The sequence below is a fragment of the Trichocoleus sp. FACHB-90 genome (assembly GCF_014695505.1).
Lineage (GTDB): Bacteria > Cyanobacteriota > Cyanobacteriia > Cyanobacteriales > FACHB-T130 > Funiculus > Funiculus sociatus.
The window spans coordinates 57,672-115,342 of record NZ_JACJOK010000013.1 but is presented as its reverse complement, the minus strand read 5'-3'; the positions used below and the strand labels follow the sequence as shown (position 1 = coordinate 115,342).

Annotated in this window: 52 protein-coding genes, 1 pseudogene and 1 riboswitch (2 of these 54 cut by a window edge); of the genes and pseudogenes, 30 read left to right on the top strand and 23 right to left on the bottom strand. The window is 45.2% G+C overall.

What is annotated here, in order from left to right; all coding sequences use genetic code 11:
• A protein-coding gene (locus tag H6F74_RS03530; RefSeq protein WP_190436346.1) for a phosphoribosyltransferase family protein crosses the window boundary here: on the bottom strand, positions 1–616 show its 5' portion. It extends 95 nt beyond the left edge of the window; the window shows 616 of its 711 coding nt (coding positions 1–616); the start codon lies at positions 614–616; its stop codon lies off the left edge, out of view.
• Between the two features lie 180 nt (positions 617–796).
• Between H6F74_RS03530 and H6F74_RS03525 the strand changes: the two genes are divergently transcribed.
• Positions 797–1,495, top strand: coding sequence for a uracil-DNA glycosylase (locus H6F74_RS03525; protein ID WP_190436442.1), 699 nt, complete (start codon positions 797–799; stop codon positions 1,493–1,495).
• Here H6F74_RS03525 and H6F74_RS03520 read toward each other — a convergent pair.
• From H6F74_RS03520 to tyrS, 3 genes are all read right to left on the bottom strand, one after another.
• The gene (locus tag H6F74_RS03520; RefSeq protein ID WP_199300793.1) at positions 1,492–2,079 is read right to left on the bottom strand and encodes a hypothetical protein; all 588 of its coding nucleotides are present in this window, start codon (positions 2,077–2,079) and stop codon (positions 1,492–1,494) included. The two genes, H6F74_RS03525 and H6F74_RS03520, sit on opposite strands and share 4 nt — an antisense overlap.
• A complete protein-coding gene (gene pyrF, locus H6F74_RS03515; RefSeq protein WP_190436343.1) occupies positions 2,069–2,776 on the bottom strand; it encodes an orotidine-5'-phosphate decarboxylase in 708 nt (235 codons plus the stop codon). The genes H6F74_RS03520 and pyrF overlap by 11 nt, the downstream gene beginning before the upstream one ends.
• A 200-nt stretch (positions 2,777–2,976) precedes the next feature.
• Entirely contained in the window at positions 2,977–4,209 is a 1,233-nt protein-coding gene (gene tyrS, locus H6F74_RS03510; RefSeq protein ID WP_190436340.1) for a tyrosine--tRNA ligase, read from the bottom strand.
• Between the two features lie 364 nt (positions 4,210–4,573).
• On the opposite strand from tyrS, the gene H6F74_RS03505 reads away from it, so the two are divergent.
• Positions 4,574–6,493 (top strand): PBP1A family penicillin-binding protein, encoded by a 1,920-nt coding sequence (locus tag H6F74_RS03505; protein ID WP_190436337.1) that lies wholly within the window; start codon positions 4,574–4,576, stop codon positions 6,491–6,493.
• A 211-nt stretch (positions 6,494–6,704) separates the two neighbouring features.
• Here H6F74_RS03505 and H6F74_RS03500 read toward each other — a convergent pair whose 3' ends face one another.
• Positions 6,705–7,028 (bottom strand): DUF1825 family protein, encoded by a 324-nt coding sequence (locus tag H6F74_RS03500; protein WP_190425108.1) that lies wholly within the window; start codon positions 7,026–7,028, stop codon positions 6,705–6,707.
• Between the two features lie 268 nt (positions 7,029–7,296).
• Between H6F74_RS03500 and H6F74_RS03495 the strand changes: the two genes are divergently transcribed.
• Positions 7,297–7,677: an NINE protein gene (locus H6F74_RS03495; protein ID WP_190436436.1), complete on the top strand. Its 381-nt coding sequence runs from the start codon at positions 7,297–7,299 to the stop codon at positions 7,675–7,677.
• A 63-nt stretch (positions 7,678–7,740) separates the two neighbouring features.
• Positions 7,741–8,298, top strand: a complete 558-nt coding sequence (locus H6F74_RS03490; RefSeq protein ID WP_190436335.1) for a ComEA family DNA-binding protein — start codon at positions 7,741–7,743, stop codon at positions 8,296–8,298.
• 136 nt (positions 8,299–8,434) lie between these two features.
• On the opposite strand, the gene lepB is transcribed toward H6F74_RS03490, so the two are convergent.
• Positions 8,435–9,001 carry a signal peptidase I gene (gene lepB, locus H6F74_RS03485; RefSeq protein WP_199300802.1) on the bottom strand — a complete coding sequence of 189 codons (567 nt, stop codon included), beginning with the start codon at positions 8,999–9,001 and terminating at the stop codon, positions 8,435–8,437.
• Positions 9,002–9,610: 609 nt separating this feature from the next.
• Here lepB and H6F74_RS03480 point away from each other — a divergent pair.
• Both H6F74_RS03480 and H6F74_RS03475 read left to right on the top strand, forming a co-directional pair.
• Positions 9,611–10,480, top strand: coding sequence for an XDD3 family exosortase-dependent surface protein (locus tag H6F74_RS03480; RefSeq protein WP_199300792.1), 870 nt, complete (start codon positions 9,611–9,613; stop codon positions 10,478–10,480).
• 151 nt (positions 10,481–10,631) lie between these two features.
• Entirely contained in the window at positions 10,632–11,999 is a 1,368-nt protein-coding gene (locus H6F74_RS03475) for an S-layer homology domain-containing protein (RefSeq protein ID WP_190436329.1), read from the top strand.
• Here the strand turns inward: H6F74_RS03475 and H6F74_RS03470 are convergent.
• The gene (locus H6F74_RS03470; protein WP_190436326.1) at positions 11,990–12,229 is read right to left on the bottom strand and encodes a hypothetical protein; all 240 of its coding nucleotides are present in this window, start codon (positions 12,227–12,229) and stop codon (positions 11,990–11,992) included. The genes H6F74_RS03475 and H6F74_RS03470 overlap by 10 nt on opposite strands.
• Before the next feature lie 101 nt (positions 12,230–12,330).
• A riboswitch (cobalamin riboswitch) is annotated at positions 12,331–12,479 on the top strand.
• A 129-nt stretch (positions 12,480–12,608) separates the two neighbouring features.
• On the opposite strand from H6F74_RS03470, the gene H6F74_RS03465 reads away from it, so the two are divergent.
• A complete protein-coding gene (locus H6F74_RS03465; RefSeq protein WP_190436323.1) occupies positions 12,609–13,268 on the top strand; it encodes a HupE/UreJ family protein in 660 nt (219 codons plus the stop codon).
• Positions 13,269–13,450: 182 nt separating this feature from the next.
• On the opposite strand, the gene H6F74_RS03460 is transcribed toward H6F74_RS03465, so the two are convergent.
• A complete protein-coding gene (locus tag H6F74_RS03460; RefSeq protein ID WP_190436320.1) occupies positions 13,451–14,293 on the bottom strand; it encodes a M56 family metallopeptidase in 843 nt (280 codons plus the stop codon).
• A gap of 5 nt (positions 14,294–14,298) precedes the next feature.
• Positions 14,299–14,715 (bottom strand): BlaI/MecI/CopY family transcriptional regulator, encoded by a 417-nt coding sequence (locus tag H6F74_RS03455; RefSeq protein WP_190425258.1) that lies wholly within the window; start codon positions 14,713–14,715, stop codon positions 14,299–14,301.
• A 542-nt stretch (positions 14,716–15,257) separates the two neighbouring features.
• On the opposite strand from H6F74_RS03455, the gene H6F74_RS03450 reads away from it, so the two are divergent.
• The 5 genes from H6F74_RS03450 (at position 15,258) to H6F74_RS03430 (ending at position 20,300) form a co-directional block, all read left to right on the top strand.
• Entirely contained in the window at positions 15,258–16,325 is a 1,068-nt protein-coding gene (locus H6F74_RS03450) for an SGNH/GDSL hydrolase family protein (RefSeq protein WP_199300791.1), read from the top strand.
• Positions 16,326–16,476: 151 nt separating this feature from the next.
• Positions 16,477–17,535, top strand: a complete 1,059-nt coding sequence (locus H6F74_RS03445; protein WP_190436318.1) for a M20/M25/M40 family metallo-hydrolase — start codon at positions 16,477–16,479, stop codon at positions 17,533–17,535.
• Positions 17,536–17,590: 55 nt separating this feature from the next.
• Positions 17,591–18,052, top strand: a complete 462-nt coding sequence (locus tag H6F74_RS03440; RefSeq protein WP_190436315.1) for a CBS domain-containing protein — start codon at positions 17,591–17,593, stop codon at positions 18,050–18,052.
• 98 nt (positions 18,053–18,150) lie between these two features.
• Positions 18,151–18,819: a phycobilisome degradation protein NblB gene (nblB, locus tag H6F74_RS03435; protein WP_190436310.1), complete on the top strand. Its 669-nt coding sequence runs from the start codon at positions 18,151–18,153 to the stop codon at positions 18,817–18,819.
• A 656-nt stretch (positions 18,820–19,475) separates the two neighbouring features.
• Positions 19,476–20,300: a PEP-CTERM sorting domain-containing protein gene (locus H6F74_RS03430; protein WP_190436307.1), complete on the top strand. Its 825-nt coding sequence runs from the start codon at positions 19,476–19,478 to the stop codon at positions 20,298–20,300.
• A gap of 286 nt (positions 20,301–20,586) precedes the next feature.
• On the opposite strand, the gene hpsE is transcribed toward H6F74_RS03430, so the two are convergent.
• A complete protein-coding gene (gene hpsE / locus H6F74_RS03425; protein ID WP_190436304.1) occupies positions 20,587–21,540 on the bottom strand; it encodes a hormogonium polysaccharide biosynthesis glycosyltransferase HpsE in 954 nt (317 codons plus the stop codon).
• 260 nt (positions 21,541–21,800) lie between these two features.
• On the opposite strand from hpsE, the gene H6F74_RS03420 reads away from it, so the two are divergent.
• Both H6F74_RS03420 and H6F74_RS03415 read left to right on the top strand, forming a co-directional pair.
• A complete protein-coding gene (locus H6F74_RS03420; protein ID WP_190436300.1) occupies positions 21,801–22,898 on the top strand; it encodes a polysaccharide pyruvyl transferase family protein in 1,098 nt (365 codons plus the stop codon).
• Between the two features lie 108 nt (positions 22,899–23,006).
• On the top strand, positions 23,007–24,122 hold the full coding sequence (locus tag H6F74_RS03415) for a glycosyltransferase (RefSeq protein ID WP_190436298.1): 1,116 nt from the start codon (positions 23,007–23,009) through the stop codon (positions 24,120–24,122).
• A 65-nt stretch (positions 24,123–24,187) separates the two neighbouring features.
• On the opposite strand, the gene H6F74_RS03410 is transcribed toward H6F74_RS03415, so the two are convergent.
• Positions 24,188–24,946, bottom strand: coding sequence for a HEAT repeat domain-containing protein (locus tag H6F74_RS03410; protein ID WP_190436282.1), 759 nt, complete (start codon positions 24,944–24,946; stop codon positions 24,188–24,190).
• 1,282 nt (positions 24,947–26,228) lie between these two features.
• Here H6F74_RS03410 and H6F74_RS29820 point away from each other — a divergent pair.
• A pseudogene (locus tag H6F74_RS29820) lies at positions 26,229–26,321 on the top strand (IS1 family transposase); the annotation flags it as partial.
• A gap of 220 nt (positions 26,322–26,541) precedes the next feature.
• Here H6F74_RS29820 and H6F74_RS03400 read toward each other — a convergent pair.
• The 5 genes from H6F74_RS03400 to argF all read right to left on the bottom strand — a co-directional run bounded on the left by H6F74_RS03400 (position 26,542) and on the right by argF (position 30,506).
• Entirely contained in the window at positions 26,542–27,000 is a 459-nt protein-coding gene (locus H6F74_RS03400; protein ID WP_190436278.1) for a GNAT family N-acetyltransferase, read from the bottom strand.
• A gap of 6 nt (positions 27,001–27,006) precedes the next feature.
• Positions 27,007–27,201: a hypothetical protein gene (locus H6F74_RS03395; protein ID WP_190436275.1), complete on the bottom strand. Its 195-nt coding sequence runs from the start codon at positions 27,199–27,201 to the stop codon at positions 27,007–27,009.
• A gap of 78 nt (positions 27,202–27,279) precedes the next feature.
• On the bottom strand, positions 27,280–28,584 hold the full coding sequence (locus tag H6F74_RS03390) for an MFS transporter (protein ID WP_190436272.1): 1,305 nt from the start codon (positions 28,582–28,584) through the stop codon (positions 27,280–27,282).
• Positions 28,585–28,818: 234 nt separating this feature from the next.
• Positions 28,819–29,460 carry a transcriptional repressor LexA gene (gene lexA / locus H6F74_RS03385; protein WP_190436268.1) on the bottom strand — a complete coding sequence of 214 codons (642 nt, stop codon included), beginning with the start codon at positions 29,458–29,460 and terminating at the stop codon, positions 28,819–28,821.
• A gap of 125 nt (positions 29,461–29,585) precedes the next feature.
• Complete coding sequence (gene argF / locus H6F74_RS03380) at positions 29,586–30,506, bottom strand: ornithine carbamoyltransferase (protein ID WP_190436266.1); 921 nt, start codon at positions 30,504–30,506, stop codon at positions 29,586–29,588.
• A gap of 780 nt (positions 30,507–31,286) precedes the next feature.
• Here argF and H6F74_RS29145 point away from each other — a divergent pair.
• The 12 genes from H6F74_RS29145 (at position 31,287) to H6F74_RS03320 (ending at position 44,497) form a co-directional block, all read left to right on the top strand.
• The gene (locus H6F74_RS29145; protein WP_199300790.1) at positions 31,287–34,577 is read left to right on the top strand and encodes a response regulator; all 3,291 of its coding nucleotides are present in this window, start codon (positions 31,287–31,289) and stop codon (positions 34,575–34,577) included.
• Positions 34,495–36,399 carry an alpha/beta hydrolase gene (locus H6F74_RS03370; protein WP_242021774.1) on the top strand — a complete coding sequence of 635 codons (1,905 nt, stop codon included), beginning with the start codon at positions 34,495–34,497 and terminating at the stop codon, positions 36,397–36,399. Before H6F74_RS29145 ends, H6F74_RS03370 begins: the two co-directional genes overlap by 83 nt.
• A 145-nt stretch (positions 36,400–36,544) precedes the next feature.
• Positions 36,545–37,441, top strand: a complete 897-nt coding sequence (gene truB / locus H6F74_RS03365; protein WP_190436263.1) for a tRNA pseudouridine(55) synthase TruB — start codon at positions 36,545–36,547, stop codon at positions 37,439–37,441.
• 347 nt (positions 37,442–37,788) lie between these two features.
• Positions 37,789–38,343 (top strand): hypothetical protein, encoded by a 555-nt coding sequence (locus tag H6F74_RS03360; RefSeq protein WP_190436260.1) that lies wholly within the window; start codon positions 37,789–37,791, stop codon positions 38,341–38,343.
• Between the two features lie 33 nt (positions 38,344–38,376).
• The gene (locus tag H6F74_RS03355) at positions 38,377–40,323 is read left to right on the top strand and encodes a S9 family peptidase (RefSeq protein WP_190436258.1); all 1,947 of its coding nucleotides are present in this window, start codon (positions 38,377–38,379) and stop codon (positions 40,321–40,323) included.
• A gap of 39 nt (positions 40,324–40,362) precedes the next feature.
• Entirely contained in the window at positions 40,363–40,524 is a 162-nt protein-coding gene (locus H6F74_RS03350; protein ID WP_190436255.1) for a hypothetical protein, read from the top strand.
• A gap of 125 nt (positions 40,525–40,649) precedes the next feature.
• Positions 40,650–41,006: a hypothetical protein gene (locus tag H6F74_RS03345; protein WP_190425186.1), complete on the top strand. Its 357-nt coding sequence runs from the start codon at positions 40,650–40,652 to the stop codon at positions 41,004–41,006.
• A 3-nt stretch (positions 41,007–41,009) separates the two neighbouring features.
• The gene (locus H6F74_RS03340) at positions 41,010–41,270 is read left to right on the top strand and encodes a TIGR02450 family Trp-rich protein (protein WP_190425189.1); all 261 of its coding nucleotides are present in this window, start codon (positions 41,010–41,012) and stop codon (positions 41,268–41,270) included.
• 124 nt (positions 41,271–41,394) lie between these two features.
• Positions 41,395–42,246, top strand: coding sequence for an ATP-binding cassette domain-containing protein (locus H6F74_RS03335; protein ID WP_190436424.1), 852 nt, complete (start codon positions 41,395–41,397; stop codon positions 42,244–42,246).
• A 38-nt stretch (positions 42,247–42,284) separates the two neighbouring features.
• Positions 42,285–42,800 carry an SMC-Scp complex subunit ScpB gene (gene scpB, locus H6F74_RS03330; RefSeq protein WP_190425267.1) on the top strand — a complete coding sequence of 172 codons (516 nt, stop codon included), beginning with the start codon at positions 42,285–42,287 and terminating at the stop codon, positions 42,798–42,800.
• 187 nt (positions 42,801–42,987) lie between these two features.
• Positions 42,988–43,347, top strand: coding sequence for a DUF760 domain-containing protein (locus H6F74_RS03325; protein WP_190425192.1), 360 nt, complete (start codon positions 42,988–42,990; stop codon positions 43,345–43,347).
• Between the two features lie 772 nt (positions 43,348–44,119).
• Positions 44,120–44,497, top strand: coding sequence for a rhodanese-like domain-containing protein (locus H6F74_RS03320; protein ID WP_190436253.1), 378 nt, complete (start codon positions 44,120–44,122; stop codon positions 44,495–44,497).
• A gap of 27 nt (positions 44,498–44,524) precedes the next feature.
• Here H6F74_RS03320 and H6F74_RS03315 read toward each other — a convergent pair whose 3' ends face one another.
• Genes H6F74_RS03315 through trpB form a run of 3 tightly spaced genes read right to left on the bottom strand, consistent with a single transcriptional unit; the run spans position 44,525 to position 46,980 of the window.
• Positions 44,525–45,148 (bottom strand): ribonuclease H-like domain-containing protein, encoded by a 624-nt coding sequence (locus H6F74_RS03315; RefSeq protein WP_190436250.1) that lies wholly within the window; start codon positions 45,146–45,148, stop codon positions 44,525–44,527.
• 45 nt (positions 45,149–45,193) lie between these two features.
• Positions 45,194–45,712 (bottom strand): CAP domain-containing protein, encoded by a 519-nt coding sequence (locus tag H6F74_RS03310; RefSeq protein ID WP_190436246.1) that lies wholly within the window; start codon positions 45,710–45,712, stop codon positions 45,194–45,196.
• Positions 45,712–46,980, bottom strand: coding sequence for a tryptophan synthase subunit beta (trpB, locus tag H6F74_RS03305; RefSeq protein ID WP_190436243.1), 1,269 nt, complete (start codon positions 46,978–46,980; stop codon positions 45,712–45,714). Before trpB ends, H6F74_RS03310 begins: the two co-directional genes overlap by 1 nt.
• A 165-nt stretch (positions 46,981–47,145) precedes the next feature.
• Here trpB and H6F74_RS03300 point away from each other — a divergent pair, with 165 nt between their 5' ends.
• Together H6F74_RS03300 and H6F74_RS03295 are read left to right on the top strand one after the other, a co-directional pair.
• Positions 47,146–47,514, top strand: a complete 369-nt coding sequence (locus H6F74_RS03300; RefSeq protein ID WP_190425209.1) for a translation initiation factor — start codon at positions 47,146–47,148, stop codon at positions 47,512–47,514.
• A gap of 278 nt (positions 47,515–47,792) precedes the next feature.
• Positions 47,793–51,158, top strand: coding sequence for a PAS domain S-box protein (locus H6F74_RS03295; RefSeq protein WP_190436240.1), 3,366 nt, complete (start codon positions 47,793–47,795; stop codon positions 51,156–51,158).
• Between the two features lie 185 nt (positions 51,159–51,343).
• On the opposite strand, the gene H6F74_RS03290 is transcribed toward H6F74_RS03295, so the two are convergent.
• Positions 51,344–53,434 carry an ATP-binding protein gene (locus H6F74_RS03290; RefSeq protein ID WP_190436238.1) on the bottom strand — a complete coding sequence of 697 codons (2,091 nt, stop codon included), beginning with the start codon at positions 53,432–53,434 and terminating at the stop codon, positions 51,344–51,346.
• Positions 53,435–53,840: 406 nt separating this feature from the next.
• Here H6F74_RS03290 and H6F74_RS03285 point away from each other — a divergent pair, with 406 nt between their 5' ends.
• Positions 53,841–53,999 carry a YqaE/Pmp3 family membrane protein gene (locus H6F74_RS03285; protein ID WP_190436235.1) on the top strand — a complete coding sequence of 53 codons (159 nt, stop codon included), beginning with the start codon at positions 53,841–53,843 and terminating at the stop codon, positions 53,997–53,999.
• A gap of 110 nt (positions 54,000–54,109) precedes the next feature.
• On the opposite strand, the gene H6F74_RS03280 is transcribed toward H6F74_RS03285, so the two are convergent.
• The 3 genes from H6F74_RS03280 to aroB form a co-directional block, all read right to left on the bottom strand.
• Complete coding sequence (locus H6F74_RS03280; protein ID WP_190436232.1) at positions 54,110–55,690, bottom strand: NAD(P)H-quinone oxidoreductase subunit 4; 1,581 nt, start codon at positions 55,688–55,690, stop codon at positions 54,110–54,112.
• Between the two features lie 419 nt (positions 55,691–56,109).
• Positions 56,110–57,393, bottom strand: a complete 1,284-nt coding sequence (locus H6F74_RS03275) for a glycosyltransferase (RefSeq protein WP_190436229.1) — start codon at positions 57,391–57,393, stop codon at positions 56,110–56,112.
• A 28-nt stretch (positions 57,394–57,421) separates the two neighbouring features.
• A protein-coding gene (gene aroB, locus H6F74_RS03270) for a 3-dehydroquinate synthase (protein ID WP_190436226.1) crosses the window boundary here: on the bottom strand, positions 57,422–57,671 show its 3' end. Its footprint extends 848 nt past the window's final position; 250 of the gene's 1,098 nt are visible here — the last part of the coding sequence; its start codon lies off the right edge, out of view — the gene reads right to left on this strand; it ends in the stop codon at positions 57,422–57,424.

Below are 57,671 nucleotides of genomic sequence, written 5' to 3'. Positions count from 1 at the left end.
GGGGAAACTCTTCATAGAAGCGACTGACACTGAGGAAAGGTTCAGGCGTTTCTAGGATAATAGCGCGATCGCACCATTGCAGCAGCCACTCGCTCAAACCCTGTGGTGCTACTGGCGAACAAACCCAAATTTCCGCAGGATTTTGGGCTTTCACGGCAGAGGCGGCAGCTGCTATTGTCATGCCAGTGGCAATACCATCATCAACCAAAATAGCGATCGCACCCTGAGCGCTAACAGGTAAGCGACTGGAAGAAAGCTTACTCTGTAGGGCAATAGCTTTATCTTGGGCTTGCCGCAACGCCTCTTCCAGCACAGTCTGCTGGTTTTTGCGACGCTTTGGCTGACACCATAGCACGTGTCCATCTGACGTGACAGCACCGATGGCAAGTTCCGGGTTTTCCGGAAAAGTAATTTTTTTGGCGACAAGAATATCCACAGGACAACCCAAACTGCGTGCCACTGGTACAGCCACAGGGATACCGCCGCGAGGCAGCGCGTAAATGATAGGTTGGCTATTAACTCCCCGCGTCTTGAACTGGGTAAACTCAGCCATAACGGACTGAGCTAGCTGCTCTCCGGCGTGGATGCGATCGCGAAACATGGGGGCAGATGACATGGCACCCTCCAGAATTCGGTACTGCGCTCGCCTCCTATGATGGCTGATTTTGGCTTTTGGCGCAGCTACTCCTAGTCCGTCAAAAGTAAGAACTATCAATTCTTAAGCGTGAAACAAGTTTCAGCCTTGAGCGAGTATTGCTACGATAATTTCGTGAAAGCACGATATAGCCACAGATTCATGTCCAGCGACGAGCAACTTAGCCTTTTTAACTCCTCTGACCTCGGTGCATCTGCCACACCGCAAAATCAAGCATTAATTCCCACAAGTGCCAAAATTCCCATTCCTCCCGGCACCTATCAAACAATGGCGCAAATGGCAGAGCATTGTAACCAATGCCACCGTTGCGTACTGGGAGAAAACCGCACTCACGCTGTGGTTGGACGCGGCAATCTTCAAGCACCAATCATGATTGTCGGCGAAGCACCAGGACAAAATGAAGATGAAACCGGGTTGCCATTTGTCGGGAAATCTGGGCAACTGCTGGAGAAAATTTTAGCCGCTGTCAACCTGAACATCGAACAGGATGTATACATCTGTAATGTGAACAAGTGCCGTCCACCAAACAATCGCCCGCCAACAACTGAAGAAATGGCAGCTTGTAGACCTTATTTGTTAGAACAAATTCGCATGGTAGACCCCAAAGTCATTCTTTTGACGGGTGCTACAGCTTTAAAAGGTTTAACTGGTGATAAACGAGGCATTACCAAAATTCGCGGCACTTGGATCGAGTGGGAGGGACGTTTATGTATGCCGATTTTCCACCCAGCATACTTACTTCGCAATGCTTCGCGGGAACAAGGCAGTCCTAAATGGTTAATGTGGCAGGATATTCAAGCTGTTCGTGCCAAATTAGATGAAATCCGCAACAACAATTAATTAATTTTCCCAACGCGGCAGTCTTGCAGCCAATTGCGAACAGCTTGGCCAATGATGCCATTACTGCTATCTCGCGGCGGCGAGGGCGGATCTCCTTCGGGGTAGGAGCCAATACGGGAAAACATCGTTGCCAATCTCCAGCCGTCCTCAGTTTGAGTGAGAAACAGCCAGTGATATTGCTGTAATTGAATTGGCTTTCGGGCTGTGTATCCTCGTTCTAAAGTGGTGATGAATACCTGTTTAGGAGCTGTTGTGGTGATATCTGCGCCAGGGTCTGAGGTATAAGGGCCAGGGCCTAGGGTAAGGGGCGCAAATTCTGGCCGTCCGGCGATGATTACGGAACTGGAGAGATTTGGTTTTCTGTTTAGTCGTCGAGAGCGCTGACTGACGCGATTGGCATAACTGGGTAAATCTCGAATTAGTAAACTTGTTAAGTTTTCTACATCGGTTGGACAACTCGATTTCTGTGGGGGCGGCGTTTGCGCGATCGCTTTTTCAAAGCAAAAGGCAATCATGCAAAGGCAAAATGTAGCGATGCGAAATTTCGCGTCTCTACATAAATTATTGTAAATTCTATAACTCATCGCAAATTCTCGCCCAAGCAGCAGCAGGATCGGCGGCGGCAGTAATCGGTCGCCCAATCACGAGATAATCAGCTCCAGAAGAGAAAGCTTGGGCTGGGGTGAGACTTCGCTTCTGATCTCCCGCTTCTGCCCAGCTAGGGCGCACTCCCGGACAAACAAACAGAAAATCATCGCCGCAAGTCTGTCGCAGTTGTTCCACCTCCTGCGGCGAACAAACTGCCCCATCCAGTCCCGCCTCTTTTGCTAACAAAGCCATATGTAAAGCATATTCTGGCAATTCCAGGGGAATTTTTAGCTCAAATGCCAATTGCCGCGATGTGATACTTGTCAGCAGCGTTATGGCAATTAACTTGGGTGGCGGACACCCTGCGGCTTCTGCGCCTTCCTGTAGGGCTGCTGCTGCTGCCTGTAGCGCACTTTTACCACACGTAGCATGGATTGTGAGCAAATCTACACCATAACTCGCAGCAGCACGACAAGCCCCGGCAACGGTGTTAGGGATATCGTGAAATTTCAGATCCAGAAAAATTCGCTTTTGTCTGTTTTTGAGCAGGGTGAGAATTTCAGCACCAGTGCTGACAAATAGTTCTAAACCAACTTTAAAGAAAGTTACTTCCGGCAACTTATCAATTAAAGCGATCGCTTCCGCTAGACTCGGAACATCCAAAGCAACAATAATTTTCTCGCTGTTTGACATTATTTTGTGGGGCTGGGGATTGGGGACTGGGGGCTAGGGACTAGGAACTGGGGACTGGGGGCTAGGAACTGGGGACAAAGGACTGCGGACAACAGACTAGGAACTGGGGACTAAAGAGTAGGTAGGGCTTTTTCCCAATCCCCAATCCCCAATCCCCAATCCCCAATCCCCAATCCCCAATCCCCAATCCCCAATCCCCATTACCCAATTAACCGCACAGACTTATTTTTCCCCACCTGCAAAACCCGTCCGTCCAACTCAAAGGGAGAATCAAAAGTGAGATTCACGTCAGACACGCGATCGCCATCTAACTTTACCCCTCCTCCCTGAATTTGTCGCCGCGCTTCCGTCCCACTGCTGCACAAACCGCTCTTTCCCAGAATAAAGAACAATTTAGCCGGAAAATTCACTTCTTTTAGGTAAAATTCTGGTACAGCTTTAGCGGAATTTGTGTTTCCTGCTGTAATTGCCTGTGCATCGCGCACAACAAGTTCTGCTGCATCTTTGCCGTAGTATTGAGAGACAATATCGAAAGCCAGAAGTTTTTGGCGATCGCGTGGTTGTTCCGGCAATTCATTCAGCGGTAAATTTGTCAACAACTCAAAATACTGCTCTAACAATTTATCCGGCGTTTTTTCCAACTTCTGATACATCCAGAGCGGATCTTCCGATAACCCCACATAATTGCCCAGCGACTTCGACATTTTCTTTTCACCATCCGTCCCGATTAAAATCGGCATCAGCAACCCAAACTGAGGCATCTGACCGAAATGGCGTTGTAAATCTCGCCCAACAGCAATATTAAACTTCTGATCCGTCCCACCCAACTCCACATCAGCTTGCACCGCCACAGAATCGTAGCCTTGCATCAACGGGTAAAGGAACTCGTGTAGAAAAATCGGATTTTCCTTCTCATAACGTTCGGCAAACCCCTCCTTCGCCAGCATTTGCCCTACCGTCATCGTCGAGAGCAACTCTGAAATTTTTGACAAATCAAGCTTTGAAAGCCATTCGGCGTTGTAGCGAACTTCCAACCGTCCCGGCGTGTCAAAATCCAGAATTGGACGCACCTGCTCCAGATAAGTTTGAGCATTTTGCGCCACTTCCTCAGATGTTAACTGACGGCGTACCTCAGATTTTCCGGTAGGGTCGCCAATCCGAGCCGTAAAATCCCCAATAATTAAAACAGCTGTATGTCCGGCATCCTGAAAAGCACGCAGCTTCCGTACTGGGATACTATGACCCAAATGGATATCCGATCCCGTCGGATCGATTCCCAACTTCACCCGCAAAGGTCGGTCAGTTTGCGCTAATCTTTGAGCCAAAGAAAGAGCAGCGTCATCAGAATCAGGCTGGTCGGGGAAAATTTCACTAACCCCACGATATAACCAAGTGAGGTTTTGGGGCGTTTTTGAGGATACACTAGCGGTCATGATGCGCCAAACTAAATCGGATGTGGAAATCGACCCCTATATTTGTATTTTATGCAAATCCAAGGGTAAACAAGTTTATTATAATTTGCAAAAATTGTATAAAGTCTCCATGCCAATTGGACAAAATTTAGTAATGGGCTGCACTTATGATGCTAAAACGTAAACGTAGGATTTTTTTGTCACACTTACAAAAGCGATGTTGTTTTGCGACCACCGCAAATGCTTACTTCCTTCCCAGTCACTGCTAAAATTGTCCCCACCATCCTGCCGCGAGTGGAAAGTTCTGTAATCTAGATAAGCAAAGCCATACCAGTCGCCCAATCATCCAAGTCCCACATTTTTTTAGTGAGGAAGTGAAATCACCGTGTCGTCTAGCACTATTCAAGATAAACAACCGAGAAGAGAGCCATCAGCCCCGATAGTTCAGTTCATGCAGGGAGTCGGTAAAGCAACAGGCGGAACCCTCCTGGGCATCACCATGCTGACCAGTTCGGTTGTCGCTGGGGGACTGGTTGGTTTAGCTATCAGCTTCCGTAACCTACCGGATGTGCGGGTTCTTCGCAGCTACATCCCCACAGAAACTTCTTACATTTACGACATTCAAGGCAAGCACCTAGCTTCGCTCCACGGAGAAGCCAATCGGGAAGTCGTACCCCTTGATAAAATTTCCCCTGAACTCAAGCGGGCTGTTCTAGCGATTGAAGATAGCCACTTCTATTTGCACCAAGGCATTAACCCCAACAGCGTTGGTCGCGCCTTAAAAGCTAACTGGGAAAAAGGCAACGTTGTCGAGGGTGGCTCGACAATCACCATGCAGTTGGTGAAAAACCTTTTCTTGTCTCGCAAGCGGACAATGAGCCGCAAAATTGCCGAAGCGGTGCTAGCAATTCGGTTAGAACAAATCTTTAAGAAAGACCAAATTTTAGAAATGTACCTCAATCAGGTGTATTGGGGTCACAACAACTATGGTGTTCAAACAGCATCTGAAAGCTACTTTAACAAGAAAGCCGCCGATCTAGACTTAGCTGAGGCGGCAATGTTGGCAGGAATGATTCAGGCTCCGGAAGACTACAGTATTTTCGGGAACTACAAGCAGGCAAAGCAGCGCCAAACACAGGTTTTGGGTCGGATGCGCGAGTTGGGATGGATTACTGAGCAAGAGAGAGCAGCCGCTGTTAAGCAAGAAATTAAACGGGGTCAGCTGACCTCGTGGCAAACCAGCGAACTGCCTTATATCACAGAAGCGGTTGTTGCGGAGTTAAATGAGCGCTTCGGTCGGGATGCGGTGCTAAAAGGCGGTATGCGAATCCAGACGACCATCGACTACAAGTTCCAACGTATGGCGGAACAAAAGGTGAGTCGTTGGCATAGAAGACTTCAGGGTTACGGGCTTTATAACAACCAAATTGCTCTGGTATCAGTCGATCCTCGGACGCACTTTGTAAAAGCGATGGTGGGCGGGGTTAGTTACGATAAAAGCCAGTTCAACCGTGCTATCCAATCCCGCCGACAGCCGGGATCTGCCTTTAAGCCATTTGTTTACTACGCGGCTTTTGCTACGGGTAAGTATTCGCCCTACTCCACCGTCTACGATACGCCAGTTAGTTATCGGGATGGTGGCGGCTACTACTCTCCCCGAAACTACGGTGGTGGTTACTCTGGGGCGATGAGCATTCGCCAAGCGCTCATGGTTTCCGCTAACGTTCCGGCTGTGAAGCTTGGGCGGACTGTGGGACTGGATAAGGTGATTGAAATTTGCCGGACTATTGGCTTTAAGAGTCCGATTGAACCTGTAATTTCTTTGCCTTTGGGAGCGATTGGTGTTACGCCTTTGGAAATGGCGGGCGGTTATGCCACTTTTGCTAGTAATGGTTGGTACTCTCCCCCAACCGTTATTGTCCGGGTCACGGATAGTAGTGGCAATGTGTTGCTGGATAATACTCCTAAACGCCGATTGGTTTTAGACCCGTGGGCTAGTGCTTCGCTGACAAGCGTGCTGCAAGGGGTAGTTACTGGCGGTACTGGGAAAAACGCACAGATAGGACGACCCGCAGCTGGTAAGACTGGTACAACTTCCTCTGAGAAAGATGTTTGGTTTGTGGGCTATGTCCCACAACTGTCTACGGCTGTCTGGATTGGGAAGGATAATAACCGGAGTTTAGGCGGTGGTATAACGGGTGGCGAATATGCGGCTCCCATCTGGCGCGATTTTATGTCAAGTGCTATGAGTGGTGTTCCTGTGAAGTACTTCCCCTCGCCTAACAAGTTTCCGCGCCCTAGATAAGAATTTTAGATTTTACGGGGGCGAAGGAGTTTCCCAGCCTCCGATAATTTTGGATTTAATCCAAAGTCTTAAAATTCTTGTATCGTTGCATCCAAAATTGTTAGCGTTGGGTTCCACTTTCTTACCGCTAGGCGGAAGCAAGCTAAAACCCAACCTACAAAATGAGAAATTTAGGAGGCAGAAAAAAGTAAAATTCTTGCATCCAAAATCGTTATGTTTGCTTTTCTAATTCGGATTTCATCCGCTCTAAGGTGAGGTTCATTTGGTCGAACATTTGAGTCGGGGTAATGCCAAATTGACCAAGCTGAGTGTTAAGCTGTTCGACTGTCATTTGAGCCATGAAGTCATCAGATAGCTCGAATCGCTTCATAAAGATGCGATAGCGATCCATCATGGCTTCCATTTTCTCAATAAAAATCTTTTTACCTTCGCGGTCAAATTTACCGTAGTGGCTTCCCAGTTGTATTAGGGATTGATAATCTTCAAACAGCTGCTTGGCTTCTTGTTGAACAATTTCGGAGTCAAAAAATCCCATAGCCTTTTTATCTTCCCGTCAATGGGCTTCCCCAGTCAGGGGAAGTTTTACTGCTTTGAGTATCATTTTAATGCAGTGCAAACTTTACGATATATTCGGTTTTCCGTATTATCGGCGGTTTTGTTCTCTGGTGGCATCGTGAAAGCGCGATCGCACTCACTCATGCTCCAAGTAAGAAAATCCCTATCATGGAATTGGATGGGAAACGTTGCGGTAGCGCTATAGGCGTATCGCTATGTCTTTTGAGGAAAGAGGAGTTAACCTCAAAATGTTGACACAAAAAAATCGAAAAGTTGCCGCACTTCTGGCATTTACCGGAGCGATAATCCCGTTTGCTGGCTTTCACAAGTTTTATCTGGGACAGCCGCTTTGGGGAGCAGTTTATTTACTGTTGTCGTGGGGAACACCTATCGCTCGAATTGCCAGCGCTATTGAAGGAATCTGGTATTTATTCCAAGATGGGGATGAATTTGACCGGAATTTTAATTTAGATGTAGAATCACTCCCTGAGTCAGTTGGAGTGGCGACTAACTCAGTGAGTGCGATCGCTGATGCTTTGCGTCAACTGGATAGTCTACGCCAAGAAGGGCTAATCTCAGAGTATGAATTTGAGCAAAAGCGCCGCCAATGTCTGGATCGAATGCGGTAAAAAGGAGTCAGTAGGCGAGAAAAATTTTAAAATATTGGGTGCGATCGCTAAATTTACCAAAAAATGGCACTTTTTGATTGGCTACCATTGGCGACTCGACTGCGCCCAGAGATAAACTCAAATCGACAGTCAATCCGGGCGCGGATTTTGGGAGATCCTTACTATCGGCTGCAATCCACCGAAGAAATGGCGATCGCAGTTAGTCTTGGTCTCAAAATTGATGTGAATCAGGCGAGTGTGGATGACTGGCTGAGACTACCTGGGCTATCAATTCATCAAGCGCGATCGCTCGTTTCCCTAGCCCAGTCTGGAGTACAATTTCTCTGTATAGAAGATATTGCTGCGGCACTAAGTATGCCGATATTGCGATTAAAACCTCTGGAGCCACTCTTGAGGTTTTGTTACTACGACGATTGTCCCTCCACAACGCAACTGGTGAACCCTAACACAGCATCTATCGAGCAGCTAATGCTTCTTCCAGGTGTTGACTTGATTCTTGCTAGAGCAATCTTTTCAAATCGTCGCGCCGCCGGAGCTTACCGCAACCTGGCTGATTTTCAAGCTAGGCTATCACTCCCTGGACAGATGACAGCGCAGCTAATGCACTATATGAGGTTTTAGTCAATAGCAAAAGTGCGCTTGGACTAAATGGCGCTACTCAAACAAAACCTGACGAGAGCAGGCTTCATTTGTATAGCCGCGACTAAGGACTAACGCGCAGGCTCCGCCAACAGTCGTTGGGTATTTTTGCTGACTACTAAGCACGACTAATGCGACTGGCAGGCCAAAAGCGAAAAAAGGCGCGACCAATGACATTTTTCTGAGGCAAAAATCCCCAAACATGGGAATCATTGCTGTTATTACGATTATCGCCCATGACAAGCAGGTGGTCTTCAGGCACCAGCGCTGGCCCCCAGTTATATTCTGGGGGTTCTGCGATGTAGTCTTCCTGTAGCGGAGAGTTATCCAGGTAGACCTTGCCATTTTTAACTTTAACAACGTGACCGGGCGTGCCAATCACTCGTTTAATGAAGGCTTGGTCTTTGGCGTAGCCTTGAATTTGTAATTTTTGGGGAGGGTCAAAGACGACAATATCACCTTGGTTAGGTGCGTGAAAACGGTAAGAGATTTTTTCTACCACCAAGCGATCGCCCACTTGCAACGTCGGCAGCATAGAATCAGAAGGAATATAGCGAGGTTCTGCCACAAACGTCCGAATAAACAGCGCCAGACAAAGGGCAATCAGCAAAATTTGCAGGTTTTCCGCCACTTGCTGCCATATCCGCAACTTTAGCGAAGTCTTACCCGTATTTTTACCGGGCATTACACCCTTGGAGTCCACTGCTTCAACGAGCTTCGATTCGCTTAGCTTCAGATTGACTCCATCCTCAGCAGCAGCATCCCCCTTAGCTACAGCCGGAAGCCCCACTTCCGCCGCACTTGATGTAGCAAAATCTTTTTCCTCAGATGTCATAGAAGTTTCAGCTAAAAATATTTGGCGTTAAGAGCCATAAAAACAGTCTGACCCATTTCGGTCAAAAGCCAACATACCACGCGACCTCTGGTTTAGATCCATTGGATTACAGTAGGCTGTAATATTTCTCAACCTTCAAATACTCTTTTTGTTTTACTCTTTACTCAAGCCAAATACGGGAGGGTTAGAAATTAATTGTAAGTGGGGTTGAGGTACCTCAACCTAGCCAAAATTTAATATTTTGAGCTTCTAACACTCCCCTATTGCCCAAGCATCAGTAAAAATCTCCAAATATATTGATATTCTTTTTTATTACTTACGTATAAATACAAATTATTTTTTAGTAATTACTTAGCCCAAAATTAGCCTATCTTCATTTAATATTTATGGCTTAATTAATAAATTAAAGCTATAAATTTAATTAGATAAATTTAACGCAAACAAAGGTTTGTCTATCCTATGCAACTGCGGAACATTGCTACTTTAATTGCTGGTATGGCTGCGAGTCTAGGACTGATTTCTATAACTGGACAACAAGCTAATGCGGGAACCTTATATCAAAATTGGAACTATAGTATTGATGCTTTCAATGATGGCTCTGGTGGCTCAGCCTATGACATCAAAGGCATGGCAGTTAAGGAAACCTCTGACAGCATTTTTGTAGCGCTGACTGGTGGTATGCCATTAACAGGCACTTACGCCAGTGCGGCTGCTGACAAAAACATCGGCTGGGGCGACTTGTTCTTCAACTTTACGGGTAATAATTTTAAAACTGCTAGTGACGCAAAAAGTTTGTTTGGGATTCGCTTTGCAGGGGCAAACGATTCTAATGCGTCCAGCACTGGCGTATACAAAAATGTCCAAGCAGCTAGCGTTACTGGAATCAATAATGGATACAGCAGTTTGCAGCAATACAATGATGCTGGATGGTATCAACCCAATACTCTAGGCACCGATTTGCCAACCAAAGCTGATGGCTATAGATATTTCGGTCAAGGCTCGGTTCTCAATGTAATTGGTTCAGGTACAAAAGTGGGCGATATTACTATGCTCACCGCCGGGGCTTTGACTACTGCTGGACTGGACTTTGCCCACTTCGCTGCTAGCGGTACTGAAACCATTGGTTTCCAGTTTAGTAAATCTCTCCTTGGTAGCGGTGACTACTTAGCTCATGTGTTTGTTGAGTGTGCTAATGATGGCGTTGCACTGGCGGGAGAACTTAAAGATGTGCCAGAACCAACTGGGCTTGGAGGTCTTGCTGTAGTAGGTTTAGTTGTGGGTGGCTCTCGACTAAGCAAGCGTCGCCGGGTGAGGGTGAGTGTAAATTAAGCTTCTTAAGAAACCCAAAACGTAGAAACCGGGTAAATTAAAAGTTACCCGGTTTTTGGCATTTGATTTATCTGCCCTTAAACACACACAGAGGAAACCAGCTTGACGATATGCGTTAGCGTAGGAAGAAAGAGTTGTTTTCCAGTGTGCTGTGTTGCTTCATAAACGTCCTGCTATACGTGTCGGGTTAATCGGTTGCTTGTTGATTTCGTTAAGTGCTTGCGCCAACAGTGCTAATCAGGAAGCGCTTGAGCGATCGCTCGCAGCAGACCCTAAACTTAAAGAAAACCCTATTACTCTGGGAACGCCTGCTCCCAACAATCCTCAGAACGATAAACTGGCAGGTTTTCCAGCAGAAATACCCCTTTATTCAGATGCTCAGGTGCAAGAAGTCACACCAGCGACACCTGACTCTGGTCAAGGTCAGACAGCCCGTTTTACAACCGATGCCCCCAGTAACTCAGTTCTAAGCTTTTACCAGCAACAGTTTCAATCTAATAACTGGGATTTGGTTAGCGAGTCCGAAACGGGTGGCACCGAAAACACATTGGTAGCTCGTCAGAATAACCTGCAAGTTACGGTGTCCGTCCAGTCAGTTTCTGGCACTAGCAACCCCACGCCTACGCCCACTCAATCCGCTGTTGGTAACAATTCAAACATAGCCACAGAATTTACTATCAGCTATAGCCGCGATGCCAGCGTTGCCACAACACCTCAAGGGAGTAATTTAAAAGATATTTTCACTCAGCCAGCTAGTGAAAATCCCGCTCCCTCAACTAGCTCATCAGTATTCACTGATATAAATAAAGCACCCCAAGAATTACGTCAGTACGTAGAAGACCTAGCAGCATTGGGGGTACTTAATCAACCAGTTGGCTCCAAAAATAACTCAACTGCCAGCGGACAGTTTGAACCGAATAAAACTATCACCCGCCGCCAATTTGCCCGGTGGCTGGTTGCAGTTAATAATCAAATTCATGCCAATAATCCAGGCAAACAAATCCGTTTGGCATCAAATAGCGCTCAACCAGCTTTTCAAGACATTCCCCGAAATAACCCAGATTTTTCAGCTATTCAAGGTTTAGCGGAGTCGGGGTTAATTCCCAGTCGATTGACAGGTGATGCTACCGCTGTTCTATTTCGCCCCGATGCACCTCTAACCCGCGAAAATCTGATTCTCTGGAAAGTGCCTCTAGATACGCGCTCCTCTTTACCCACAGCTTCAGTTGACGCGGTGAAGCAAACGTGGGGATTTCAGGATGCAGGCAAAACTGAACCAAAGGCTTTGCGGGCGGTGTTGGCGGATTTCCAGAATGGAGATTTAGCGAATATCCGGCGAGTTTTTGGGTATACGACGTTGTTCCAGCCGAAAAAACCTGTAACTCGTGCTGAGGCGGCGGCGGCTCTGTGGTACTTTGGCGCTGAAGGTGAAGGAATATCAGCTCAAGATACTTTGCAGAGTCAGCGTCAACAAAGCCAGCCATCACCTACACCTTCAAGTTCTCCAAATCAGCAGTAATTAATGATGTACGTTGGGGAGCCACCCTTTGATTGAGGTGCGCTCCCCCTTTCAGTTACTTTCTCACGCAACCAACCCCAATTCATGCCTTGAGATTTACGCATAGGTTGCAAATTTTTAGTTTTACTTGTAGGCAATTTCAAATTTTTAATAAGTTGCTGGTTGTCATCAATTATCAAAATTTCCTCCAGCGCCTCATTGATTTCCCCATTGGGATCACTTAGGCACATATTCGCTCACTCCTCAAATAAAGTTCGTTCACTCTGAGGGTTTCGTAGCCTTTGCAGTGAATTTTACAGACATTTTTTCAAATGCCAACCCTGAAGTGATATGATTGCTCTGCTCAATAGGTTCTGGTGAGGAGCAGCCACCAGAGTTAAGGGGAAAGTTCGGTGCAAGTCCGGCGCTGTCCCGCAGCTGTGATGAGGCATTAGTTACAGCCTCTAAGTCAGAATGCCCACCGATGCGAGATAAAGGGGCTGGGGACTAGGGACTAGGGACTAGGAACTGGGGACTTGGGACTGGGTAAGAATTTTTCCTCTTCCCCAATCCCCAATCCTAATTACCAATCCACAGTAAAGAATTTGATACATCTGCGAGGTACAGATTATGACTAAAATTAAACACTTTAATTTGTTCAAGCTACTGCCAAGATACACAAGCGTCGCTGCTTTAATTGGGGTTGGCTGTTTAATTGCCCAAAAGCCTGCTTACGCTCACCATCCTATGGGCGGTAACGTACCTTCTAATTTCTTTGAAGGGTTTCTCTCAGGGCTGGCGCACCCGCTGATTGGCTTGGATCATTTTGCTTTTGTGATTGCTATTGGCTTACTGGCGGTTGGCCAAGTGCAGGGCGCACTGATACCAGGGGGATTTGTCCTAGCAGCAATGGTAGGAACTGGGATTCATTTACTGAACGTTGATTTACCAGTAGTAGAGATAATTATTGCTGTAAGCGCGATCGCATTTGGGGCGATGCTGGTAAAACAAAATAAACCTAACTGGATTTTACAGATAATTTTGGGTGCGATCGCGGGTTTATTTCACGGTTACGCTTATGGTGAGGCGATTATCGGTGCTGGGATGACTCCGCTATTTGCCTACTTACTGGGTTTTACTTTAATTCAGTATGGCGTTGCTTTTGGTGCTTTCCGGTTTGGTAGTGCGGCGATTGGGAAATTTAACACTCAACGTTTATCCTTTCTGCAACTCGCAGGTTTGGCTATATCCTCAATTGGTGTTGTATTCCTCGCGTCGTCAATTAGTTAGTCATTATTTAATGACGTTTGAAGGTTTCAACTTGACAAATTGACAATTGATATCAAGCCTGGTTGATTACCCGTAATTTTCTGGAATCCGGAACCCCGCCCCCAACCCCTCCCCGCAAGCGGGGAGGGGAGCCGGAGCCGCAGGCGAGGGCGGGGAGAGGTTCTTTTATTTTGACTCACAAATTATGTGTGAAATGGCAAACTAACCAGAGGCAGAAACGCCAAAACTAACCACTTCCAAGACCACATATTATTAGGGCATCGTGGCAATGGTTCTTGTGAGAGAAGCGCTTCTATGCGCTCCGTCAAACGATTTGGGGGTGCAACAGAACTGAAAGCAGCACAGAAGTTCTCTGATTGAATCGGTGAACGACTCCCCACCCAAAGCAGAGATTCAGCTAACACTAAAGAATCTACCTTTTGTGCCGCCCATCTATCGGCTCGTAGTTCGCGCAAAAGCAAAAGTTCCTGCCATAAACTTTCTGTATTCGGTAGAAAAGAGGTAAGCGATCGCATCCATCCGAGCCAGAAAAACCAAAAGGTATCCCGATAATAATAATGTCCTTGCTCGTGGGCAATTACAGCATCGAGATGATCCGTATCCAACATTTCCAATAATCCCCGGCTAACGACTAATTCCGGTTCCCAGAAACCAACCTGGGCGCTAAATAGAACGTTTGCGTCGAGAAAACGAACTGTGCCATCAAGTTCGATTTGGGGATAAGTGCGTGTTTGTCGCACAGAACGCCATCCCTCAATGGCTAATTTGAGGCATAAAACGACAGCATACCCTAGAAAGCTTAGAGCCAGAGAATAGCTGAACCATCCGGTTTGCAACCCTCCCATTTGTCCGTTGGCACCCATGCACAGCAGCGCGATCGCTGTCATTATTAGTAACAGTGGCCCAAATAGAAATGACCAAAGCGCTGTTTGCCAACGTTCTTGCCAATTTCCTACAGGATAAGACCATCGCCATCTCAGAAACCAAATCAACAAGAGCGCAAAAAGAATCATCACTAAGTGCATTACTTTTACTCCTCTCTAGCTTGGCGTGCAGCTGCCAGACGAAGCGCGATCGCTTCTATTTGCTCTAAACTCGCAGAGTCGAGACTATCTGCGAAGGCGGCGACTACATCCGGGTTTCCCACTGCCAAAAATTTGTGTAACTGATCGTGAGCTTCTATTACCTGCGCCTGGGAGCGAGAAACTAAAGCTCGCCAAGAAAATGTACGTTCTTTTTTATCACACGCAAGCCAACCTTTCTCAGTCAAGCGACGCAGTACCGTTGTGACTGAAGTATAAGCTAACTCTCGCTCAGGATCTGCCAAAATGCGTTCGTGTACATCCTTTACGGTGGCAGAACCAAGTTCCCAAATGATACTCAATATCTCTCTTTCCAAAGGCCCCAAGGACATTTGTTTAGGGCGGTAGTTGGGCATCGAAGCCATATTATCAAATCCAATTAAATAGTTATCTTGTCGGTAAGGTTGCTAATCACAATTAGTTAATAATTGTACCATTCGTCTTAAATCTTAATACCCAAAAGCAACTTATTCCTAAATAAATTAGTCCCTGTATAATCAACCCTTCTTATGTAACCTGTAGGATAGGCTCTCATACCCTGTCGTTCTTGTGATGAGGGAGCGCTACAAAGGAAGATATATTTCACAACTTGTTTAGGCGTTATATAGCAATCCTCGGCAGAGTTTTGAGCCAGCCCTTCAGATACCCGACTTCGACTTCGTAAGAGTTATCGGCTATCTCGCCTTCACGAATCATTTAGGACTACTATAGCTTTACTAAATAAGTGGGCTGGGTTTCGTTTTCTAAGCTTAGGCGTGACCGATCTCCGTAATATTTTCGCTACCCCGGTTTTTTCTGAGTTTAGCAAAAGCTTCACATAAAATTCACACAACCTATGTATTTTCTGTGTGCAAATACACAGAAAAAGGTTTAGAGTTAAAAATCAGCAGAAAATAAAGGAAGGAAAATGACTATGCAAAAACAAATTCTCGCCACAGGATTTTTCCTCTTATCTTTTATGTTGCCGCTGAAGGCAACGGCAGCAACATTATTTAGCGGGCTTTACGTATTTGGTGACAGTATCTCGGACACAGGTAATGTTTTCAATGTGTCCACGGCTCTAAACGCAAGCAATCCCACTATCCCAATCATTCCTCCTAGCCCTTTCTACTCTAATGGACGTTTCTCCAATGGCCCGGTATGGGTAGATTATCTCGCCCAAGATTTAGGTTTAAGCCTGACTCCGTACACCGATCCCACTTTGGGTACTCAGCCAATTCAAGGCATAAACTTTGCTTTCGGCGGTGCTACAACAGGAACTGATAACACTATTTTTCCTCTTTTACCAGGATTGCAGCAACAGATTGGATTTTTTTCCAATCTGATACCAGCTTCTCAGACTGCTGACAAAAATGCTCTCTATATAGTCTTGGCTGGGGCTAATGATTACTTACCTACACAAAGCAGTTTTAAGCCTTATACAGAACCTGACAAAACCATCGAAAACATAACCTCTGCGGTTAGATCGCTGGCTGCACTTGAAGCTAAAAATATTATGGTAGTTAACTTGCCAGATTTGGGCAAACTGCCACTCACCTCCGGAACTCCGGATGCTGATAGGCTCAACGCTTTGACACAAAAGCATAACTCCAGTTTGTTCAAAACTCTGGATAATTTGAGTGACGATTTAGCGCCCGATGTTAACCTAATTTCCCTGGATTTTAATTCGGCATTTAATGACGCGATCGCTAATCCAGCAAAATATAATTTCACGAATGTAACCAAATCTTGTTTATTCAACCAATGTACGAATCCTAACGAGTATTTGTTTTGGGATCTGATCCATCCGTCAACTGCAACTCATAAGATACTGGGAGAATTAGCCTATTCAAGGCTGACAGCACCAACCGAACCTGGAAAGAGCGTTCCAGAACCGGCTTCGGGGCTGGGTATATTAGCTTTTGGTGCTTTAGGTGCGGGTTCCGTGTTGAAAGGCAAACAGAAAAAAGTCAGAGCAGGGGCGACTGAAGTATAAATGGTAAATGGGTAGAAGCATCCCATTTTTGGTAACGTGATGCTCCAAAAACAAAGCCTGTCAACGCAACGGCTAAAATAAAGCCCGCGCACTATCCAGGCTTTGTTGTTCGCCCTTGACTTTAGTCGTCAGGCGTTTTTACTTTGTAAGCATGACTTTGTTGGATTACGACAATCTTTTCCAAACGATTGAAGAATTAGTGCTGCACCATTCTCCCAGCGGCGCTGAAGGAGAAATTGACCAGCTGTTAATCAGGCGATTTCAGGCGGCTGGCGTGGAAGTTTGGCAGGATAGTGCAGGTAATGTAATTGCCAAGATTGCGGGACAAAATCCACAAAAAGCGATCGCTATCACCGCCCACAAAGACGAAATTGGTGGCATCGTCAAACAAGTTGGTAACGAGGGACGGGTAGAAGTTCGCCGTCTTGGAGGCTCCTTTCCTTGGGTTTATGGCGAAGGCGCTGTAGACTTACTGGGAGACGAGCAAACGATTACCGGAATTCTCTCTTTTGGATCGCGTCACATTTCCCACGAATCCCCCCAAAAGTCTCAGCAAGAAGATACTCCGGTGCGTTGGGAAGATGCCTGGGTGGAAACTAAATGCACCCTCCCAGAACTAGAAGCAGCAGGAATTCGACCGGGAACCCGAATGGTAGTCGGGAAGCATCGCAAGCGCCCGGTAAGAATGAAGGATTGGATTGCCAGTTATACGCTGGATAATAAGGCATCTGTGGCGATTTTGTTGGCGCTGGCGGAAACGGTAAAAAAGCCAGCAGTTGATGTTTATTTGGTGGCTTCTGCTAAAGAAGAAGTTGGCGCAATTGGCGCGATGTACTTTACCCAGAAGCAGCACGTAGATGCTTTGATTGCCTTGGAAATCTGCCCATTGTCGCCGGAATACCCAGTTGCAGACGGAGTAGCGCCAGTGCTGCTTTCTCAGGATGGCTATGGCATCTATGATGAAACGCTGAATTGGCAGATACGGCAAGTAGCGCAAAAGCTGTTTATTCCGGTGCAATTGGCGACGTTGAGTGGTTTTGGCAGCGATGCCTCAATTGCGATGAAGTTCGGTCATGTTGCTCGTGCAGCTTGTCTCTCCTTTGCCACACAAAACACGCACGGTTACGAGATTGCTCATTTGGGAGCGATCGCTAACTGCACCCATATCCTTTGCGCCTACTGCGAAACAGAATTTGCTAATAGCTATTGATCCCCGCAATTACCTACAATAAAGCTACCCATCCTGTGACAGATGTGAGCCACGTATGTCGAAAACTGTAGCCGACGTTATGAGCCGCGACCCTATTTTGGTGCGGACTGACACGCCTCTCAAAGAGGCTATCCAAATCCTGGCAGAACGACGCATCAGCGGTTTGCCAGTGGTGGATGAAAATGGAAAATTGGTGGGGGTAATCTCAGAAACCGACTTGATGTGGCAAGAAACCGGGGCGACTCCCCCCGCTTACATCATGTTTCTAGACAGTGTGATTTATCTGCAAAACCCAGGCACTTACGAACGAGAACTGCATAAGGCGCTGGGGCAAACAGTCGGGGAAGTAATGACCTCTGATGCAATTACAATTGCACCTGATAAATTCTTGCGGGAAGCCGCCGCGCTAATGCACGAGCGAAATGTGCGCCGTTTGCCAGTGATTGATCAATCAGAGCAAGTGATTGGCATCCTCACTCGTGGGGATATTGTGCGGGCAATGGCGGCAGAAATGTAGTACCTATCATTACTCACCCTAAGAGTAAGAAAGTAAAATCCCTACCCAACCTTTTAATCCAACCTTCAAACATCTACGACAACTAACAACAAATACTAATGAGCATTACCCCTGAGTCTGTTAAAGAATTGCTGGGTTCAGATAATTTTGGCGATCGCATCCGTGCGATTAACCAGTTGCGCCAGTTAGAAGTAGCGATCGCATTTGAACTAATTCAACCTGTTGTTACTGACAGCAATACCAGAGTTCGATATGCAGCTGTCAGCCAGATGGATACGCTGGGACACCAAGATTTAGAAAAAAGTTTAACAATATTACGCGATCGCCTCTTCAACGACCCTGAAGCCGACGTACAAGCTGCTGCTGCTGATGCGCTGGGAGCGCTGAAGCTAAAAGATGCCTTCTTAGACTTGCAGCAAGTTTACCAACAAAGCCCCGAATGGCTCGTCAAATTCAGTATTATTGCCGCCTTGGGGGAAATGGGCGACGAGCGAGCTTTTGACCTGTTACAAGAAGCCCTCACCTCCGATAACGACCTGGTACAAACAGCTGCTATTTCCTCACTAGGAGAACTAGGAGATCCGCGAGCAGTTTCCCTCATCGTTCCCTATGCTACCCATCCAGACTGGCAAATCCGCTACCGAGTAGTACACGCGCTCAACAGGTTAGGCGGCACAGAGGCACGCTCCACACTAGAAGCTTTGGCAAATGATCAAGTCGAGCAAGTAGCCGAAGAAGCCAAAACTTCTTTAAGATCCGTCTCCTAGCCTGTCTAATAGCGTTTGTAGTGTTGCCGATCAAGGAATCGATTTGAGCAAGCGTATACTAACCTAAAAAAGTTTATTTTCACACCTAGGGCGAAGCATTTACCAAGTTAACCAGCGCTTAATCTGCAAACTTGTGTACAAGTGCTTCGCCTGTTTTTGCGCCTATCCAATTAAGTATTTTCCCATAGAATTTTTTAATTACAGTTACTTGTCAAGCAAGTTTCTCAGTGTTTTCCGAAAAAATATGATTTGAGCATCAGTAATTTGACGGATATTTTTATTAGTTTTATTTATTCCTAAGCAAGGAAAATTGAAATAATTAAATATTGACTTATTTCATCCTCCTTTTACCCCAACTTTATAAAAATCTCCCGAAAGTACGAAACATCTTGAAGAGTAAGTGAAGTTACGTCCGCATTCTTGCCAACCTCTAGTAGTAACCCCTATAGTGAGAATAACAAAAGCAATCAAGCTTATTTACGCGACCTACTGAGTTGAGAATTCAAAGCTAGAGTGATCCCTTAGATAACTGAGTTTCGTCCATCAGGTGCTTAAGTAGTTTCCGACACAATCATCCTTAACACTCAAGCAACTTGCCCGGTTCTACTAAAAAATAGTCACTCAACTCAAACGCTAAATATGCGGAGATTGAAATCTTGAAAACCACCTCGATCCTCAAACAGAACCTCATGAAACTCAAACAAGCTTCAACTATCGTTGGTTTACTCGCTAGCAGCGCCCTCGCGCTCTCCGTAGCTCCCGCCCAAGCATTTAGCTTTAATTCCGGCACTGATTTGGGAGGCTGTGCGGCTGTTCCCCTGGAGAATCTCGGTAACAATACGGCTTCTGCTTCTGGTCTTTCTTCATGCACCACTGATGACGGCATTACACTTACAGCTGGTGCAACTAACCCGGTTTCCGGTGGTGCGAAACTGACCAAGAAAGAAGTTAATGGGGTCAAGGGTGTAGGTGTATACAACGATTCCAGCAAAGCAAATCTTGGAAGTCAGCAAGAAACTGACTTCGGCGAAACCCTCACCTTATCGGTTGAGAAACCTACAATATTTGAATCCCTCGATTTGTCTTTCCTGTACAAGAGAGGCGAGTTCGGCGACTTCCTCAACGAAGTTGCTCAAGTTACAGCAGGTGGGTTTACTGGAACCCTAAAGGTTCTTAGTGCTACTCAGGCTCAGTGGAACTGGAACGGTATAGAGCAGTTAGTCACCGCATTAAGCCCCTCTAATAAGTCTGGCGGCGGCTTGTACAGTATTCTGAATCCTTTCGGAACTACAGCAGTTTCCAGCATTGTATTGACATCTCCCCAGGAAGCTGGAACAAGTTACAGATACAGTGACTTTGCTCTAGCAGGAGCCAAAACAGCTTCAGCTTCCGTTCCTGAACCAACAACTCTTGCTGGTCTGGGACTTGTAGGTGGGTTGTTAGTTGCTTCTCGTCGTCGCAAACGTAGCCAAGCTAGCTAGTTTTTAATTCTCAAGCAAATTAAATATAATTGGGGTGAGAAGCAGAAGTATGTTTCTTGCCTTGATTTTTTGAGATTATTTCTCAAGCAAGCGAATCTAATGTAGGGTGATTGATTGACAAAACTCTATCGCCCTCACCCCCAATCCCTATCCCTCTGGGAGAGGGGAGCGAATCCGAATCTTGTTCCCTCTCCCTGTAAAAGAGGGCTAGGGTGAGGGCGGTTTGGGCAAGAGCTATCTTTGATTTATCAGTCAACCAGAGAAAGTAGGGTGGGAAGAAACCACCCTACTTTCTTGTCTTAAAAGATTGACTCCACAGGTAAAAAGGACTGATTAAACTACTCAGTGAAAACTCCATGTCACAAGCAGCAGCAATATCTGCTTTCTGAACTACTTGATACTTGACGAACAGGTAGATGAATTTCCGCAAATCGTTGATGATATAGATGGGAAAAGCAAAAGGTCTCTGCCAAACTTTTAGCCGAATCATGCGGATATGGTGTCGAGCTAAGCCAATCCCGCGTACAACAGAGATTAAGTAGTTTCGCTCCATTCGCCAATGGGGAATTTTATGAGCAATCTGCATCTGTGGGTTGTACCAAATCTCCCAACCACCATTCTGAATATATGAGAGCGCTTCTAGGTCTTCACTAGCTAACATGGATTCCCCCACTCTCCCCTTGAGAATAAGTTGGCTAGGTACATTTTCAAGCCATGCTTGCTGGCGGACGACTAATCCTGAACCAGGAGGCAAAATTTTGTTATAACGTTCATATATAAATGCTTTTGAGCCGCGATCTACAATTGCTAGAAAGCAGGCTACTTTCTCAAAATCTTCAGGAGGATTAACCTCAAAGTCACCCTTGATGCAACCGTTGTAGGCTCCAGCTTTTGGATGCTCCTGACCAAAACTATAAGCTACTGAAACCCATTCAGGGTTCGGTAAGTTATCGTCATCGAGAAACCCGATGAATCTGCCTTTAGCTTCGGTAACGGCTCGTTGTCTGGCAAATGCCAGTCCTTTTTGAGGTTCAAAACCGTAGGTTAATGGATACGCTGGACACCAGTTAGCTTGGTAGTCTTGAACAACTTTTGCTGTACGATCAGTACTATTGTTGTCGATTACAAGAATTTCCCAGGAAATCTGCTCTGTATGAATTTGCGATCGCAGTCTTTCCAAAACTTCTGGTAATCGGTTTTCTCCGTTGTGAGTACAGATTGCCACCGTAAAGTCAACCATTATGAAAAAATAACTGTTGTTTAACGGGAATTACACGATACAAAGCTTTCTGAACTCTACTATATTATAATCTGTTAACTATTAAGCCTGCCTACTTAGCTAAAAGTAATATTTTTTGAATTAAAATTAAATATATTTTTTACTTAAATTTTATTGGTTTATATTATTCGTTACGAATTAAACCAAAACCATCTACAATAAGTGCCAGCCAGCCTGACAGCGATATCAAAGCGTAGTGCCTCAACAAAAATCATACATATATGAATGTTTCCCCTCCTGAAAACCTTAAAGATATTCTGCATAAATCGTTGGCTAAACTAGAAAGATTTGAAGAGTGTGCCTTACTAGACTATCCTAACTACTTAAATCTAGGCGACCATCTCATATGGATGGGGACTATACTTTACTTAAATGATATTTTAAAGACAAAAATTAAATACGTCGCCAATCTTACAAATTTTTCTGGAGAAGCAATGGAAAAAGAGGCTGGAAATGCTCCTATTTTCCTCAGTGGGGGCGGTAATTTTGGCGATCTCTGGCCTAATATACAAAAGTTTCGAGAAAAAATAATTACTCAATACAAAGATAAACCAATTATAATTTTACCTCAAAGCATATACTTTGCTAATCCAGATAACTTAAAAAGGTCAGCAGAAGTCATTAACCAGCATCCAAATTTAATTTTATTTACTCGCGATAATTATAGTCATAAAATCGCTATTGAAAATTTATGTAACGCTCAGGTAATTAAAGCGCCTGACATGGCATTTGAAATGCTGGGAATGCCTGGGTTACAATTAAATTATAAACCTAAAGACTCAATATTATATCTCTACAGACAAGACAGAGAGCTGAATGAGAAATTTTCTCCAGATGCGATCGCTATACCAAATTTAGTTGTAGAAGACTGGGTTTCATTCAAGTGGGTGTATGGACATCCAGACTCTAAACTTAATCAAAGTATAGCTACACTTGTTCGAGAATTCTGGCAAAGAGGTTTAAAAACTCCTGACGACTGGATATCTCGGCAAAAATGGCAACAATCCCATCTATATATCTCGAAATTTAACGGGATGTATAATTCTGCTATTCATCGCAAATCGTGGAGTTTTATCCACAGTGGAATTTATCAATTTTATCAACATCGTCTAATTATTACCAATCGCTTGCACGGTCATATTCTTTGTATTATATTAGGCATTCCTCATATATTTTTGCCTAATTCTTATTACAAGAATGAAGGATTTTATGAGAGTTGGACTAAATTTATTCCTTTTTGCAGATTTGTTAAAGAACCAGGACAAATAAAATCTACTGCCAAAGAACTTATGGAACTATTTCCGAGAGGGATGTTATAGCTATTTTCAATTGGATGAGATACTAAGATTCGCTTGAGCCATAGGGAAACCCAACCTACAAGAGACTACAAAAGACTAGGGTTATACTAGATAGCTAATAATTAAATTATGAATGCTGTTATTTCTAAACCTGTACGCATAGCTATTCTGGCGAATCCGGCTGGCGGCGGGGGGATGACAAAGGTAGTAATAAATTTGTTAAAAGGGCTGGTTATACGAGGATATGTGCCAGATTTAGTATTAGATTTTGCCCTGGATAAACCATACATAAAAGATGTTCCAAAGCAGGTAAGAATAGTTGATTTAAAAACTAAAATTGCTTACAAAACGCAAAGTGCGATAAAACTTGTACCTCCTTTAGTACGTTATTTAAGGGAAGAAAAGCCGGATTTATTAATTTCTCACTTAGTGTTTACTAATGCAGTTGTTGCGATCGCGCGGAATTTAGCCTTCGTTCCGGTATGCTTAGCATTAGTCGAACACCTGCCCCTAGCCAATAGTAGCAGTTCGCTGCTAAGGATATTCAGGCGATCGCTTTACGCGCAAGCGGATGCAGTTATAGCTGTATCAAGAGGGATGGCGCAAGAGCTTGAAACATATTTAAGCATGAAACCGGGGACAGTGCAGGCGATTTACAACCCGGTTGTAGATCCCAATCTATTTCTAGATGCACAAGCACCTTTAGATCATCCTTGGTTTCAAGCAAATCAACCACCTGTGATATTAGCTGTTGGACGACTAACAACACAAAAAGATTTTCCAACTTTGCTTCATGCTTTTGCTCGTCTGCGGTTACAACAAAAGGTGCGGTTGTTAATTTTAGGAGAAGGCGAGTTGCGAAAAAATTTACAAGCTTTGGTTGTTCAGTTGGGTTTAGAAAACGATGTTTCTCTGCCGGGATTTGTGAAAAATCCTTATGCTTTTATGAGTCGGGCGGCTGCTTTTGTGCTGTCGTCTCGTTGGGAAGGTTTGCCAACAGTTTTGATTGAAGCGATCGCTTGTGGTTGTCAGGTGGTTTCCACAGACTGTCCGAATGGCCCTAGTGAGATTTTGGCACAGGGAAAATATGGTCGTTTGGTGCCAGTGGGAGATGTTACTGCATTAGCTCAAGCGATGCAACTTGCTCTAGAAAATCCAATTGATGCGCCCCAGTTGAGGAAGCGATCGCAAGACTTTAGCATAGAACGATCTGTGTCAGAGTATTTGCAGCTAATTGGTCAGTAATCATCAGTCCAATTCCCAATTCCCCATCTCCAATCCCCAATCCCCAGTCCCTAATCCCCAATCCCCTACAACAACCCTTCCAGTTCTATCGTTTCAATCAGCTGAAGACCTCGTGGATCTCCGACTCTCAAAAGTGCGGCTTTAGCATCTTCTCGGACACCCATTTCTTCATCTTCTGCGAATGCCTCAATCAAGGCATCAATGGTAGTACCGTAGACAGCATTAGAAGGCATTTCCCGGCACAGTTGTCCCAAAGACCAGGCACAGTTGCTGCGAACTGCGGCGATCGGGTCTTGCCTTAAGGCTTCAATTAGGCATGGAATTGATGCCACAATAGCCTCGTAGCCCAACCCAGCCATTTGAGCTAGTCCGCTAGCTGCCCACAAACGGACGGCAGAAATATCTGTTTTTAAGGCATCGGTGAGGGGTGCTAAGGAACGGCGATCGCGGCAATTTCCCAAAGCCCAGACTACGCCTTTGCGGACATAGCCGTTCCAATCAAGGGATAGCCGAGAAATCAATGGCTCTACGGCGGTGGGACTGGGATTGCGCCCCAAGCCATAAGCCGCACTCACCCGCACCAAGGGACAGGGGTCACTCAACAGGCGAATCAAATGGGGAATAGCTCGTTCATCCTGAAGTTCGCAAAAAGCTCGCGCCGCTAGCATCCGTTGCTGCGTTCCCGGTGCCTCCAGCAGCGCCAACATCGCCTCTGGATCTGGCTTAGCTTGTTCCAGGGCATCGAGCGGCTCTATTTTGTCCAGAGGGCTTTCTAGCTCGGTTTCTGGATCGAGTAAGCTTAGGTCATCATCGTCTTCATACATAACTCTATAAAGTATCACTACCGATCTAAATTCCTCTAGTGTCTATCAGCATTACCTGCTCTGGAGACGCACGAAAGTTAAGAAAACTAACATTATGAGTTTGTTACCCCGATCAAAAAGTTGAATTTGGTATAGTACACGACACCAAGAACCTTTAATTTTAATGCTAGATAACAGGGGGAGGAATGTGACAGAACACCTAGAGCCATATCGACGCATGGTTCGTTCCATGCGGTTTGTACCCGCACTTGGGCGACAATACGAATCGCACCAGTCACAGATGCCATCGCCGCCGCCGCTCAACTTTTCGTCGTCGGTGCCATCTACGGTGCCACCTGTACCGGAAGCAGCCCCCGATCCATCTGAACACGTTGCTGCCTTGGTGCGGGAGGCTGTCTCGAAACCAACAGTGCTTCCAGTCACCTATGTGATCGCAGAAAATATAGGCGATCGCATTAGCCGCATGACTACTCCTAAAAAGAAGCGATCGCCGGAAATTATAGCATTCAAAATTCCCCAACCTGACCCCAACTGGAAGCCTGCTACTACAGTGTCTGATTGGCAAAAGCCAGAAGACCTGAGCCATCAGGCTTCCTCGGCACCTGTCGGTGTTGAGGAAACACCAAAAGTTGAAGTTTCCCCGGTCGAAGCCGAAACACCAGATGCTGTCGGTGTTGAGGAAACAGCAAAAGTTGAAGTTTCCCCAGTCGAAGCCGAAACACCAGATGCTGTGGGTGTTGAGGAAACACCAAAAGTTGAAGTTTCCCCGGTCGAAGCCGAAACACCTGCGGCTGATCCAGTATCAGACCAATCAACAGAGGAAACTACGGCTGCGGATGCTGTTGTTGAAGAGATGCCTGAAACGCCCTCAGATGAACCCGGAGCAACCCAACAGCCTACTCTTTTAGACAAGGCGGCATCGGCAATTGAGGCAGTTTTATCTGTTTTCCAGAAGCCAGAAACCGACCAGAACGAGTCTGATGCTACTGTAGAATCCTCGCCGACCAAGGTGGAAGCCGAAACACCTGCCTCTGTATCTCCAGCATCAGAGGAACCGACTCAGGAGACTACTGCTGCGGATGCTGTTGTTCAGGAGGTGCCTGAAACGCCCTCAGATGAACCCGAAGCCACCCAACAGCCTACTCTTTTAGACCAAGCGGCATCGGCAATTGAGGCAGTTACGTCTGTTTTCCAGAACCCAGCCGCCGACCAGAACCAGTCTGCTGTCGCACCCTCACCCGCAGCCGACCAGAAAGCCGCAGAAAGTGAGATGCCTCAGATTACCTGTCCTAAATGCGGAGCCACTGAGGTCAGGAAAAATGGGCATTACAAGGAAAAGCAAAGGTACGTTTGCAAAGAGTGTGGTAAGCAGTTTATGCCTTCTGATTCTGTTGAGCCACAGCAGCCGCAGGCATCTTCTGTGAAATCTGATAAGCCATCTTCAGGAATTTCTCAGGCTAAAAAAGGGAAGAAACAGGCAAAAGGCTTCGGTCGCCCGAAAAGTTAATGCTAATTTGGTGTGAGTAGGCACCTCTATTTAAGGGTTCCCAGGCTGAGCCTGGGAACGAGGAATTTTTCTTTTTGGAGTATCTTCTTTAAAGTGGTTTGAGCATGCACAAAGACTGGGTTTGGTACCCAAGCTGGCGGTAAAGATTTAAAGCGGGTTGGTTGGTTTGAAAGACTTGTAGACCCATTTGGCGATCGCCTCTTGCTCTTGCCCAGTTTTCGGCACTATCTACCAAAGCTTTCCCTATACCACGACGACGGTGTTCTGGCAAGACGTAGAGCAAAAAAATGTGAGCATGGCGATCGCCTGTAACCTGATCTACGGCATTTCCCAGCCACAGACACGCTACAGGGGAAGGACGATCATCTTTAGGTTCAACCCACCACAGAGGCGTTTTGCTTGAAAAGTAACTTTCAACAGTCTCAGCTAGATGAGAAAAATCTTGCTGTTCCGGGAAAAGTTCCTGGTAAGTCAGCTGCATAAACTTCAGCAGCTTGGCTCGATCTAGCCCTGACCCTTCACGCAACCCGTAACCTGGAGGCAGCATTTAAGTTTAGGAGTCGCTTGGCAGCAAAAAGCTGACTGCTGCTGGCAACTGGGCTTTCTCCCGCTGGGGATTTACTTCCTCAATCGGTGCTGGTGCTGCCATATCTGATGGTAAAAATATCCTGGCGCTGACTGCTACCAGTGCAATCAAAAAGATAAATATTGCTAGGAATGGGGCAATGTATTCGCGAATGATAGCCATATTTGTAGCTGTAGGAGCGGGAGAATTTTCCGAAAACTAAATTGAAGAATTGTTAAGCTTTCTCATTCTATCCTACAACTAATAAGGTTCATCGTCTTGTTCGTCGAGTCCCAGTATTGACATATCTGGAATAGAACGAGGATTCCAGGGGGCAAACACTGGCAAAAGGACTAATCCAGGCAAGGCAGCGGCGATACTAATCAGGAAAAACAAAGGCCAACCAGTGACTTCTGCTAACCTACCTGCTGGAGCAACCAAAATATCACGGCTGACTGCCATCAAACTTGAGAGTAAAGCATACTGAGTTGCTGAGAAGCGCTGATTGCAAAGACTCATCAAAAATGCAACAAAAGCGGCATTTCCCAGTCCAGCACAAAAGTTTTCAATGTTGATGGTAAGTACCAATAACTGATAGTTTTTACCAACTTGTGCGAGTATCAAGTAAGCTAAATTGCTCACCGCTTGCAAACCGCCAAATACCCAAAGGGAGCGATTAACACCGATTTTGTTGAGAATGGCACCTCCGGCAAGAATGCCAACAATGCTCGCCAGTAGTCCCAAAGTGTTCTGAATCGTACCTACGTCTGTGGGACTGAAGTTTAACCCTGTCTTCTCTAACAAAAAGGGCGTAGACATATTATTAACTAGCGCGTCACCCAGCTTGTAGAGGACGATAAAAACTAGAATTAAAAGTCCTTGGAGTTGACCATTACGTTGAAAGAATTCGATAAATGGCAACCTCACGGCATCAGATAAAGAAGCGGGTGGGCGATCGCGTTCTATAGGTTCCGGTGCCAAAATCGCACTTACTAACCCAACTCCCATTAGCAGTGCCATCAACAAGTAAACCGTCCCCCAAGGCATTTTATATTTATCTGCCAAAACCAGCGCCAGACCACCAGTGATGAGCAAAGCAACGCGATATCCTAAAACAAAAATCGCTGCACCGGCTCCCATTTCCCGTTCTTCTAAAACATCAGTACGATAGGCATCGGCAGCGATGTCCTGAGTCGCACTGAAGAAGGCAATCAGCAAGGCATTAATGGCTAACAGTTGCAGGGCTTGCGATGGCTTTTGCAGAGCCATTGCTGCGATCGCTACCAACAACGCCCCTTGAGTCAGTACCAACCAGCCACGACGCCGCCCCAAAAACGGCGGTATAAAGCGGTCAAGTAAGGGCGACCAAATAAACTTGAGCGAGTAGGGCAAACCGACCAAGCTAAACAACCCAATCGCGCCCAAATTAACGTTTTCAACGGTCATCCAGGCTTGCAACGTCTTACTCGTTAAAAACAAAGGCAAACCTGATGAAAAGCCCAAAAACAACAGCGCTGCCATCTTGCGGCTTTGAAAAACTTTTAAAAAAGATTGGGTTTCTTTCACGACTGAAAAAGGCTCCTCACAATCTGATTAGTTATTAGTTAATAGTCTGTAGTCATTAGTCAGAAAAGAGTTATAAAGTTTAAAGCTTGAAACGTTGTCAGGTTATAACAACTTTCCAACTTTCCAACTCCAACGGACTAATGACTAAGAACTTAAAACTAATGGGTTATGACTCTTTTGTATTGTGTCATCATCCCATAGAGAGAAGCCTTTTCCGGAAAAGTAGCGCCTTGGTTAATGCGATCGCCTTCGAGAAGAGGATTTCGTAGTAGCTTCACAGCCGCGCCAGACACCTACTAACACACCCTGCACCTGAACCCTAGTTGCCTTCACCTTAATCGGGTCGTATTTGGGATTAGCTGGTTTAAGCGTAATCTGCTCTCCTTGACGGTGATAGCGTTTTAACGTTGTGCCAACTCCTTCCACTCGCGCCGCGACAATGGTGCCATTTTTTACCCGGTCTGGCTCTAGTACGGGTCGCATGATGACCATATCACCTTCGGCAATTTGGTCATCTATCATGCTGTCTCCCACCACGCGGAGAGCAAAATAATCTGGCTGACGGAATAAGTCAGATATATCCAGATGCTCTACAGTGTCGGTGAAGGGTTCTACAAGACCGCCAGCAGCGATCGCTCCCAAAACTGGCACTCCATTCCCACCAGAGCGGACAATCCTAATTGTGCGCGCTTTTCCCTCCGCCCAATCGATATAACCTTTCGCACGCAAATGTTCCAGGCGACTCTGAACTGGCGCTGGCGACTTTAGTTTCATTGCCAGCATCATCTGCCGAATTGAAGGCGCGTGTTGATGTTGACTAATGTAATCCACCAGCCAATCATAAAGTTGTTGCTGAGCATAAGTGAGAGATTCCATAAAACAAACTAACGGAATTAGTAATGTACGTCCTATAGAACATTCGTACTACTAAAACTTGCGTCTGTCTAGTAGTTAATCGCGTTTGCACAATTAGCAATTAGGAATGATTCCATTAGCTGCAATCAATCTGCGCCCAAGAGACTGACTAACAAAGCTTTTTGAGCGTGCATTCGATTTTCCGCCTGATCCCAAACCCGCGACTTTTCACCTTCCATCACCTTATCAGTAATTTCTTCTCCCCGATGAGCGGGTAAACAGTGCAGCACAATTGCACTAGAATCGGCAATACTCAACAGTTCATCGTTTACCTGGTAAGGTTGAAAAACTGGAATTCGAGCATTAGCTTCATCCTCTTGTCCCATACTTGCCCAGACATCGGTATAAAGCACGTGAGCGCCTTTAGCTGCTGCTTCAGGGTCGTTAGTAATTGTAACCTCAGCGCGATCGCCTGCAATTTTCTTTGCCTGCTCTACAATTGTCGCATCGGGTTGATACTCCTGTGGTGTCGCAATTCTTACATTCATCCCCACCAACGCGCCACCCAAAAGCAGCGAGTTAGCCATATTATTGCCATCTCCCAGATAAGTCAAAGTCAGCCCAGCCAGACTCCCAAAACACTCCTGAACTGTCAACAAATCAGCCAAAACCTGACAGGGATGCTCTAAATCCGACAAAGCATTAATAATCGGAATCTTGGCATAATTAGCAAAGGCTTGCAGATCCTCCTGCTTAAACGTCCGAATCGCCAGGATATCCAAATATCGATCCAACACCCGCGCCGTATCCGCCAACGGTTCCCCCCGGCTCACCTGAGTAACGTTAGGATTAAGGTCTATCACCTGACCGCCTAGTTGGTACATCGCCACCGAAAAGCTGACGCGAGTGCGTGTAGAAGCCTTGTAAAACAACAATCCCAGCACCTTATTGCATCGCAGATTCACTGTATGGGACTTCAGTCCAGCTGCCAGATGCAAAAGTTCTTTAATTTCCTCAGCACTGAGGTCTGCCAGGCTCAGTAAATCTCGTCCTTTCAATGCTTCCATGTTTATACCCGATGATTAAAGTGAAATACGTAGCAGGAGCGTCTGTCACAGAACCGGCTTCGGTGAGTACCAACGTATCGCGCCGTCTTGACTCAGCTTGGTGTTATTTATACCGTTTTAAAACCCTACCAGATTTTTATCGAATCAGTTCTGTGAGTCTCTGGTTAAGAGTCTCTGGCTGGGAATGCTGAGAATTGGTTAGTGTCAGCGGTGCTGTTTCTAGTTGTTGAGGGATCGCGTCCCTAAGGCGCATTCTCCGTCTCTTACTCATAACGAGAAAAACAATCCAAAATCCATAGCGAAGACGCATCTGCCCAAAAATTCTGACCTCCGCAAAATCCCAAATCGATTGACTGAGGAATATAAAATACAAGAAAGACAAAATCAACCACAATAAAGGCGTTGCTACAGTTCCGATTAGCTTGAGTTTCTACCATCAACAAAAAACCGCCCTAATCTTCAGCTTATTTACCTTGGTAAAAAAAATGGTTGCAATAATTAACAAACTATAATGTTGTCGATTAGGTCTGTTACGCATAAAATTTTTAATATATCAATTTAATAATTTCAGTTTATTTACTAAGCTGTTGTGCATTCAAGAGGACTAAATATAGGCTGGCAAAAGAGGTTTTTTTTTCGCAACAGCGGACAATAAAAACCGGACGCAGCAGAAAAAACCTTGGTGAATATGACAATTAAAATACGTGACAGCTTATACCAGGCTAGTTTTGAAACCTAATTATACTTTTCAAATAATTCTAAATTTTATGGGATAGCGTTATGAGATTTCCCTTTGCTTTGAAGATAGGAATGGCTATCTCGATTCTGTCGGTAGGACTTACTAGCACTAGCGTCTATTTTTATTATGCTAAAACCAAACAGATTGTTTTAAATCAAATGGCAGAACGGCTTAGAGATGTAGGCCGTTCTGCTGCCTTTTTAGTTGATGATGAAGACAAAAAAAAGATTCAACGGCTAAGTTTGGCTATCGAGCGAGATTCTCTTCCCATAGAAGAGATAATTACCCAGCTAAAACCAGGAGATACTGCCGAATCATTGCCACCGGAGATTGCCCAAAAATATATGCAGTCTCAGGACTTCCAAGACATTATGCAAGTCTTGAAAAACATTCAAAAAAGTAGCAGTGAAAAAGTATATCCTCTGACATTTTTTAAGGAATTAACAGAAGATACATCTGATATACCGTTAATAAAATCAACTTCTCTTATAGTTAAAGTAGGGAAATCACAAAATGGTAATGTAGTAAAGTTTATTGCCGATACCGATCGCGAAGAAAGCCAAGACAAAAAAGGAAAAATTATTGGTCAGTTATACGCAACTAAGCAAGAAGAACTGCAAAAAGCTTTTGATGGGAAACCACAAGCCGGAAAAAAGTTTTACACAGATAGATGGGGACAATTCCTGACAGCAGCTATTCCGATTAAAGATGAAGATGGGAAAGTCATCGCAGTTATGGGATTAGAGTACGACGGGAGAATCGAAGCAAATCAGGTACAAAGATTGCGCTATATCTATCTTAGTATTATTAGTAGTAGTTTTCTTCTTTCACTGTTAATAGCATTTTTACTGGCGCGTTGGCTGGGACACCCGATTGATAAATTACGCGAAGGCGCGGAAAAAGTACGCGATCGCAACTTTGACATATTTATTGATGTTCAAAGCAAAGACGAGTTGGGACTGCTAGCGGATGCCTTTAATTCGATGGTAGCTGAAATCCACGATTACGCCCAAAATCTAGAATTAAAAAATAAAACATTGTTACAAATAAATCAACTCAAAGATGAGTTTCTAATCAATACTTCCCACGAACTGGAAACACCTTTAGATGGAATAATCGGCATTGCCGAGTCTATGCTAGATGGAGCCGCTGGGCAGCTATCAGAAATCCAAAAGCAAAATTTATACATGATTGTACAAAGCAGTCAACGACTGGCAAACATGGTAAATGATATTGTTGATTTAGAAAAACTAAAGCACAAAACGCTGGAACTGAAAATCAAACCTGTGGGAATGCGAGAAGTCACCGATATTGTTTTAGCACTCTCCAAACCCCTCACAGCAAACAAATCTTTGCACTTAATTAATCAAATCGATCCAGCCGTCCCACTGGTAGAAGCTGACGAAAATCGAGTGCAGCAAATTTTGTATAATCTAGTCTGCAATGCGATTAAATTTACACAATCCGGTGTTATAGAAGTTTCAGCTTCATTACGGGCTGGGGATAGGGGATTGGTGATTGGTTCGATTCTTCCCCAGTCCCCAGTCCCCAGTCCCCAGTCCCTAATGCTAGCTATTACAGTTTCTGATACTGGTATCGGTATCCCAGAAAATAAACTGGAGAAAATTTTTGATGCTTTTGAATTTGCCGAAGAATCTACAAATAAACGTTATTTGGGAACGGGCATCCGCCTTGCCGTTACAAAACAACTGGTAGAGTTGCATAGTGGTACAATTCGCGTAGATTCCACTGTAGGGAAAGGTTCGCGGTTTACCTTTACTCTGCCACTGTCTCAAGTTGAGTCTACACGGAACCTAGACCCTAAGCCAACGGAACAGCTTAGCATAGGAAACAAGAATGAATCCCTAAACGGGGGCGAAACTCCATTCACAAATTACCAGCAAGAGGCAAACAGTGTTTACAAACTGCGTACCACCGCCAAGGGAATACCCATAGGGTTGCTGGCGTTGAGGCAAGTAGCTAATGAGTGGGAAAATTCTTCAAATTTGCCTTTTCCCTATTGCCCCTTGCCTGCCAAAAGTGAAACTTCTATTGCTTCTTCCCCTAAAAAGAAAGTCTCTTCCAGCAATTTTACCATCCTGATTGTGGAGGACGATCCGGTTAATCTTCTGATACTTACTAACTATTTATCTTTAGAAAATTATACTGTTTTTCAAGCTAGCGATGGTATAGAAGCACTAGAAGTAATTGAAAAGGGTTTGAAGCCTGACCTGATATTGCTAGATGTAGTGATGCCAAAAATGTCTGGTTTTGAAGTTTGCAAAACACTTCGCAAAACCTTTCCTGCTAATGAATTGCCAATTTTTATTGTCACAGCTGCTAATACGGTTTCAAATGTGATTGAAATATTTGAATCTGGCGCTAATGATTATTTAGTCAAACCTGTGGCAAAAAATGAGTTGTTAGCTAGAATTAAGACTCATATTGAACTTTCTAAAATTAATATTGCTTACAGGCGATTTGTCCCCCATGAATTTATCAGGTTATTGGGAGAAGAAAGTATTGTTAATGTTCAACTTGGCGACCAAGTACAGAAAGAAATGACAATTCTGTTTTCTGATATTCGCGCCTTTACCACTCTTTCTGAGGGAATGTCTCCCAAAGAAAATTTTAATTTTATTAATTCTTACTTGAGTCGAGTTAGCCCGGTTATTCGTCAGAATAACGGCTTTATTGATAAATATATTGGAGATGCAGTGATGGCGCTTTTTCCACAAAGCGCTGAAGACGCTTTGCAAGCAGCTATTGAAATGCAAAAACAGGTGAGTCTATATAATGTAGAACTCATAAAAAACGCTTCTCCGCCCATAGCCATCGGTATTGGCATCCATAGCGGTACTTTGATGCTGGGTACGATTGGAGATGAACAGCGTATGGAAGGAACGGTGATTTCCGATGCGGTGAATCTGGCTTCTCGCCTAGAAGATTTGACCAAAGTTTACGGAGCTTCTATTATTATTAGTGAAAAGACTTTGCTTGGTTTGGAAGATCCCACAAAATATAATTATAGGTTTTTAGACAGGGTTAATATTAAAGGGCGCAAAGATTTATCGCCAGTTTTTGAGGTTTTTGATAGTAATTCTGCGGAAATAAGAGAGTTGAAGAGCGGAACCAGAAGCCATTTTGAATTTGGCATTCATCTTTATTACAGTAAAAAGTTTGCTGAAGCAGAGCAAGTTTTTAGCAATGTTTTAGAGCAAAATAACCAAGATAAAGCGGCTAGATTATATGTTAAACGTTGTCAAAGATTGCAAAAGCGGGGAACAGATGAAGGATGGCACGGGGTTGAGCCTTTTGATGAGGAATTTTAGGGACGGCTATCCACTCAAGCCGGGACAGTCTTTGGTAGGACTCTCGCCTTGCAGGGGAGGGCAGTTTCAGCCTCGATTTGAGGCGAGGCGGAGTCCCCGGGTTGGCATTCCCAAGCAGAGCCTGGGAACGAGAAAGTTTATTTTATCTTTAGCGTTAGCAATACCTGCAATAATTGCGGCGATGCCTAGCCGCGTGTTGGGAGCTGAGCAAATATTTATTTCTTATGGCCCTTTGCAATTGACTCTGCCAGTTTCGGCTTTGGAAGTGTATGCCAGGGAAGGCAAAATTAATGATGATTTAGCTTTTTATGCTAGATATATAAAGCCGGAACAGCTGGCGCAGTTACGAAATATTTTGCTGACTCGCGCTGATGTGAGTCCTGTAGCTGTAGCACAATTTCTCTACACGCCGCAGGGAGAAGTGATACTGCGACGGGTGGGCGAGGTTATCCAAACGAAAGCTTTTCAACCGGGTTTTTATGCGATTCGAGCGGCTTTGATTCAAGCTGCGGCCGATCCGGAAGGCTTGACGCTGCTGAATGTGCTGCGGAATTTTCCGACTTACGCGGTTCGGATCAATTCAGAGCGTGGCTTTGAGATTCTTGGCGATTTGACAAATGCGATTCGGGAAACGCAGGTAGCGATCGCATCTGTGGAACAGCAAGCGATCGCTGAAGCAGCAACTACGCCATCAGATCAGAGCATATCTGCGCCGTTACCAATGGCGACATCGTTAAATTCCAGCCAAGGGCAGGATTTGCAACAACAAGGCCCTCTGAAATGGGAAAAGCAAACACTGCTTCTTAATGACTTTAGCCGCTCTCGCGCTTACGCGGTTGATGTTTACCTACCCCAACTCAGCGGACGTTCAGCACCCGTAATTGTGATTTCCCACGGATTGGGAAATGACCGCACTTCGTTTGCTTATTTAGCTGAACACTTGGCATCCTACGGCTTTGCGGTTGCTGTACCGGAGCATCCAGGTAGTAATGCTGAACGAGTGCGAGAGTTATTTAGCGGGCTTGCTAATGAGGCGGGCCCTCCTTCTGAGGCGGTTGACCGACCTCTGGATGTAAAGTATTTGCTGGATCAACTGGGAGCAACGTATCAAGGGCGAATCAATTTGCAACAGGTTGGTGTTATGGGCCAGTCTTTTGGAGGTTATACGGCTTTGGCACTGGCTGGGGCAGAAATTAATTTTGAGCAACTGCAAAAAGATTGTCCGGTGTTGAATGAGACTTTGAATCTGTCGCTGTTGCTTCAGTGTCGGGCAATCAAGCTGCCCCCAGTTGATTATAATTTGCAGGACGGGCGAGTGAAAGCTGCGATCGCTATTAACCCTGTTACTAGCACAATCTTTGGACAATCTGAGCTTGCTGATATCAAAGTTCCGGTGATGTTAGTTGCCAGCAGCAATGATACTGTCACTCCACCCTTAGCAGAACAGATTCTTCCCTTTACTTGGCTGACTACACCAGACAAGTATCTGGTTCTACTTAAACAGGGAACCCACTTTTCTACTATGGCAGAATCAGTTGCCAATGGTGGTGTGATCCCGATTCCGGTATCAGTTATTGGGCCAGATCCGAAAATAGCTTTTAACTATATGAAACTATTGAGCCTTGCCTTTTTTAAAACACACGTTGCTGGAGAGCAAGATTATCAGCGTTACCTGAATGCTCAATATGCTCAATCTATTAGTCAAGATGTGTTGCCTTTGAGTTTACTTCAATCGCTGACGGCAGAACAGTTGAATATGAGAATTAACAGGCAACAGAGAACAGAAAATAGGGTTTCTCCAACTCCACAGGCAACACCTTAGAATTTATAAATTGCCCAGCGAATGGAGTCACGCGGCTATACAGACAAAACCTGCTTGTGCGGGTTATAAAGTCCGCCTACGCAGACTTCGTTTGTGTAACCGCAATTTCTAATCGCCGCATACTTTACTTTTATAGGATTATTTTGTGCAAGGTTTTTTAAATTTAAACAAGCCAACTGAATTTACTTCTCACGATTGCGTTGCTAAAGTGCGAAAACTCTTGCGCCTCAAGCGGGTGGGACATGGGGGAACTTTAGATCCTGCTGCTACGGGGGTCTTACCAATTGCGCTGGGAAAAGCAACGCGACTGTTGCAATATTTGCGGTCAGATAAGGCTTATTGGGGAACGATTCGGCTGGGCGTGAGGACAACGACTGATGATTTGGAAGGGGAAATCATTAGCGCTGAACCTGTACGGGAATTAACTTTAGAACAGGTGAAAGCAGCCCTTGGGCAATTTGTGGGAAAGATTGAACAAATACCACCCAGGTATAGTGCGATTCAAATTGATGGAAAACGACTTTACGATTTGGCAAGAACGGGGGAAATAATAGATGTTCCAGCACGACAAGTTGAAGTTTACAAGATAGAAATTTTGGAATGGCGACTCGGCGATTTTCCAGAATTGGATGTAGCGATCGCGTGTGGTGCTGGAACTTATATTAGAGCGATCGCTCGCGATTTAGGAACATCTCTCAACATCGGCGGTACTCTTGCCGCTTTGACTCGCACTTCCAGTAGCGGCTTCCACCTAACAGATAGCCTAACTTTTGAGGAATTAGAAGCACAGCTAAAATTAGAAACCTTTAACCCGATTCCAGCAGTAGCAGCGCTGTCCCATCTTTCCACCCTCACCTTATCAGCAAAAGACGCTAAAGCATGGTGCCAAGGACAACGTGTTTTTCCTCCAGATGCGCCTATTAGTGATGGCGCACTGCGGGTTCATGATGAAGATGGGCGCTTTTTAGGCATTGGTTGTTTAGGGGCAACAGATGCTGGCTATCTGCTAATTTCCCAGATGGTTTTTGAGCCAATATCGTAGAGAATTGGTAGTAATAATATAGCAATTAAAATTCATTTATGAATCTCTTTCTTCTTTCTTCCTCTGCGTCTAGGCGGGTTGTCAAAAAAAGTATCTTTCCCAAATCAAATAGAATTGCCCTATCAATAAAAACATCATTAATTTCTTGCGCCATCGTTACCAGTGTTTTTTCCAGTATAAATAAAGCTTCTGCTCAAGATAATCAATCATTTGCGGAATTGAGTCAGCAAACCATTAGCAGATTAAACGGTAACTGTCAGGGTTCCACGCAGCTTAAGTATCAATCCCAAATTTTAACATCACCCGATAGCTTGAAATCCGTTTATATTAATATGATTTTGAGGAGGGTGGGTCAGTACAGAAGCCGCAATACCAATGAGTTTTTAATAAAATGTAATTCTAATATTGCAGAAAAGATTGCCGAAGAATTAGTAATTGAAAACGCCGATGGCTCAGTTCAAAGAAAGCTGACGGCGGCTTTGGGATTGTCAGAAAGATTGCAAAATTACTATGTTGTCGCCAATCCTGTTTCTTTTTCACCTGACAACAGATATTTGATTGTCCGGCTAGATGTTTTTGATGGTTTAAATAAATCGTGGGTTAATCATATAATATTGGATACGCTCAATAATTATAGTGTTTTAGCATTTTCTAATTGCAACGGATTTGAAAGTAATTCCTATTTAGGATTTATTTCTTCTTCAGAAGTAGTTTTTGCCTGCGAGAATACCAGCGAACCGGGGCCGATTGAGGTAGTTGATTTAACTAAGCGATCGCGTCAGAAAATTTCCACCAATAGCAATTCCAAAGAATTATTAAAAATCCTTGACCAAGTTCGCTCCTATGGTTTGGTTTCTGCTGAATTTGTCATTGTGAATGAGCAGCAATTTCCTCCAAGATAGTTATTAGCCTGACAATAAACAACTGACAAAAACATGACGCAGCAAGTAAAACCCTATGGTTCTTGGAAATCTCCCATCACCTCAGACTTGATGGTTTCGGAAACGATAGGATTGGGGCAAATTGCCATAGATGGCGAAGATGTGTACTGGATTGAGGGGCGACCTGCGGAAGCTGGACGGACTGTAATTGTGCGCCGTACCCCCGACGGACAAACCATTGATATTGCGCCACCTCCCTTTAATGTCCGCACCCGCGTCAACGAATACGGCGGCGGTGCTTACTGCGTCGCTGATGGTATCGTGTATTTTTCCAACTTCGCGGATCAGCGCCTTTATCGCCTGATTCCCGGTTCCCAACCGCAACCTCTGACACCGGAGGCTAAAATGAGCTATGCGGATGCAATAATTGACCGACAACGAAACCGTCTGTATGCTGTGCGAGAAGACCACACGGGCGAGGGTCAAGAAGCTGTCAACACCTTAGTTAGCATCAATTTGGAAAATGGGGAAGATGTGCGGGTGTTGGTTTCTGGCAATGATTTTTACTCGTCGCCGCGCCTGAAACCAGATGGTTCTCAACTTGCTTGGTTAACTTGGAACCACCCGAATATGCCTTGGGATGGTACTGAATTATGGGTAGCCCAAATTAACCTAGATGGTTCCTTGGGGGAATCTCAGTTGGTGGCTGGTGGTGCGGATGAATCGATTTTTCAGCCAGAGTGGTCGCCAGATGGCATTTTACACTTTGTTAGCGATCGCAGTGGCTGGTGGAATCTTTACAAAAAAGCCTCCGTTGAAGGCGAAGGGTTGGGGTTAACTGAACCTTTGTGCGAAATGGAGGCGGAATTTGGACTTCCTCAATGGATTTTTGGGATGTCCACTTATGCTTTTGAATCTGCTAATCGCATCATCTGTACTTACACGCAGCAGGGAATTTGGCATTTAGCGAGTCTCGACACGACGACCGGAAAACTACAGCAAATTGAAACGCCTTACACTGAGATTACTTCTTTAAAAGCTGTTGCTGGTCGTGTTGCGTTCATTGCTGGTTCGCCAACAGAATTTAGTTCTATTGTTCAGCTGGATTTGACTACTGGGCAGAGGTCGGTGTTGCGGCGTTCTAGTAAGCTGGAAATTGATACTGGGTATTTGTCCATTGCACAACCGATTGAATTTCCGACGGAAAATGGGTTAACAGCATACAGCTTCTACTATCCGCCCAAAAACCACGACTTTATGGCACCAGAAGGCGAATTACCGCCCTTAGTGGTGAAAAGTCACGGTGGCCCGACAGCAGCAACTTCTAGCCAGTTAAATTTACGGATTCAATACTGGACAAGTCGCGGCTTTGCGTACCTGGATGTAAATTATGGTGGTAGCACTGGCTATGGAAGGGCTTATCATCAGCGTTTAGATGGGCTGTGGGGTATTGTGGATGTGGATGATTGCGTCAATGGGGCGAAATATCTTTCCGAAAAAGGTTTGGTGGATGAAAATCGGATGGCGATCGCAGGCGGTAGCGCTGGGGGTTACACTACACTTTGCGCCTTAACTTTCCGCGATGTCTTCAAGGCGGGTGCGAGTTATTACGGTGTCAGCGACTTAGAAGCACTCTTAAGAGATACCCACAAATTTGAATCGCGCTACTTCGATCGCTTGATTGGGCCATACCCAGAACAGCAAGATATTTATCACGACCGATCGCCTATCCACTTCACAGATAAGTTATCATGTCCGATTATTTTCTTCCAAGGGCTTGAGGATAAAGTTGTCCCGCCCAACCAAGCAGAGATGATGGTTGATGTGTTGCGTTCCAAGGGTTTACCCGTTGCTTATGTCGCTTTCGAGGGCGAACAGCATGGTTTCCGCCGCGCCGAGAATATCAAACGTGTCATCGATGGAGAGTTTTACTTTTATTCCCGCGTCTTTGGGTTTGAGTTAGCCCATCCGGTAGAACCAATAGCGATCGCTAATTTGTAAAAATGAATAGTGAGTATATTGGCATCGAGAGGGGACACTATGACAGACGAACCAATTTTCAGAATTACCGAAGAGTTATTTCAGACACTTGTCGAATTCCAGCAGGAAATAGAAGAAAGTGGAGACGAGCCACCCAAAATTAGCATAGAATCTCTTGAGCGTGCTTACTTAGCTGAAAGTCCTAATAACACAGACGATTAAAAAGCAGTAGGGTGGGATGAAAACCCACCCTACTAAATTTGAATAAAAATGCGCCTCTAACTCACAATGTTATTAACATAATATGTAAGATAAAATCTTTTCTCCCCAACCAGCAAAGGAAGATTATGTCTCCTCTGTATCCCGACGAAGAAGATCAAGATGATTTCCGCCTCATACCCCCCCACCGTCGCGAGACAACATGGACTGGTAAGCTACGGAAATTTCACAGTCAATTCGACAGCAGCATCCGCGCTAAGTTTCGGGATTGTCTATTTCGAGAAATAGAAGAAGGCGGGGTAGTCACTTTCCAAATCCTTTGCCCTAATGAAGCGGTACAAAAACGCCTTATCCAGAAAAAACAGAAAATTGGCAACACGGTTAGATGGATCTGGCTGCAAAAAATTGACCGTTTGGCAATATGTGTAGATAATGGAGGATTGCAATGCCAAGTATTTTCCCTCCAGAAATATCTGATTGAATAGTAAATGCAGAAAAAGCTGAAATATCCTCACCTTGTCGGTTCCAAATGGACAGCCCAACAAAAAACGTGGGGTTGGAGACACTTCCAAGTAGTTAATCGGAAAAACCAAGGCAAGTTTGTGTTTGCCGAAATGGTGGCTTCCTGCGACCCCAATGTGCGTTTCTGGACTAACGCCAAAATTTTGAAAAATCCTTCTGAGTGGCAAGCAGGTTGGCAAACCTTACACGAAATGAGGGAAACTGAAGAAATAATGGGAGAGTATTGAGGAGTTAGTTTTTATTTTTGAGTTATAAATTAGAGAATTGGAAGTTAAGAATTTTAAATTCTTAGTTGTTACTCCTAAGTTCTAATTTTTAGCTCAAAACTCAGACTTTTAAAAAAAAATAGTAATTATGACTGCCGTTTCTCTCCAAAACGTCCACAAATTTTACAACAAAGTTCCCGTCGTCAACGACCTCTCCTTTACCATTGAATCTGGAGAAATGTTTGGCTTACTCGGCCCTAATGGTGCGGGTAAATCTACTACAATTCGGATGCTAACAACGCTCACAAAACCCAGCGATGGACGAGTTGAGGTAGCAGGTTATGATGTGGTGCGCCAACCGTTGCAGGTAAAGCAAAATATCGGCGTAGTGTTGCAACAAACCAGCGTGGATATGGATTTAACCGTGTGGGAAAATATGGAACTGCACGGAAGAATGCACCACATTCCCACGAAGAAGCGTCAGCAGGACATTGACCGATGGCTGGAGTATGTGGAGTTGAACCAGAGGCGAGATAGTTTGGTGAAAACCCTCTCCGGCGGGATGAAGCGACGGTTGCAAATTGCGAGGTCGCTGTTACATGAACCGAAGATTTTGTTTTTGGATGAACCAACGGTAGGACTAGATCCGCAAACCCGCCGCCGCCTCTGGGAAATTATTCTGGATTTGAATAAGCAGGGGATGACGATGCTTTTGACGACGCATTATATGGATGAGGTGGAATATTTATGCGATCGCATCGGGATTATGGATGCTGGTAAACTGATAGAACTTGGCACCCTGGAGGAGCTACGCTCTAAACATGGTGAAGGGTTGGTGATGAAACAAGTAGGCGATCGCTTAGAATATCAGTTCTTCCCCAACTTAGAACAAGCTAACGCCTACCTTGACACCGCACCCAACAAAACTGGTATGATGGTTCGCCCCTCCAACTTAGAAGATATTTTTGTCGAACTCACCGGACGCCAACTAGACTGATTTTTTGTCAGTTGGCAACGGACAATTGACTAATGATGATGCCTAGCCTCGCTACGAAAATTGAAGCTATTCTCTACCTCAAAGGTAAACCCGTCTCTATTGCCGAAATTGCCGAGTATGCAGGATGCGATCGCGATGATGCTGAAGATTCGATTATTCAGCTTATGACCGATTACGCCCACCGTGACAGCGCCCTGGAAGTAGTTGAAACACCTGAAGGCTACACCTTGCAATTGCGATCGCCTTTTCAATCCTTAGTCGAGACTTTAGTGCCGCTAGACTTAGGAATAGGCGCATTGAGGACATTAGCAGCGATCGCCCTAAAAGGTTCCATCACCCAATCTGAGTTAGTAGACTTGCGCGGATCGGGAGCATATCAGCACGTTCAGGAACTCGTTGAGTTCGGTTTTGTCACCAAACGCCGACAAGATGATGGGCGTTCCTACTGGCTACAGGTGACAGAAAAATTTCATCAGTATTTTGAAGTGGAACAACTTCCCCAACTCAGTCAGCTGGATGTCCCTACAGCCGTAAAGAATGACGAATTTAGGTAGTAATGCGCCGCTGAATACTTTGGCGCGCTACCAGAACACTGTGCACCCTACGCCTGAGAGTTGCTACGTCTTTTTTGAGCCAAAAATCTCTCCATCGACTTAGACAATCCGCGCTAAAGTACGACGTTGCAAAACAACACAATCGTATAAAGTAGATAAAAGCCAATGAAATCCTTAGAAAATTCCAATGGTATTCAACCCCGATTTGCTCAATGGCGAACCTGAAGATACACAAGTCAATCAGTTGCTGAAATATATTCAGCACCAACCTCCTGAAGTTTTAGCGCGGGTTGCTAAATCCGTCACTCCTGAAATTAAGCAAATTATCTCCCAGAACGTTCAAGGGCTGGTGGGAATGCTACCTTCAGAAAATTTTCAGGTACAAATTACCACCGACAGAGAAAATTTAGCAGGTTTATTGGCATCAGCGATGATGACTGGCTATTTCTTGCGCCAGATAGAACAACGCATGGAGTTAGAGGAAACGTTGACTGGATCTTCTACTTTGCCTAAGAAATCTTCCGGCGGCGAAAAATCCGCTGATTAAACCCAATCAATTAGCGATAGTAAGCGAATAGCTGCTTTTAGCAGCATCTAGCAGCGATCGCGCTTCTATCTAAATTAAGGGTGCTATTTTTTTTTGAGGTGCTAACAAACAGCTAGCGCCAAGGGTTTTTTCTAGGCTAAAGCCATCGCCCTATTGTGGACGTAGGCCGCTTACTATTTCAATTCAGCCCCCAGCAGCAAAGGCACTCAAAATCAACACAGAGAGTAAAATCCCAGGAGTGAGCATCAACACTAACGTTAACAGTTCATTCGGGGTCATCTTCTAACACACTACCAACGCTAATTTATCTGATTGCTATCCTAGCACGGCAGAAATTTTAGGGAGAGTAAACCCGATAAAGAATGATGTCAAATATTAAGGATAAAGCTGGCTTGCTGATGGAAAGCCTTGTCCAATTTTGCAGGTAAATAGAAATTATATACATTTAATATTCAATAATTTAAAAATTTTTTATTTTATTTTAATTTTGGTATTTCTAATAGTTAATACCGGAGAATCCCAATACTTGTAAAAACGGCGAATAAAATTCGTCTCCTAGATTTGCACGCATTGAGATGCTCCCATCGGGATTTTGTGCTATACGCGATCGCTTACTGGATATCCCTACCCGATGTCTATGCTTGTTAAGTAATTGCACCTATACCAGTAGGCATAACTTGGACTGGATGTAAATATTTTATCTATAAGAATTTGCAATTCTTAAAACTTATTGTTAAATTGCAGAGAATATTATAAAAAGTCGCAGCCAGCCATGACTAACTTTTTCGGAATTATTCCCTCGCCGCCACCAATCGCCGCCCAGTCTCGCGTGTTTGATCTCAAAGCGCGACTGGACTGGGGCGAACCAGCGCTAACGATTATTGATGTAAGCGATCGCAGCTTTTTCAACATCTGCCATATCATGGGAGCTATCCCCATACCGATGAACGAATTGGTAAACCGCGCCCTATCTAGTTTAGAACTAGGTCGCGATATCTACGTATACGGCGAAACCGACGACGAAACAGCAGCAGCAGCTACAAAACTGCGTGCGGCTGGGTTTGAAAATGTGTCTGAACTTAGAGGCGGTGTAGCGGCGTGGAAGGCGGTTGGCTATCCAGTAGAAAGAAATCTATCTATAGATGTTTAAGCCTGACTAGAAAAGAACACTGCTATATCAGTGTTCAAAAATATCTTTATATTGCAGTAAATCTAGAGCTACTATAGTGGGCAAACACTTAAAGCACTCTTGGGCAATTTCCCAACGTTCTTCTCGTCGCAGCATAGCAATAAGTTTCTGCCGCACGCTCACTAGGTAACGCACATCATTCGCAGCATAGCGCAGTTGAGCCTCAGAAAGATTCTCTGCATTACCCCAGTCGGAACTTTGAGAACTTTTATCAAGTTCCACCTTTTCTAATTCTTGCACCAATTCCTTAAGACCGTGGCGGGGGGAATAGGTTCTAGCAAGTTTGCTGGCGATTTTTGTGCAGAAGATCGGCTGAACGTGGATGCCGAGATGATAACGCAGCTGGGCGACATCAAAACGAGCAAAGTGGAAGATTTTCAGGACGCTTTGGGCTTCCATTAGCTTTTTTAAATTGGGTGCGTCTGTTTGTCCTTTGGCAATTTGCACCACTGTTACTCTATCTTTAGAGTCGCACAGCTGCACCAGACACAAGCGATCGCGCTGCGGTAACAATCCCATTGTTTCCGTATCCACAGCGATCGCTTCCTCTTGCAGATACTCAGAAAGTATATTGTCGGGAAGGTCGCGATCGCAAACCTGAAAATCTTCCAATTTCCTCTCCTTACACCATTACTGAATTAAACCCAGCCAATTCCATTACCCGCGTTTGATAAAAATCTGCGTCAAGTAATACTCGCCCTTAGCATTCTGGACAACACCAATCCCAGTTAAATTAAAATCACCTTTAATATTTTTCAGATGACCGGGACTTTTTATCCAACCCTGAACCGCTTGGGTAGCCGGATCGCTGTAGCCTTGATTGTACGCCACATTCTCCGCCGCACTGCGATAGTTTATCGACGTGCCAATTTCCTTTACTCGCCCTTCAAAACCATCGTGACTAAAGGCAACTGTACCATTTGCCATTGCTTGACTGTGCGCCTTCGCCTCTTTGCTGATTTCAGCATTCAGAGTTAAGGGGGGCAAATTCTGGGACTTGCGATACTGATTTATCTGTTCGTGAACAGACTGTTCCAAGGTTGTGTAGGAACCAGAATTTGAGGTTGGTTGAGTCGCAGGCGTACTGGGTGGCGGCTGATTATTGAAGATATCGCAGCCACTCAGCCCAGCAGCCAGAAAAAGCATTCCCAAGGCTATCCGTGCGGATAATGGCATTACTTTTCTAGCGATTCCGTGTCTTTGAGCAACTTCGCGACTGTTTGCACATCCTTGTCACCGCGCCCAGAACAGTTGATGATAATGCGGGGATTGCCACTTAGTTGAGAGCAAAGAGTATCGAGGTATGCGATCGCGTGCGACGTTTCCAGCGCCGGAATAATCCCCTCCAACTGAGACATTCGCTTAAACGCTTCCAGCGCCTCAGCATCAGTCACACTATAATATTCTGCCCGACCTGCATCCTTGAGATAACTATGCTCCGGGCCAACACCAGGATAATCTAGCCCAGCGCTAATCGAATGCGCCTCCACAACCTGACCATCCTCATCTTGCAGCAAATAGCTCATCGCGCCGTGCAATACACCAACCCGCCCTTTTGTCAAGGTCGCCGCGTGTTTTTCTGTATTCACACCCTCACCAGCAGCCTCCACACCAATCAGCCGCACGCTAGGCTCATTCACAAACTCGTGAAATAGTCCCATTGCATTCGAGCCGCCGCCGACACAAGCTAGGAGAATATCCGGCAACCCGCCCCATTTTTCCATCGCTTGAGCGCGAGTTTCCTGACCAATTACCCTATGGAAATCTCGCACCATCATCGGGTAAGGATGCGGCCCCGCCACCGAACCCAAGATGTAATGAGTAGTTTCTACATTCGTCACCCAGTCCCGAATTGCTTCCGACGTGGCATCTTTGAGCGTTCCCGTCCCCGCTGCCACCGGGCGAACTTCCGCCCCCATCAGCCGCATCCGAAACACGTTCAGGGCTTGCCGTTCCATATCGTGAACGCCCATGTAGATGATGCAATCTAGTCCAAACCGGGCGCAAACCGTAGCTGTAGCGACGCCGTGCTGACCAGCACCCGTTTCGGCAATAATGCGTTGCTTGCCCATCCGCTTTGCCAACAATGCCTGAGCCAAAGCATTGTTAATTTTATGAGCGCCCGTGTGGTTCAAATCTTCTCGCTTCAGATAGATTTGCGGCCCCGTACCGTCTGGCTTAGCATAATGAGAAGTCAGGCGCTCGGCAAAGTAAAGCGGGCTTGGTCGTCCCACATAATCCCGCAACAGTTCTGTGAGTTCTTGTTGGAAAGCTGGATCTTTGCGATATTCCTCAAAAGCAGCTTCTAGCTCTAAGAGCGCAGGCATCAGTGTTTCCGGCACGTACTTGCCGCCAAAACGTCCAAATCTTCCTAGCGCATCGGGTTGTTGTGCAGAGGCGTTGGCACTTTCTTGAGGATTAGGAGAAATGGGAGTACGTGTCACAGTTATTAAAGGGAATCACAGCATAAACTTCATTATAGTTGTAGGGTGGGCAAAAAAAGGCTCTGATGCAAAAGGTAAAAGGTAAAAAATAATTCTCGATTTTTCCCTTTTTCCTTCTCAACCCCCACTGTACTTAATGGTTAAAGAACCTCATTCCTAACTGCGATGTCCTCTTCTAACCGCAAATCCTCCGATTCCCAAACATCTGCTCAAAAGCGCGTTGTCTACTCGGAATTTGGCAACGGCGATAATTCTGCTGCTTTTGAAAGGCCAATTGCCGAATTACCCTCAAATCAGCAAAATCTGAAAGTTCAGGCTTCTCGTAAAGGGCGCAAGGGAAAAACTGTGACGGTGATTAGTGGCTTTCAGGTGAAACCTGAAACTCTAGAAGCTCTCCTGAAGCAGCTAAAAACTCAGTGTGGCACTGGTGGCACTGTTAAAGATAATACTCTGGAAATTCAGGGCGATCATACGCAGAAACTCGTTGAAATTCTGACTAAATTAGGCTATAAAGCCAAAATTAGTGGCGGCTGATTTACTTAATTATATAAATTCAGGTGGTGGATAGAAGTTAGTAGCGATCGCTACTAACTTCTACCTGCATACCAATTTTTTTGCGTTTATTAAAAAATATTAAAATAATTCTAATTATTTAGGTATTTCATGGTAACTTTGCGAGTAAAACAGCTTGGGAGCTGCTTAAAATCGGTATTTTCTCTGTTTCATTTTCCATCGCATCAGTATAAATATCTAATTAGGGAATTTACCTGTTCCTGCTAATTAAAAAAGGTATTTTTTGTATTTTAATAACCATGAATGTTCCAGACAATGCGGAACTGCTACAATTGCTGGCGGAACACACCCCAGCAGCGATCGCGATATTCGACCGCGATATGCGTTACCTGATAACCAGTCGTCGCTGGCTAACAGATTATGGCTTAACTAACCAAGATATCATCGGTCGCTCTCATTACGAAGTCTTTCCCGAAATTCCCGATCGTTGGAAGCAGATCCACCAGCGCAGTTTGGCAGGAGAAGTCCAAAAGTGCGAAGCAGATCCCTTTCCCCGTGCTGATGGAACAATTGACTGGGTGAATTGGGAACTGCATCCTTGGCGGCAATCTTCGGGTGAAATCGGTGGCATTTTGATGATGACACAGGTAATTACTGAAAGTCCTGCTGTTAAAACGGTTAATAATAGCACAGAAGCAGCGCTAAAACAGGCAAAGGAAGCGTTAGAAATTATTGTTAAGGAGCGTAGTGCTGAACTCAACAATGCTATTGATCAATTGCAAGTTGAAATTGCCCAACGGGCGCGGGTAGAGGAAGCACTAAAAGAGAGCGAACAGCGACTACAGGCAATTTTGGATAACTCCCCAGCCTTAATCTATCTGAAAGATACGCAAGGACGATACCTTTTGGTCAACCGCCAATGCGAAGCTGTGTTCCACATCAACAAAGAAGAGTTAAAAGGTAAAACTGATTACGATATTTTCCCCAAGGAAACAGCAGACACATTTCGATATAACGACCAAAACGTGCTAGCAGCCAAAACTCCAATGGAGTTGGAGGAAGTTGTGCAAGATGACATTCACACTTACCTGACGCTGAATCCCCTCTGCGACGAGAACGGTGTTCCCTACGCTCTGTGCGGCATTTCCACCGATATAACAGAACGCAAAGCTGTTGAGGAAGAATTAATCAAAGAAAGGAACTTCAGCCGCACCCTGATGGAAGCGTGTCCGGCTTTTTTTGTCACACTAAGCGCAGATGGAAAGGTTCAGATGATGAACCCAGCGATGCTAAACGCATTGGGCTACACCTTAGAGGAGGTAGTGGGTAAAGATTACTTGTCGATGTTCGTCCCCGAAGCTGAGCAGGCGGGAGTTTTAGAGACTTTAGAGTGTCTCCTAAACTTTCGTGGATCAAACGTACATACCAACGAGGTACTAACCAAGACGGGTGAAAAGCGGTTGGTAGAGTGGCATGGTACGTTGGTGTTTAAAGAGACAGGCGAGGATGGCTGTCCCACAGTTGACTTTTTTATGGCGGTAGGGATTGACATTAGCGATCGCCAACAAGCTCTTGATGCACTTCGAGAAAGCGAGGAGCAATTTCGATTCACCTTTGAGCAAGCAGCTGTTGGCATCTGCCATATTTCTTTAGATGGACATTGGCTGTTTGTCAATCAAAAAGTTTGCCATCTGCTGGGTTACACCCAAGAAGAACTAAAGGCGCTTACCTTTGGGGATGTCACCCACCCGGATGACCTCAATAGCGATTTGGAATACATTCGCCAGCTGCTGGCTGGGGAGATTCAAAGTTATTCGATCCAGAAGCGTTACATCCGCAAAGATGGTTCCCTCGCCTGGGCGCAGCTAACTCCGATGCTGGTGCGCGAGGAGTCTGGCAAACCCAAATATTTTATTACCGTTATTCAAGACATTAGCTCGCGCATTGCCTTAGAAAAAGAATTAGCCTTACGCCAAGCTCGCTTTGATGCCTTTTTCTGTAGTGCAACGGCTGGATTAGCTATAGTAGATGACCAGCTGCGGTTTGTGCAGATCAACGAAATGCTGGCAGAAATCAATGGAATACCAGCAACAGACCATATCGGGAAGACTTTCTCAGACATCCTCCCCGAACTGGCACCAATTTTAGAAGCTACCTATAGGCAGGTTTTGACCACTGGCAAACCAATTCTTAACCTGGAAATCAGCGGTGAAACCCCACAACAACCAGGCGTAGAGCGATATTGCATGTGTTCTTATTTCCCCTTACCTGGGCAAGATGGCACGCTTATAGGTGTTGGTGCAGTGATCTTAGAAATTAGCGATCGCAAACGCGCAGAGGAAGCATTGCAAAAGAGCGAATCTAGAAATCGTGCCTTGATCCAAGCGCTTCCAGATTTGTTATTTCGCATGAGCTTTGATGGTACTTATCTCGACTTCCACGCGCCGACAGAAGATTCGCTCTTAATGCCTCCCAGCTTATTTATGGGCAAAAAGATATATGAGGTGATGCCCCCAGAGGTAGCTGAGTTTACGATGCAAAATCTTTTAAAAGCGATCGCTACTGGCGAAGCTCAAGTTTATGAGTATCAGATGCAGACGATGGACGGCAAAATGCGCGATTACGAAGCTCGGTATGCCGTCAGTGGGGAAACTGAAGTCCTGGTAATTGTGCGCGACATTACCGACAAAAAAGCCGTCGAACAAGCCTTAAAAACATCGGAAGCTCAATTGCGAGAACAGGCGCAACAGTTAGAAAAAACTTTGCGAGAATTGCAGAAAACCCAATTCCAGCTGATTCAATCAGAAAAAATGTCTTCTCTCGGTCAGCTAGTAGCAGGTGTAGCTCACGAAATTAACAACCCGGTAAGCTTCATCTATGGCAACATCACCCCCGCCACTGAATACGCGGAAGATTTGCTGCGTCTGCTGCAACTTTATCAAGAACAATATCCCAATCCCACCCCAGAAATCACAGAAGAAATACAAGCTATCGACTTGGATTTTCTCAAAGGAGACTTTCCCAAAGTTCTCTCTTCAATGAAAATGGGAGCTACGCGCATCTGCGACATCGTTCTGTCATTACGAACTTTCTCCCGCCTCGACGAAGCCGAAATGAAAGAGGTAGATATCCACGAAGGTATCGAAAGTACGCTGATGATTCTGGAAAATCGCCTGCGAGTTCAACCAAATCGTCCCGAAATCCAAGTAATCAAAACTTATGGTAATCTGCCGAAAGTTGACTGCTACGCCGGACAACTCAATCAGGTATTTATGAATATTATTAGTAATGCTATTGATGCCTTGGAAATCGGGACTAGGGACTGGGGACTAGGGACTGGGGAAAGAAGAATAGACCAGGAAGAAGAAGCCTTCTCCTCCTTATCCTCAGTTCCTACGATTCGGATTTGTACTGAAGTGCGAGGTAGCAATCATGTATCGATTCGGATTGCAGACAATGGTTCGGGGATAAACGAAGAAGTACGACGACGAATTTTTGATCCCTTCTATACCACAAAACCTATCGGCAAAGGCACTGGTTTAGGATTGTCGATTAGTTACCAAATAGTAGTCGAGAAACATTCTGGATCTTTGCGCTGTTTTTCTCAGATGGGGAAAGGTACGGAATTTGTTATTAAAATTCCCTTCCATCAGCTTGAGTGTTAGTTATAAGGCAATATAGTTCACTTAGAAGCTCAAAATCTCAAATCTGCGATTTGTTGGGTGAGGTGACTCAAACGCCACACACCAAGGCACCTCACCCAACAAATGCTTCTGATTGTTAGGTTTAAAGTCTGAAATCTAATGTTTTATGGGAATATCTTTAGGGACTCTACAACCCATATATCTCTTCAAAGTTCTGAAGGTTTTAGCGGCAAAGACACTGTAAAACAAGTTTGATTTGCACTACTTTCCAGCTGAATCGTACCTCCTAAAAGCGCCACTCGCTTTTGCACCAGCGCCAGTCCTAATCCAGTTCCACCCTGCTTCCAAGGATCGGTGCTGGGGATGCGGTAGAATTTCTCAAAAATCCGCTCCCTCTCGCTTGCTGGAATTTCCACCCCAGTATTATTCACGCTCACTTCTATTCTTGCTTGTGCGGCACGAGCTGTGACGATAATCTTTTCTTGAGTTGGCGTGTACTTGCAGGCATTGGTCAGCAACTCGCTTAAAATTCGCCCTAAACTGGCGTGGTCGCAAACTAAGGGAGGCAGTTCCGGCTCGATGTTAATTTCTAAGTTTAGCTGGCGTTCTTGAGTTTGCTGAACAAAAGGCTCGATAACTTTGGGAAGCCATTCGAGCATTTCAATTGTTGTCAGCACTAGGGGTTGAACTTCAGTATCAAGTTTTTGCCATTCCAAGAGGTCATTAACTAGGTTAATTTCTCGTTCGCATTCGTTATGTAAAATATGGAAGTAGCGAGCTACTTTGTTTCTTTTTGCCGGTGGCTTGGATAGCTCTGCGAATAATCCGTGGTCTTTATTCAAGGCAATGCCTAACATCTGAATTGCCATTTTCATGTTAGCGACAGGCGATCGCAATTCATGAGGAACGGTACTTAAGAAGTCATCTTTGAGGCGAGTGAGTTTTTCCAGTTCTACTACTTGGCTTCGGGTTGCTTGGTAAAGTCGAGCTTGGCGAATTGCGATCGCGCACCCAGAAGCGACTTGCTGCGCTAATCTGATTTCCAACTCGTTGAAACCATCCTCGTGCCGCTTGTATAACCACAGATCCCCCAACACCCCTTGGTTATCAAAAATCGGACAAGCTAAGATAGCCACTTGTCCGCGAATCCCTGGCACTAAGTAACAAAACTGGAAATACTGACCTTGCAACAATTGAGTATCTTCGGCAAACAAGTGGGCAATTGATACGACTTCCCCTAGAGCGGACGGCAATCCTATTGTGTACTCATGGGTAATAGTCGCCGTGTGATCAGCATTGTATAAAGCTGTATCGCAGCCTTCAACACCCAGCACCAGAGTTAATTCCTGTACGGCGGTTTGCAAAATCTGGTTTTCATCGAGAGTATCTCGCAATTTGTCGGTAATAAGTTTAAGCATTGCTTCAAACTTGAGCGCCTGTTGTAGCGCCCAAGTGCGACGCAAGAGCGTTTGGCGAAGTAACATATTGTGGGGCGCTTGGCACTCTGTTACATCCGCTAGTTCGCCTTCCGGTTCTAGGGATTCTGCAAGCAAGTTTTCTAAATCTTCTTGGACGCACTCCAGCTTTCTTTGGTTAAGACAAACCACCGGATTGTATTTAGTCTCAGTAATATCTTGCAGGAACCAGCGCAACCCTACCACTTGATGAGGTTGCTGCACTTGGCGCACTGGCTCCACACTTAATACACCAGTAAACAGTTCGCCTTGGGCTTTGGCTAAGCCGATTTCCCAATTTTTGACAACCGCCCCTTGTTGCAATGCGCTAAGCTGAGCATGAAAGTCACCACGAGCATCGGCGGCGACAAACTCCACTAAAGAGTTACCCAGCAGGCACTCCTGAGAATTGTCCAACAATTGTGCTGCTGTCCGATTGGCTTCTAGAATTACCCCTTGTGGATTTGTCACCAGGTAGCCAATATCATTACTCGACGCGATCGCTACTATTGGATCATCGGAATCCGCTTGACGATGTAACTCCCGATCAGATTGATAATGCTGTCCCTGTGCGACGAGTTCTACACGAGTGTTGGTAGCCAATCTTCTTTGGCGTACCTGGTAGCGCAGTTGTTCTGTCACCACTGGCATTTCTTGCAGTTGGCTGGATAATTTCTCCAGAACTTCCACTATCGGCTGCTTTTGCGGCTCCGATAACTCTTGGGCATACTGCCACAACTCCTGCAAGCGTTGTTGGGAATCCTCAAAGAGCTGGTCAAGGTCATTTATCATTGCACCCCTCACTCGCTTGAACCAGGCTGCTCTAACAGCAGAATTACTCATAAAAATGACCGTTCGAGTTAACCGGATATCCTGAAATGATATCCAATGCGATCGCTACCTTAATTTGTCAACAGGATAACTTCATATTTTGCGATCGCGCCACTAAACTAAAATGCCGACGCTCTACCAGCGAAAAAGTTCATTATTATAACTAATATTCATATTTTTTTACTTCACCAGCTATGCACAACATTTATTTTATGGCATCGCTCGGCTGCCGGGCATTTAATTTAGCTCCAATAAGCGCCCGAAGGGAAAAGCAACAACTGGCTTTTACAGTTTTTAATTTCTAATTTCTTATTTTTAATTGCTTAGAGCCGCTTTTCTATCTCAATAGAGATGGCTCAGCCCAGTATCGATGCTACTCTTGAGAAGTATCAACCATAACTCTTATACGGAGGCTATTATGGATTTTTTCCGCATACTCATAGCCATTTTTATTCCACCTCTTGGAGTTTTCTTGCAAGTAGGGATTGGCACAGACTTTTGGATTAATCTCGTCTTGACTTTCCTAGGTTATATACCAGGGATTATCCATGCAATATGGGTTATTGTCAGAAAATAGCCATAATTCCTGCTTTTTCCTAACATTTGCATACCCACAATAAAACAAAAAAGGAGCCTTAAACAATCAGGCTCCTTAAATTAAGTTTAATTTCCAGCCAGGAAGGAAACTTAATCAACCGCACCAGGTAGTTTTGGTGCCACTAAAGCTTGAGAATACAGAGGCGCTTGTTTTTGGGCAACCAGCGTCAGCACATTACGTGCCTGCGCTGCAACTGCAACAGTCTTAACATCATAGGTTTGAGTCGCCACCTTGGGATACAAACCAATTCCGATGATGGGAATTAACAAGCAAGCAGTGATAAACACTTCACGAGGCTTAGCATCCATCGCTACTAATGTCGCCAATTCTGGATTAGACTGCCCGTAGAATACTTGACGCAGCAAATCCAGTAAATACATTGGTGTAAGAATCAATCCCACCGCCGCCAACAGCACCACCACAACTTTGAAAATGGGGCTGTAAACATCGCTTGTCGTCAAGCCTAAAAATACCGTCAGTTCGCCCACAAAACCGCTCATTCCCGGTAACGCGAGGGAAGCCATCGAACCCACTGTGAACAAGGCAAACACCTTCGGCATTTGTTTGGCAAGTCCCCCCATTTTTTCCATCATCAAGCTGTGGGTGCGGTCGTAGGTAACGCCTGAGAGGAAGAATAAGGCCGCCGCAATTAAGCCGTGGGAAACCATTTGCAGCACCGCACCATTCAAACCCAAATCTGTGAACGAGGCGATACCAATCAGCACAAAGCCCATGTGGGAAATTGAAGAATAAGCCAACCGCCGTTTGAGATTGGTTTGGGCAAAAGCGGTCAAAGCGCCGTAGATAATGTTAACCATGCCCAGAATTACTAGCACTGGCGCGAAGTAAGCATGGGCATTAGGTAGCATTTCCATGTTCATGCGAATCAGCGCATAACCGCCCATTTTCAGCAACACCCCAGCCAAAATCATCGAAACGGGGGCGGAAGCTTCGCCGTGGGCATCTGGTAGCCAAGTGTGCAGGGGGAAAATCGGCAGTTTGACACCAAAGGCAATCAAGAATCCAGCATAAGCAGCTAATTCTAATGCTTTGGGATAATGCTTGGCTGCTAGCGCCGCCATGTCAAAGGTGACTGTATCGCCTGAAAATGCCATCAAGAAGGCTGATACCAGAATGAATACAGACGCCAAGGCGGTGTAGAGGATAAACTTGGTGGCTGCATATCGGCGCTTTTCTCCGCCCCAGATGGAGATCAGTAGGTAGACTGGCACTAATTCCAGTTCCCACATCATGAAGAATAAGAGCATATCCTGGGCGGCAAAGACACCAATCTGGGCGCTTAACATCACCAGCATCAGGAAGTAAAACAAGCGTGGCTTTTTGGTAACTTTCCAACCCGCAAATATAGCTAGGGTAGTGACTAGGCCAGTTAAGACAATTAGTGGCATTGACAACCCATCGACCGCCATTGACCAGTTCAGTCCCAGTTGTGGCACCCAGGCGTAGTTTTCTACCAGTTGAAAGCCTGGGTTATTTAGGTCGTAGTGATACCAAAAGGCATAAACCATCAGGGCAAAGTCTACCAACGCTACCCCAAGGGCGTACCAGCGAACAGTTTTGCCTTCTTTATCAGGTAGTACCGGGATGGCAAAAGAAGCTAATAGGGGCAGCAGAACAATAGTGGTTATCCACGGGAATTGTGCGTTCATTATCTAGAACCTACGCAAGGTTGAGGGGTATAGCAGGGGTTTCAGGTTGCGTATGGCAGGTACTTGCTTTGGCTACCTGTACTTGTCCCGTAAAATTTTCCTTAATTGACTGAACTAAAAAGTGACGTCTTAGGAATAAATACTTACAATATGAATATATACCTTAAATAACTAAAGTAACAAGCTGTTAATTTAAATAAATTTATGTTAAGCATCGAGGGATAAAAAAAAGACGTGCGTGTTGACACCCCAGACCTCCGAACTTCTATGCTCTGCATGGGAATTCCTTAACGCAAACTCTGTATCCATTACAGGGTGAGCATTCTGATGAAGTGGTGTATGGGAGTAAAGCCTAGAGCTTCTATGTATGCGTTCCCAGTCAGAGACTAGGAACGAGGCAAATGTGATATTTAGGAAGGTCAACCGTTAGCATCACAAAGAACAGGCTTTCCTGTAGATATAGCCTGTTCAATAATATCGGCAGCTCGACGAACTCCTCCAGCACGGTGAATTGCTGCTTGTAACCTGGTAGCATTCTGCTTGTAAGAATCTTGAGTCATCACCCCTTGTATAGCTGCTCGTAACTTGGGAACGCTCAACCGAGACAACTGCACAACTTCCCCACAACCCGTCCAAGCTATACGCGCTGCTACTCCCGGCTGATCGTTGGCAATCGGAATCGCTACCATTGGCACGCCATTACTCAAAGATTCCAAAGTAGTATTCATGCCTGCATGGGTAATCGTCAGGGCGGCTTTTTGTAGTAACTCTAGTTGGGGTGCATATTCTACAACCAAGGGAGAACCAGGCAGTTCTGGGAGCGATTCTGGGGTAGTTGAACCACCCAGAGAAAGCACTAACTGAGCATCTAATCCCTCACAAGCTGCGGCAATATCGCGGAAAATATCCAGCAGGCGATTTTGTACAGTTCCCATAGAGGCGTAAATTAAGGGTTTTCCCGTTAACTTTTCCAAGGGAAAAGATACAGGTTCTCGGCTGGCTGGATTGTGGTATGGGCCAGTAAAATGAAAGACTTTAGGTAAATGCTGCCTTGGGAAGTCAAACTCAGCTGGCTGTTGACTCAACTGCGCTAGTTGGGAGTATTGATCGTTCGAGTGAACGTAGAGGGGTAAATTCCACCTTTGGCGATACTCGCTTATCACGTCCCGGACTGGCTTAGTGATGCGATTGAATAGATTGTAAGCTGCTTTGTTCCGCAGACGCGCCCACAATGCAGTGTTATAACTCCAAGGTGAAGAAAATGGGGGAACGCTGTCTTCTTGATTAACCATCATGGCGCTGCACACAGTAATGAAGGGAATCTCTAGAAATTCTGCTACCGTCCCTCCCCCATATGAAATTTGGTCTACTAACAATGCTTCTACACCTGCTGTTTTAAGGGCTGCCGGAGCCTCCCGAAGCAGCATAGCAGCACTCTGTTGGATCAGACTGATGGTATAGCGCAAGGCAGCGAGTCCGCTTAGTTTCCCCAATTCTCCCAAAGCTTGCTTAGTTATCCCCTGTGGGAACTCGGATTCTCCAATTGCCCAAAAGTCCAATCCGGCTGCAAGTGTCTTGGGTTGGGCATCGTCAATCCCGAAGAGAGTGACGCGATGACCGCGAGAAAGCAGTTCGCGTCCTAAAGTGGTTATTGGGTTGAGGTGTCCTGTTGCTGTAGGACAGATGATGCCATAGTGAGTCATATCAAATAGTGGTAATTGGTAATTTGTATTAGCTACTCATCTGTTGCAGCACTTGTTTTATCACATCCCGTGGCACCTGGTCGGTTACAATTGCTGCTCCAATTTGCGTCGGGAGGACAAAGCGCACTTTTCCGGCTTTAACTTTTTTATCGGTCGAGAGAGCGTCTACAATTGCTTCAATATCTAGTCCTGGTGGTAAGGCGGTAGGTAATCCGGCTTTTTGGATTAAGGCGTTTTGACGCTCTGAGGCTACCTTATCCCACATCTGTAGGTTTACG

Bases quoted from the DNA above. Each gene is read 5' to 3' on its own strand.
- H6F74_RS03525 (WP_190436442.1), top strand. From the start codon at position 797: ATGTCCAGCGACGAGCAACTTAGCCTTTTTAACTCCTCTGACCTCGGT.
- H6F74_RS03520 (WP_199300793.1), bottom strand. From the start codon at position 2,079: ATGAGTTATAGAATTTACAATAATTTATGTAGAGACGCGAAATTTCGC.
- pyrF (WP_190436343.1), bottom strand. From the start codon at position 2,776: ATGTCAAACAGCGAGAAAATTATTGTTGCTTTGGATGTTCCGAGTCTA.
- tyrS (WP_190436340.1), bottom strand. From the start codon at position 4,209: ATGACCGCTAGTGTATCCTCAAAAACGCCCCAAAACCTCACTTGGTTA.
- H6F74_RS03500 (WP_190425108.1), bottom strand. From the start codon at position 7,028: ATGGGATTTTTTGACTCCGAAATTGTTCAACAAGAAGCCAAGCAGCTG.
- H6F74_RS03495 (WP_190436436.1), top strand. From the start codon at position 7,297: ATGTTGACACAAAAAAATCGAAAAGTTGCCGCACTTCTGGCATTTACC.
- H6F74_RS03490 (WP_190436335.1), top strand. From the start codon at position 7,741: ATGGCACTTTTTGATTGGCTACCATTGGCGACTCGACTGCGCCCAGAG.
- lepB (WP_199300802.1), bottom strand. From the start codon at position 9,001: ATGCCCGGTAAAAATACGGGTAAGACTTCGCTAAAGTTGCGGATATGG.
- H6F74_RS03480 (WP_199300792.1), top strand. From the start codon at position 9,611: ATGCAACTGCGGAACATTGCTACTTTAATTGCTGGTATGGCTGCGAGT.
- H6F74_RS03470 (WP_190436326.1), bottom strand. From the start codon at position 12,229: ATGTGCCTAAGTGATCCCAATGGGGAAATCAATGAGGCGCTGGAGGAA.
- H6F74_RS03465 (WP_190436323.1), top strand. From the start codon at position 12,609: ATGACTAAAATTAAACACTTTAATTTGTTCAAGCTACTGCCAAGATAC.
- H6F74_RS03460 (WP_190436320.1), bottom strand. From the start codon at position 14,293: ATGCACTTAGTGATGATTCTTTTTGCGCTCTTGTTGATTTGGTTTCTG.
- H6F74_RS03455 (WP_190425258.1), bottom strand. From the start codon at position 14,715: ATGGCTTCGATGCCCAACTACCGCCCTAAACAAATGTCCTTGGGGCCT.
- H6F74_RS03450 (WP_199300791.1), top strand. From the start codon at position 15,258: ATGACTATGCAAAAACAAATTCTCGCCACAGGATTTTTCCTCTTATCT.
- H6F74_RS03445 (WP_190436318.1), top strand. From the start codon at position 16,477: ATGACTTTGTTGGATTACGACAATCTTTTCCAAACGATTGAAGAATTA.
- H6F74_RS03440 (WP_190436315.1), top strand. From the start codon at position 17,591: ATGTCGAAAACTGTAGCCGACGTTATGAGCCGCGACCCTATTTTGGTG.
- nblB (WP_190436310.1), top strand. From the start codon at position 18,151: ATGAGCATTACCCCTGAGTCTGTTAAAGAATTGCTGGGTTCAGATAAT.
- hpsE (WP_190436304.1), bottom strand. From the start codon at position 21,540: ATGGTTGACTTTACGGTGGCAATCTGTACTCACAACGGAGAAAACCGA.
- H6F74_RS03420 (WP_190436300.1), top strand. From the start codon at position 21,801: ATGAATGTTTCCCCTCCTGAAAACCTTAAAGATATTCTGCATAAATCG.
- H6F74_RS03415 (WP_190436298.1), top strand. From the start codon at position 23,007: ATGAATGCTGTTATTTCTAAACCTGTACGCATAGCTATTCTGGCGAAT.
- H6F74_RS03410 (WP_190436282.1), bottom strand. From the start codon at position 24,946: ATGTATGAAGACGATGATGACCTAAGCTTACTCGATCCAGAAACCGAG.
- H6F74_RS03400 (WP_190436278.1), bottom strand. From the start codon at position 27,000: ATGCTGCCTCCAGGTTACGGGTTGCGTGAAGGGTCAGGGCTAGATCGA.
- H6F74_RS03395 (WP_190436275.1), bottom strand. From the start codon at position 27,201: ATGGCTATCATTCGCGAATACATTGCCCCATTCCTAGCAATATTTATC.
- lexA (WP_190436268.1), bottom strand. From the start codon at position 29,460: ATGGAATCTCTCACTTATGCTCAGCAACAACTTTATGATTGGCTGGTG.
- argF (WP_190436266.1), bottom strand. From the start codon at position 30,506: ATGGAAGCATTGAAAGGACGAGATTTACTGAGCCTGGCAGACCTCAGT.
- H6F74_RS29145 (WP_199300790.1), top strand. From the start codon at position 31,287: ATGAGATTTCCCTTTGCTTTGAAGATAGGAATGGCTATCTCGATTCTG.
- H6F74_RS03370 (WP_242021774.1), top strand. From the start codon at position 34,495: ATGTTAAACGTTGTCAAAGATTGCAAAAGCGGGGAACAGATGAAGGAT.
- H6F74_RS03355 (WP_190436258.1), top strand. From the start codon at position 38,377: ATGACGCAGCAAGTAAAACCCTATGGTTCTTGGAAATCTCCCATCACC.
- H6F74_RS03350 (WP_190436255.1), top strand. From the start codon at position 40,363: ATGACAGACGAACCAATTTTCAGAATTACCGAAGAGTTATTTCAGACA.
- H6F74_RS03345 (WP_190425186.1), top strand. From the start codon at position 40,650: ATGTCTCCTCTGTATCCCGACGAAGAAGATCAAGATGATTTCCGCCTC.
- H6F74_RS03340 (WP_190425189.1), top strand. From the start codon at position 41,010: ATGCAGAAAAAGCTGAAATATCCTCACCTTGTCGGTTCCAAATGGACA.
- scpB (WP_190425267.1), top strand. From the start codon at position 42,285: ATGCCTAGCCTCGCTACGAAAATTGAAGCTATTCTCTACCTCAAAGGT.
- H6F74_RS03325 (WP_190425192.1), top strand. From the start codon at position 42,988: ATGGTATTCAACCCCGATTTGCTCAATGGCGAACCTGAAGATACACAA.
- H6F74_RS03320 (WP_190436253.1), top strand. From the start codon at position 44,120: ATGACTAACTTTTTCGGAATTATTCCCTCGCCGCCACCAATCGCCGCC.
- H6F74_RS03310 (WP_190436246.1), bottom strand. From the start codon at position 45,712: ATGCCATTATCCGCACGGATAGCCTTGGGAATGCTTTTTCTGGCTGCT.
- H6F74_RS03300 (WP_190425209.1), top strand. From the start codon at position 47,146: ATGTCCTCTTCTAACCGCAAATCCTCCGATTCCCAAACATCTGCTCAA.
- H6F74_RS03295 (WP_190436240.1), top strand. From the start codon at position 47,793: ATGAATGTTCCAGACAATGCGGAACTGCTACAATTGCTGGCGGAACAC.
- H6F74_RS03290 (WP_190436238.1), bottom strand. From the start codon at position 53,434: ATGAGTAATTCTGCTGTTAGAGCAGCCTGGTTCAAGCGAGTGAGGGGT.
- H6F74_RS03285 (WP_190436235.1), top strand. From the start codon at position 53,841: ATGGATTTTTTCCGCATACTCATAGCCATTTTTATTCCACCTCTTGGA.
- H6F74_RS03280 (WP_190436232.1), bottom strand. From the start codon at position 55,690: ATGAACGCACAATTCCCGTGGATAACCACTATTGTTCTGCTGCCCCTA.
- H6F74_RS03275 (WP_190436229.1), bottom strand. From the start codon at position 57,393: ATGACTCACTATGGCATCATCTGTCCTACAGCAACAGGACACCTCAAC.